The sequence below is a fragment of the Sporolactobacillus shoreicorticis genome, assembly GCF_024125445.1.
Classification (GTDB): domain Bacteria; phylum Bacillota; class Bacilli; order Bacillales; family Sporolactobacillaceae; genus Sporolactobacillus; species Sporolactobacillus shoreicorticis.
Map to the genome: position 1 here is coordinate 1 of NZ_JAMXWM010000028.1, position 57,671 is coordinate 57,671.

The following is a 57,671-nucleotide window of genomic DNA, read 5'->3' on the forward strand; positions in this document are numbered from 1 at the left end:
GCTACGTTCTGGCGATAACGTAGCCTGTTTTTTGTCCGAATGATGAGTTGAATGGAGAAAATAATGGCAAGGAGGAACTCGCTTGCGTCGATTATTTTAATCGTTGTGTTGATTGATTAATAGATTATTGAATTTTCTATTTTGTTTCAAGAAAAATAAGGTGCGGTCATAATTCAATTTTAAATGTAAAAGGAGGAGAAAAAAGTGCAGTCTTTCAATAAATTTTTTGACAAAGTAATGAATAAATTTCTTATTATATTGTACCGGGCAGACCACCAGTCACATAAAATGGTGGTCGTTCCAGAAAGGAATCTTGGTGTAAACAAAAAAAATAAATCTAAATCTGAATTTAATTTTTCAGTTCATACGATTTCGAATCGTACCCATGAAATAACGCATCAATTAGAACGCGTGAATAAAAAAACAGAGCTTATTTACAAAGAAGTAAACATAATTAATGAAAAGATCAACCTTGCTGGAAATCACTGTGACTATGCTGCTGAATCTGTCAGGAATGGGAAACAGTCGCTTGAATGTCTCACAGGATTGATGAAGCGAATTTCTAGTATTGCGTGTCATCTTGACAACTTATCGGATGAATTAAAAGAACGGATTAATGCAATTGGAGAGAAACATCATTCGATTAGCAGTCGTTCGATGCAAGCACAGTTTCTTTCTTCGGATGCCTTAGTTGAACCAGTAAGTGTCAATCAAGAGATGCAGAGATCTTATGCCTTTTCCAATGGTGCAGCGAATTCGTCGGGACAGACGTCACATTCTGAAAGTCAAAAATTACTTTCAGAAGTGCAGATCATAACCAATGAGTTGATTGAATCAATAAAAAAAGGAGTTTGTGAAGTAAATGAGGGGTTGGAGTTGGCGAGTCAAACCAACGACTCGTTTGAGCATATAGGCAATTCAATTCAATTGGCTAGTAAAGAAATGAACAATGCCACCAGTTCACTATGGTCAATAAAAAGTGGGAATGGGGTGATCGTTGAGTCACTGGATCAAGTGAACCAATTAATAGAGACCATCGTCACTAGCAATGAGCGAATGGTTAAAAAAGCAAATGGCAGCACTTGAAAGATGGCAAAGAATTAGTACATATCAAAGTAACTTGTAAACAGTGCACGTTTCTGAATTGTGTTGGAGGAGAAAAAACGCAGGCACTCTGATTAAGATGATTCCATGACGTAGAAAAAAGTACAGATGAACGTGCAATTTTTGAATCGGGGGTCGTGACTTTGGAACGGAAGATGGTTATTATACAATTCTTAGATCGGAGGTGTTCAACCTGGTATAAAGTAGACGATAAAGTTATTCATTGCTCAAAGAGACATTATCGTAAAGGCGATTTGATTCAGATTAACACAAAGAAATACTGTGTCATTGATGACCATATCTATTTGCGGGTACGGCCGATGTGTCGCACCGAGATCAATCCATTTAAACCAATATCTTTTGATGCTTCTGATATAGGAAAGAGAAAAGTTTTTCATGTTCTTGAATGAGACCAGTTTGCTGATCCGCTTAGAAACGTTCTTTGAATAACTCATTTTTAATTGAATTCATTAGCATAAATCGGTTATACTGGAATAGTTGATTTTGAAAATTAATTATAAAAAAACACTTGCAATTTGGCTTCAATGATGGTAACATTTTAAAAGTCGGCGACAGGATGTTGCGACATTTGCTTTTCCGGCCCGTTCGTCAAGTGGTTAAGACACCACCCTTTCACGGTGGGTTCATGGGTTCGAATCCCGTACGGGTCATTGTTTTACTTGATTTTTTATGAGCCATGTATTAGACTGTAATGGTGTTTTTAGTGGCTTGTTCAAAATAATATGGAGGATTAGCTCAGCTGGGAGAGCGTCTGCCTTACAAGCAGAGGGTCATAGGTTCGAGCCCTATATCCTCCACCATATCATCGCGGGGTGGAGCAGTCTGGTAGCTCGTCGGGCTCATAACCCGAAGGTCGTAGGTTCAAATCCTGCCCCCGCAATTATGGATCCGTGGTGTAGGGGTTAACATGCCTGCCTGTCACGCAGGAGATCGGCGGTTCAAATCCGCTCGGATCCGCCATTTTATCTTGTTATTTACAGCAGTTGGCTGATCATATAATGTATGTAAGCAATTGTTTTTACATAATGGCTCGATAGCTCAGTCGGTAGAGCAGAGGACTGAAAATCCTCGTGTCGGTGGTTCGATTCCGCCTCGAGCCACCATTTGTTCGTGCCGATCTAGCTCAATTGGTAGAGCAACTGACTTGTAATCAGTAGGTTGGGGGTTCAAGTCCTCTGATCGGCATCATTATCTTTTATTGTAATAGATGCCAATATCTATTCCTTATCTTTTATTTATTATTATGGAGGGATAGCGAAGAGGCTAAACGCGACGGACTGTAAATCCGTTCCCTACGGGTTCGAAGGTTCGAATCCTTCTCCCTCCATTTACATATTATAGGGGTATAGTTTAAAGGTAGAACAGAGGTCTCCAAAACCTCCAGTGTGGGTTCAATTCCTACTACCCCTGTTGTTTTAAATTAAAGTTTAAAATGAGGACAAAAAGAACCGAGAAGATCAAGGAAGCGCAGGTTCGAGTACCAGGGCGTATGATGATACGTGAGGAACGCAGGAACAAGCTGACGATGAGATTCGACAGTGATTTTCCCCGGAATTTTAAACAATCAATATATTATGGCGGTTATGGTGAAGTGGTTAACACACCGGATTGTGGTTCCGGCACGCGTGGGTTCGATCCCCACTAACCGCCCCATCAATTTTGGCCCATAGCCAAGCGGTAAGGCAACGGTTTTTGGTGCCGTCATGCGCTGGTTCGAATCCAGCTGGGCCAGTTATATGCGGAAGTAGTTCAGTGATAGAACATCACCTTGCCATGGTGGGGGTCGCGGGTTTGAATCCCGTCTTCCGCTCCAATATATGGCGGCATAGCCAAGCGGTAAGGCACGGGTCTGCAAAACCCTTATCCCCGGTTCGATTCCGGGTGTCGCCTCCATTAATTTACTATTTACTGCCATTATTTTTTCATTGTGCCGGTGTGGCGGAATTGGCAGACGCGCACGACTCAAAATCGTGTTCCTTCGGGAGTGTCGGTTCGACCCCGACCACCGGTATTACGATCACCTTAAAGAGGTGAAACGAGATGCTTGAAAATCGTTGTCAAATCAACGTGTTCAAGCATTTTTTGTTTTTTTAAGGAATTTGTAAAAGGAGGCCATTATGACTGAGAAAGTTTATAATGTTGGCGTTGAAGCAGCTATGGAATTATTAAATGGTAAATGGAAGTCAGTGATTCTTTGCCGCATTGCAGCAAGCAACGGGATCAATACCGGTGTATTGCGAAGATCGATTCATGGGATTTCTCAAAAGGTTTAACGGAGCAATTACGCAGTTTGGAATCAGGAGGCATTATTGCTCGTCATACGTATCATACAGTACCGCCAACAGTTACCTACTCACTGACCACAGAAGGACGACAGTTAATTGCGCTTTTTGAAAGTTTGCGTGACTGGGGCGAGAAAAATATAAAAAAACGACAAGCCACCGGCGAATCTGTTCGATTGGCCGAACATCATTGCGGATATCAATGTTAGGCAAGGATGTTGTGTCATCTTTATAAAGAAAACGGGCAGTACTTAAGAGGCACTGCCCGCTTTCTTTGGGGTGAGCTTTCTTTGGGGTGAGCTTGCTTTGAGGGTGGCTGGGAACTTCCGGTAAGGGCAAGCTGATCATAATTATGAGGAAATCAGACGTAGCGGTGCGAACGGTGAGGCAGGGGGAAATCACAGCATCCTCCTATTCATTTTTAATGTGTTCAATCAGATGAAAGCGCATCGTTAACCGCTTCATGACAATGGATCAGCGTTGTATCAAACAGAGGAACCTCAGTATCCGATTGATGGATCAACAGTCCGATCTCTGTACAGCCCAGTATGATTCCCTCTGCTCCTCGTTTTTTTAAGGAATCGATAATAGTTAGATACCGAGATTTAGAAGCAGGTTCGATCTTGCCCAAGCATAGTTCATCATATATGGTTTTATGAACAAAGTCGCGATCCTCTTCGTTGGGTAGGATGACGTTGATTCCATTGTCTATAAGTACTTGTTTATAAAAACGCTGAGGTAGTAAATCGTGTACCTAACAAGCCAACGGAAGTAATTTCAGCTTTTTTAAGTGCGTTTACTGTAGTTTGAGCAATATGAAGCAGCGGAATAGTGAGTGCTGACTGAATTTGCGGCGCGACTTTGTGCATCGTGTTGGTACAGATCACGATGAAATCCGCACCAGCTTTGACTAATGCTTGAGCCGCATCAACTAAGACCTCTCCTGCTTTCTCCCACTGATCTGTCGCTTGATACTTTTCAATTTCATCAAAATCCACGCTGTATAGAATTATTTTTGCTGAGTGCAGTCCGCCAAGCGTTTTAGCAACTGTCTCATTGATGACTTGATAATAGGTCTGTGTACTTTCCCAGCTCATTCCACCAAGCAAACCAATTGTTTTCATTATGATCTTCTTCTCTTCTCATCAAGAATAGTAATTATTATAAAGACAAATGAAGAAACAACAAGTAGGTACAAATTTGTTCCTTTTGATTAAAGACCATTTTAATGATAACTTGGCGTGTCAACTTTTTTTCATAGCAGTCATCCAATTGAACAAAAGATGTATGTGCTGACATTGAAGGCAACTAACCGGATTGAAAAAGGGTTCGGTTTATTTATGGAGAAAGTATTATCGAATCAATTCTGGTATTCGAAAAAGCGAAGTGAAGGGTGTTTGTTGATGGCAGAAAATAGATCTATTCTTACAGAGGCCGGGCAAATGGACAGGTGCTACGTGCGATCATTCTGGACTACAGTCCAATTGCGACGAATCGCACATGCATTTTCAATAGGTACAAACAAAAATGGATAGTCATGCTGCGAGGGAGTAACCATCCTTTTTGTGCGGAATGAAGCGATCGCTTGTTCATCGTCCTTTATTATTTATCCATTCTGCATTTCGTGATCATCGAGATAGGGGGCACAGTCAATTCAGCAAGTCGGATTTAAATAATTGCTTTTTTTACATTTCGATTAAACTTTCTGAATCCCCCTTTTGAAATAAAAAAATCGTGCTAGACTAATCATTTGTGAGGCATTTTTCAGTAACATTTTCCATTTTGACTGATGTTTAACTCGGGATGGAAAAGCATATGGAATGAAAGGTGATCGTTGATATGGTGTCAGCCACAAAGCGGCGAATTATATGGGTAGATATAGCAAAGGCGCTGGGAATTATTGCGGTTGTGTTCGGGCATGCCATTGATTCCCAGCGGGATATACGTTCTTTTGATCTCGTTTATGACGCCATCTATTGGTGGCATATGCCGCTGTTTTTTATTATCGGCGGCTTCTTTTTAAAACCGCTTTCTCACAATTGGAAAGCAATTCGTCATTTTTGGTCTCGTCGTTGCAAGCCGTTAGTAATTTCATACTTTCTAATGGGAAGTCTTTTAATTATGCTCAGCCATTTTGTCCGTAATCAGGACTGGTCCTACACCGCATTCTATTTTGTCCGCCTGGTTTACGGTGGCCGAACCTTAAATAATTATTTAAGTATTTTCTGGTTCATCAATGTCTATCTTCTCACTTTGATTGTTGTCATTTTTATAATTTCTTGGGTGCGTTCTGTTGTCTTGCAATGGGTTATCAGTCTGACTCTGTTTGCCATTGGGACAATTCATCAGCAACCCACGTTCTTAGGGCATCCTTATTTTCCATGGGACGTCCAAGTAGTCTTAATGACCACCACCTATATGCTGGCCGGATACTACGGGTTCAGGTTCCTTCATACCATTTCTCATAAATATATGACCCTTTTGGCCATCGGTATCTTTTATATGCTTCTTATTCATGATCAATTTACTAAGAAAATCAATTTCACATTATACTTAAAATCGGATAATCTGAATCATACAGGACTGGCCTTGATTGCGCCGCTCGTTTTATGCTTAGGGGTTATTTTAGTTTCACAAATCATAAGCGAACTTAAATTATTTCATTGGCTAGTGTTTTTGGGGCGCCACACTGTGCTGATTATGTTTTGGCATCGCGCACTTTTTGACTTACCAGAAATCGTGGGACTGCCCGATCATTGGCTGTTAAAATGTCTGATTGGCTTGTTAATCCCTCTGTTCGCCATTATAATATGGAAACAATTCAAACATTTTCTGATGCACCATCGCCCAAAACAGTTTGTGAGCAGCTGATCTTAGTTTGAATAAATATAGAAAATGTTGATGAATGCATCGAATTAGAAAAATCGACGTTCTGAAAGTGAAAAAATGCCGACTTATCAGTGGATGAAGATACTGGGCAGCGTTGGTTTTGCCGGCATTCTCGCAGATGAGATGATTAGGTAAGATGCTACAGACTGTCTCATTTTTTGGAGCGCAATGTCTTTCTTCTGGTCCTTAAAGGTCGGAAATACAGAACTGAATTTAACCGTCGCCGATATGATCATTCTTTATGAGCTGTGGGAATCCGGCAATCGGATGCGCTTATCGGACCGGCCCAGCGAAGCGTCGTTCAAGTGGTTCGTCTCACCACTTAGAACACATAATTAAAGAAAAAATTCATGAACTGCAGGAAAAGGAAAAGAATTTAATTGAAGTAGTCATTGAATCCCGCGATCCATCGCTGTCGCGATTGACCGAAAAAAAACAGGGAGATTCTGAATATCTGAGCAGTTTTTCGTGTATGTAATGGAGAAAATAGGAGTGCGCCTTTTTAAAAATGATGAAGAATATTGCTTGCGGATCGTTATTTCATTAATGATCCACAAGCTTTTTTAATTTTTATAGCTGCTATTCAGTAGGCGCGGATAGTGTTTCACTTTTTGTTGACTCTCCCATAATGAGAGCGTTTATACTATTCTTGAGCTCAAAAATACTCATGCGTGTGAGGTTATAACAATGTTAAAAATCGGCGACTTTTCAAAACTGTCACGAATCAGTATACGTATGCTGCGTCACTATGATGACATCGGGCTGCTTGTTCCGAAAAGTACCGACCCATTTACCGGTTATCGGTATTATAACGAGGATCAGCTCCCGCTTGCAGATCGAATCCATGCCCTTAAAAAAATGGGATTCAGTTTACATGCTGTGTCGAAAATACTCAAAATCTACAATGATCCTCAGTCCCTCAAGAAGTATCTTATGGTGAGACGGCTGGAAGTCATGGAGCAAATGGAAACGAGCACAGTACAGCTCCATTTGCTTGAAACAACAATTCAACGATTGGGGAAGGATGAACATGTGATGGACTATAGTGTTACATTAAAAGAAATGCCATTACGAACGGTGGCGAGTGTACGAAACGTAATTCCCTCCTACGATAAAGAGGGAATTCTATGGGAACAGATGATGCAGGAAATCGCCATGCAGAACGTGCGCTATGCGAATCCTTGTTATTCAGTTGCCATTTTCCATGACAAGGAATATAAAGAACAGAATCCGGATGTGGAAATTCAACTGTCTGTATAAGGCGCTTATCACGACACGGATCATGTTGTCTTTAAGGAAGCTCCTTCAGTTCTTGTTGCTTCAGCAACGTACAAAGGAGACTATGATCAGATTTCAGAGGTAAATCAAACCGTCGCGCGTTGGGTGAAGGATAACGATTATGATTTTGACGGAGCGATGTTTAACATATATCATGTAGGTCCAGCACAAACACAGAATTCTGATGAATTTGTCACGGAAATTTGCTTTCCGGTGAAAAAGAAATAATGGCTCACTTCAAAAAGCACTGTTTGCTTAAATGAGTAGACAGTGTTTTTTTACAATGCATCAAAATATATTTCTGGGATGATGGAAATCAGGTGCGGATCGCTCAAAAAATATTTTAGCTTGAAGGCACTGCATCCGTTCTACGTGGGTATTGCCATGCTGCCAGTGTTTCATAGCACTGGCAGATTTATTTTTACCTTGAATTAGTCTTATTAGACACAGTTCGCGCGAGTTCATGCGATCATTGAAAGTAGTGTTAGATGAACTAGGAAAGTTAAAACGTTGACATGCATCCATCCTATTAAAAAGTGTAGATATTTCGTGAATTAATTATAGGTTTGTGATTTATTTGCGATTATCATTATCTCTTATCGATTTGGAATGAAGATTTATCGAAAAAATTTAATGAACAAGAAAATGGTTCATTTGAATACCAGTGAAAAAATCGAAGTTCGTCCTGCATGTGCACGCTCATTGCCAGTCTGAAAAAGGTGCGAACGAATTGTCAATGGGTTTGGTCCTGTTGTGTCGGGTGACCGATGACAAAGTGAACACACAAGGTTCTTCATTAATTGATCTAGATCAATGTTTTTTTGCAGAATCAATTTATAATAGTTAATGAAAATGATTATCGTTATCATTTGATTTTATCTTAGTTTAATTATGGAGGTACCTTCATGGTCCACAGAGAAGCAGGACACCGTTTCTTGGCACGTCTAGGGAAAAAACGGTTACGTCCAGGCGGAATCGAAGCCACACATTGGCTTTATAAGCAGGCGAACCTTTCCGAGGGGAAAAAGATTCTGGAAGTAGCGTGTAATATGGGTACAACGGCTGTCGAGGTCGCTCAAACTTATCGTTGTTCAATTATCGGTGTTGATCTAGATTGCAAAGCACTGGAGAAAGCGGAAGCAAACATACGCAAAGCCGGTGTTGAAAAGTATGTATCTGTTCAATACGCCAATGCGACGAATCTGCCGTTTGATAATCAAAGCTTTGATGTTGTCATTAATGAGGCGATGCTGACGATGCTGCCTAAAACGGCTAAACTCAAGGCGGTTCAGGAATATTATCGTGTATTGAAGCCGGGAGGTGTCTTATTAACCCATGATGTGTCGTTTCAGGAACTGCAAATGGAACAACTTTTGGAAAAGCTACGAGAGACGATCAATGTGCGTGTTGAGCCTCTGTCGGTGGAAAGTTGGGAACAGCTCTTTCGCCAAATAGGTTTCGCGAACGTCACGACGAAATACGGGGCAATGACGTTACTTTCGCCCCGTGGAATGATTCGAGATGAAGGCCTATTTGGTGCAATGAAAATAATCAAAAACGGATTAAAGAAAGAGAATCGAACGATGTTCCGCCAAATGGTTCATTTCTTTAACCAGACGGGTAAAAATCTAAAATATATTGCTGTATGCAGCAGAAAATGAGGCATATCTATGTCAGACTTTATTAAAAATTTAACCGCAAAAAAGATTTTGAACCTGAAGCAGGAAATTCCAATCAACAATCATCTTGTTGTAAGCAAGACATTGGTCCAGCAGTTGCATGTTGGGATGACGCTGTTCTCACTGGACAAGGATGAGTCCATCAGTGCACATAAAGCAACTGGTGACGCCCTCGTTTATTTGCTCAGCGGACACGCAAAAATAACACTGGACGGCGAAGATTTTAATGTTTCTGAAGGGGAGAGTCTGCTTATGCCGGCAGGGGTGCCGCATGCACTTTATGCAGAAACTGCTTTCCAAATGCTTTTGATTGTTGTGAAATAAACTGTAGCGCTGATGCCAGAAAAACACAAAGCCTTCTAAATTTTTCTAATGCGAAACGACCGGTAACTAGGTTTCACGGATTAAAAAAGTATATGATTTTACAGTAAAGCAAAAGGTTGTGGAATAAATGTGCAGGTACGAGACTCCTGCGGGAGTGCAGGAAAGGAGAGACCCCGCAGGCATCTGCTTGTTTGAGGAGGCCCCCGGACTGCTGCGAGCGCGCCAGTTGATCGCGAGCAACCGGAGCGTATTCAAAACCTGGCGTTTTTTGCTCGGTTTTTCTTAGCACATATTAATTCAACTGAATCGTCAGCTTAATACTTGGAGACTAACGGCAGTCAATTTTCAGCCGTTCAATCCGTCAATTTTTCTAAGAACAGCATTTTTAAAATTATCTGCTAACAATTTCTTCTTTGTGCTGGTTTCAAATAAATATCTTTGCAATGGCCTGAGAATCGGAAGCTATTGATAGTGTCGCAAAAACGGCAGTATCTATGAAAAGGCAAGGAGTAGACTTAACTTTTCTAGAGCAATAGGTTCTGTTATCTAAGGCGCTTAACTGGATGAGAAAAAGTATTTCGTTTATCTTATTAGTAGAGAACGTGAGACGACCTATCCTAATAATCCAGAAAAATAAAGCGAAAGGTGTTTCTTGATGGCAGAAAGCAGATTGAATCCTAAGGTCGATGAATTTTTAAAGAAGCCAAGCAAGTGGACGGAATGTTATGTACGGCTCAGGGCAATTGCTCTTGATTGCGGGTTGGCGGAAGAATTTAAGTGGATGCATCCGTGTTATACAGTTGAAGGAAAAAACGTTGTACTGATTCATGGATTTAAAGACTATTGCGCACTGCTGTTTCACAAAGGGGCGCTGTTAAAGGACGCACGGAGGATTCTTGTTCAGCAAACCGAAAACGTTCAGGCGGCGCGCCAGATTCGTTTTACCACGGTTCAAGAAATTGTGGATCTGGAAGATGTGATCAAGGCTTATATTCATGAAACGATTGATGTTGAAAAAGCGGGTCGAAAAGTAGCGATGAAGAAACGTGCGGACAATGAAATGCCGGATGAATTAGCGCAGAAATTTGAGGAACTTCCCGAACTGAAGACTGCGTTTGAGGCGTTGACGCCAGGGCGGCAAAATGCCTACATTTTTTACATCGCGCAAGCGAAACGATCGGCCACACGGACGGCACGAATTGAGAAAAATATGCCGAGAATCCTCCAAGGGAAGGGATTAAATGATTGTGTGTGCGGGCACTCGAAAAGAATGCCCAGTTGTGATGGCTCACATAAGCATTTTCAATAAGCGAAGAAAGGACAGCCATGCTTCGGGGGACAGCGGCTGTCCTTCATTATACTGAATTATTTTGTTTTGCATCTATCTCTAGGGATCAATTGTGAACAGTGCACAGGCGAGGCGGCAATGCCAAGGACAGGGCAAACGACTTTGTCCTGTCCTTGGCATGAATATAGTTTGGTGCTGACCATTGCTCGCCCGGCATTACTCATTGATCTGAAAACTAATGAAGAACAGGACTAAGAACGGCGAATTCAGTAATTTATCGATCACAGTGTGAAAAAAATCGGTCAGTATCAAAAAGGCGGCAGAGTAGGCAGATCCATGGTTCCAATCGGCATAAAGTGACAAATCCCCTCAGCCCAAAAACAGATTGAGGGGATTTGAACCGTTTATTTTCTAACGGAACACTTTTTACAATGCTACGGGCTGAATTTTCTTTGCTTGTTTGTAGGCAGCCTTAGCAAGCTCGCAAAGATAATTCCATTGCTGATCAAATTCCGGCTGGAAGAAGAAATCGGCAAATGCCAGTTGCTGCGTCGTTTGTTTTGTCGCAATTGCTAGGGAAAGAGTATTGATTGCAGCTGTAATGTCATGCTTCGACATCAATTGAGCACCGACAATTCTATCTGTGCCTACTTCATAGGTCAGTTTCATATAAACTTTTTCCGTGCCCGGAACGAACGCCGGACGGTAATAATTTTCGATGTAAACCGAGCGGGTTTCAAGGCCGCTCTTAGCCGCTGTCGCATCCTTTATTCCCGTCGATGCGAACTTATAATCAAATAGCGAGAGTGCCGAGGTTCCGGATACTCCCTCGATTTTTAACGTCGGCTTCTCAAGGTTCAATGCGGCAGCGACGCCTTGGCGGCGAGCGTTGGTTGCTAAGGCAATATTCTGTTCTTTACCCGTCGGATTATATTTAATCATGCATGCATCGCCGGCAGCAAAGACGTCCGGTGCGCTTGTTTTCTGATAGGCGTCAACGACGATTGTGCCGTTAGGATTGAGATCCAGCGTGCCTTTCAGCCAATCTGTATTTGGCACAACACCTGCTGCTTCAACAACAAGGTCGGCAGGATATGTGCCCTTATCGGTAATGACCGCAGAGGCCTTGCCGTCCTCGCCTTGAATTTCCTGGACAAATTCACCCGTGCGAACGGCAATGCCACGTTTTTTTAGATCTGCCATCAGAATATCGGTAAACTCTTGATCCAGGTAAGTTGGCAGAATGCGTTCGGTGACATCAATGACTGTCACATGCTTCCCGGCCTTTGCATAGGCTTCGACTAATTCAATGCCGATATATCCGCTGCCGATAACGACGACATCAGAAATCGCCGGATCATCAATTTTTGCTTTATTTTTTAGCGCCCATTCTCTGCCGCGCAGGAAATAAACATTTTCGAGATCGTTTCCCTTAAAGGGCAGCTTCCGGGGAACCGCGCCGGGCGCCAGAATTAGTTTGTCATAGGTTTCATTATAAACTTCACCGGTATCAAGATTCTTCACACGAATTTTTTTCTGATTCGGATCGAGGCCAATCACTTGATTGCGCGTATAGACATCGACGCCTTGATCACTGTAGCCTTCCTTGGTTGCATAGTGAATATAGTTGATGTCCTGAACGGCACCCTCCAAGTATAACTGAATGCCGCATGACAGGAAGGATACCTTATCGGACTGCTCGAACAATTTGACTTTAGCCTCCGGATAATTTTCCAAGACTGTTTTTACTGCTTCATAACCACCGTGAGATGTTCCGACCACAACAATATTCAAGTAAGTCATCCTCCTTATAGATGCGAGATAATAAAAAACTTTGGAGCAAAATAAAGAAAAAATAGACAAACGTATTCAGCGCAGTACATTAAGCTGAGCCTTTCAATTTTGCTTCACTTAGATAATAACGAATATCTACTTGGAATTAAAATAATCTGCTCACGTAAATATTTGGATTAAGATTGAATGAAAAGAATTTTTAATGATAATGAAGAGACTTTATTGATAAAATGAACAAGGAATGTTTGCTGGGTTTAGAGCGGAGATGATTACAACATAGATCAAAAGTTGCTGATCTCATTCTCACTAATCAGTTTCACCCTAAATGATTGTATGTGCGGGCACTCGAAAAGAATGTCCAACTGTGATGGCTCGCACAAGTATTTTCAGTAAACACAAAAAGGACAGCCCTGCTGCAAGAGCAGTGGCTGTCCTTCATTACATCGAATTATTTTGGTTTTGCGCTTGTCTCCGGGTTCAGCTGCATTGATGGGGCGCGGAACAGCGCATAGGCAGCGATGCTTAGGATGAAGCCGATCAGGGCGAACGGTACCCAAGCAAAGCCGAGACTAAAGAGCGGCAGATAGCTGCTTGCAAAGTGGACCAGCCCTTGAATCGGTGCCGTCTGCTTCAAGATCGGCGGCAGTGCGTTGGTCGCATCAAATAGAGCCGGAATCAAGGTGAAGACCGTGGTTATCCGGTAAACGATCGGCGATTTTTTGAATAATGGTGACAGGATCGATAAGAGAATCACCGTGATTGCGAGCGGGTACAGAAGCATTAAAATCGGAAGCGACCAAGAAATAATTTGCGTTAAGCCGACATTGGCAATAACGAACGAAATGGCGCATGTAAAACGCAGAAACGTTAAATAACTGATCCTTGGGAACTGCTTATGGAAATCTTGGGCAAAGGCGGTGACCAGTCCCATCGCCGTAGAGAGACAGGTGACGGTTGCCAGCGTAGCCAAGATGGCACTGCCAACTGCGCTCATGTAATAATTGGCGATTTGGCCGAAGGCAATGCCGCCGTTTTCCGAAAGCTTGAAGTTTGCCAGACTCATGGCTCCAATCACAATCAGACCAAGGTAAATAAGTGCTTCAAAACCGATACAGATGATTCCGGATTTTGCTGTTGCCGCAGCGATAGATCTGGGACTGCGGACGCCCATCAGTTTTATCGAGGTGACAATTGTGACGCCGAAAGCGAGACCGGCCAGAACATCCATCGTGTTGTAGCCTTCGAGGAAACCGTTTGTCAGCGCGTCGTGCACATAGTTGGTGCTGATCACCGCTTGTTCGGCGTCGCCCATTGGCCGGAGAAAAGCGAATAAGAAAATAATGAATAACAAGATTAAGAACAGCGGATTCAGCAGTTTGCCGATGATGTCGATAATATGCGATTCACTTCGTGACAAGAAATAGGTCAGCGTGAAAAAGGCAGCTGAAAAAACGAGCAGCCAGATCCATGTTTGGTTTGCCGGAATATAACGCGCAAAACCAAGTTCAAACGGAACGGTTGCTGTACGCGGTGTGGCGAACATGGGTCCCAAAGTGGCGTGAACCAAAATAAGAAAGATCAGTGCGTAATGACGACCAATAGGCCGGGCAACATCATAAATGCCTTCACTCTGGGTGATGCTGATAGCGATAATCGAAAGCAGTGGCAGCAAGGTGCCTGAAAGCAGGAAGCCGATCGCAGCGGGCAACCAATGGCTGCCTGCCAGTTGTCCGAGGTGCAGAGGGAAGATTAAATTGCCGGCACCAAAAAACATGCCGAAAAGCAGTGATCCGATGATTAGATAATTAATGAATGTCAGCTTGAATTGCTGATTCTCTGTGTTCATGTGTAAACTCCTCCTTATAAAAATAAAAACGTCCTCTAAAAGCATCATCATGCTTTTAGAGGACGTTGGCTACGCGTTACCACCTTTTATTTGCGACACCATCACTGCTGCCGCCTCACCACGTACTGCCGATAGTGACGTCGGCAAGACGCTGGCACGGTAACGGGTGCTGCCGTTGAACACTTCATTCTGCGAATGTCGCATTCACCGCTCAAGGGCTACCTTCACTTTTATTTACGCCTGCTTCCTTTGCACCGGACGAAGCTCGCTGAAAGGCTAAATAAAAGTTACTCTCCCTATCATCGCTTTAACTCGTTGACTCATTTTTTTGAGTGTTTTCACTTTATACCATTTCATCCAAACTGTCAATGGAAATTTAATTTTTCATGGCTGAAACGCATAGTTATTCATCATGGGATCTTGTTTAATTTATCTGTAAGAAAGCCTGACTATGTTCTTGCAGAAGTCATTTGGCAGCTGTTATGATAGAGCCAAGGGAGGTGTCAACGATGGCTGAGGAATTGAAAATCATTATGCAGGCAATTAAAGAAGTTGATGCTAATGTTAAGGGCATGCGCGTTGAAATGGATGAGATGAAACAAGACATCGCTGAAATGAAACAAGACATTGTTGTGATAAAGCAAGATATTGTTGTGATGAAACAAGATATCACGGACATTAAACAAGAACTGAAAAATACAAATCAGCGAATGGATGACATGTATGAGGACCTGTCCGATCAGATTAAGCTGGTTCATGATGAGCATTTTCAAACGCGCAGAGAGGTTCTGAAACTTAAAAAGAAAATCAATATGTGATTCAGACGCTTTCCTTCTGCGAATGCCTCCAACGTCTGAATGCGTCCCTTACCGTGTTCTGTAACGGTTTAAGCTTTATCCCGCAATCCTTTGATCCGCACTAAAAGTCTTCAATGAGCATGTTTACTTTTTGAATCGCTTGTTCAGTCTTCATCATTTCTCCTTAACGTCACAGTCGTCCCTTTGTCGATTTCCGAATCAACATGGATGTTAAGTGAAAGTCGATCGGCGACTTCTTTGGCGAGAAAGAAGCCGAGCCCGGTTGCCTTCTTGTCGCGGCGGCCGTTGTAACCGGTAAAGCCGTGCTCGAACAGGCGCGGCAGATCTTCCTTCAAAATGCCGATGCCGGTGTCGCTGATTTGAATCAACTTCGGTGCGATATAGATGCTGACCTTGCCTTGTTTGGTATATTTGACAGCGTTGCTAATGATTTGTTCGACGGCGAAGGAAAGCCACTTTTCGTCTGTCGTCCAAGTCGCGTTCCCTTCGATGGCTACGCTCAGCCCTTTTCGAATAAACAACGGGGCGAACGTGCGCACGACTGCCTGAATGAGCGGTTTGATCTGCACGTTTGTAAAACGGTAATCGGTTTGTTCATGGTTCAAGCGCAGGTAATGCAGCAGCATTTTCAGATAATTTTCGAGCTGAAAGGTTTGCTCGTTCAGTTCCTCAACGGTAAAGTCCTTCGTTTGACCCATTAAGTCAAGCGCGGACAGCGGAACCTTCATCTGGTGACTCCACATGCGCACGACATCGGTTAAGTCCTCATCAAACTGTTTGATTTTGGCGAGTTTCTTTTCGTAGTATTCTTTTTGTTCATTAAGCAATTGCAGCATGTCTTGTTCTGCCTGTGACTCGGGTTTTAAGATAACCTGAGGGATGATTTGATGCAACCGCTCCTTATGGCGGCTCTGAAACCGATAATAATCATAGCCAGCAAAAATGACGAGAACAGTCGTGCCAAATAATAAGCTCGACCAAAACGTATGCAACGGCAAACTGCGCAGATAAAAGGTTATGCTGACAATGAATACGAAGAAAAAAATGGCAAAAATAAAAGACTTGCGCTCATGCCAGTACATAGCCGACACCTCGCACCGTTCCGATGTAGTCAAACCCGATCGTATTCAGCTTTTTGCGCATTCGGGCGATGTTGACTTGCAGGGCATTGGCATCGATGTAATCATCCGATTCCCAGAGCTTGGCAAGCAGCACTTCTTTGGAAACTGTTTGGTTGGGATGTTCGAACAACGCGCGCAGCAGCTTGGCTTCGGTTGGCGTCAAATCAACCCTGTCCTGCTCTTTTTTCAATTCGGCACCTTCCAGTATGAAACCGTTGAAGCTTAATTTGGCTTGTGAAAAGCTGTAGGTTCGACGCAGCAGGGCATTGATTTTCGCTTTCAGCACGTCGATCGAAAACGGCTTGGTGACATAGTCGTCGGCCCCCATGTCCATTGCCATCACCTGGTTCATTTCATCATCTGCCGAACTGAGGAAGATGATTGGCGTTGTTGTTTTCTTACGAATTTCAGTTGTCCAGTAAAAGCCGTTGAAATACGGCAGGGTAATGTCCATGAGAATGAGATCCGGGGTTTCTGTTTCCATTTCCTGACGGACGCTGCGAAAATTCTGTACAGAAACAACCGTGTATTCATTCAACGCAGACGTTAGTTGCTTCACAATCGCCGCGTCATCTTCTACAATAAATAGTTTTAGCATCAAAAATTCTCCTAAGTAATTCGCTATCTTTATTTTACTGGTTTTTATGGTACGGAACAAATGCGAAAAGGGCATCCTGATCGCGGGATGCCCCTTTTGGTTTTATCGTTCGACGATTCGATAATATGCACGGCTCGTCTGTTTGTAAATCAGGTAGTAAATTACTGCGACTACGGCGATCGTCCCGATGCTGGTCAGTAGAAGTAAATTGAAGCGTGTTGTCCCGAACAAACTGATCAGCTTCTGAATCATGATAAAGGCGAAGCCGAAGTGGACAACGGCGACGGCAATCGGCAGAAAGAATACGAGCAGTACTTGTGAACGTATCGTCTGCCGCACTTCATCTTTACTCAACCCGACCTCCTGAAGAATTTCAAAGCTGCGTTTGTCTTGCTCACCTTCAGAAATCTGCTTGTAGTAAATGATTAATGCTGTACCGAGAATAAAGGTGAATCCTAAAATTAAGCCGATGAATAGGAAGCCTCCGGCAAAAGAAGTCATCTGTTCATGCATGTCATCATATCGCTCAAAAGTTGGCGGCATACCGGCAATCGTTTTCGCTTCGCCGCGATCATCTTGCTCGATCTTCGTCTCCGAATCATTGATCCGCTTGATCGGATCATTTCCGTTCACGCGATAGTAAGACAAGACCTTTTGGAACTTCTTCGCATCCTTCGCCGTCAGATCGGCACTGATGGTTGTATCGTAACCCATTTTATACCGATTGCCTGCCGCTTTGGATGCATCGTCAAGTATTGGTTGAATTTGCTCTTTCGAATTGACGATCAGGATCAGCCAGTTTGATGCCATCATACTTGTTGATGGGAAGTTGCGGATTTCGCTGATTTTCTCTTTGACTTTAAACGTGTGGTTCCAAAAACGCACGTTGCTTTCGTGAAATCTACCAACAGCCGGGTATGCGATCGTTTCATTTTCACGCAGGTGAATTTTGTTTCCCGTCAGTTGTGTATACGTGTCGGCGGTCATGAAGTTGACTGCCGTCAGATTGGCGAGGTTTTGCTTGTTTTCAAATCTGCCGTCGTTCATTGCACCGGTTAATCGATTTGATAGTTCGTAGACGATTTTATTGTTCAGTGCTAGTCCGTTTTTTTCAGCGACTTGATCAATGAACTCAATGCTTCGTTGCTGCGTTGTGTTGACATTGATGAGCGTGTTGCGTAAAAAGTAGTCGCCAAGAAAACCATTGATACTTGAAAATAAACCGACCGTTGTCGCCAAGGTCACGAAGGTCATTGTGACTAAAATCGTTATGTTTGCTAGCCCAACCGCATTCTGTTTCATTCGGTAAAGCATGCCTGAAACGGTAATAAAGTGCTTCGGCTGATAGTAATAGTTTTTATTTTTCTTTTGCCGTTTGAGCAGCCAAATCGTAAAGCTCATGTAAAACAGCAGCGTACCGAAGATGACAAACAGCACGGCGATGAAGAATTTTGTTAAGGCATCGAGTGGAGAGACTACTGTTACGGCAAGGTAGTAACCAATCGCAAGCGATACAAGTCCAAGCAGGGCCAGAATGATACGCGATTTAGGTTCCTTCTCTCCTTTGCTCGCATTTTTGAGCAATTCCAGACTGGATTGTCTGTGGATTGAGATGTTACTAATGATCATGAGTAGCAGATAGATACACGCAAAAATTGCGGTAACAATCCCAACCGCAAGTGGGCTCCACTGCAAGTCAAAGTAGCTTTCACCAATGAGATGAATGAGGAAAAGGTAGAGAAATTTGGCAAGAATAATGCCTAAAACTGTTCCGGCAACCACGGTTGCTAGAAACATCATCATCAGTTCCAGAATCGAAATTCGAACAATATGCCGCTTTTTCAGACCAAGTATATTGTAGAGTCCAAATTCTTTCGTTCGTCTTTTCAGTAAAAATCGATAACTGTAAATCATAAAGATGGTCGCAAAGACGGTTAGGACGGTCAAGCCTAGGCCGAGCAGCATCGCAAAATTTCCCGCACCCGGAAGCTTTTTTAAGCTAGGACTAAATAAAATCGTCGCGATCATTAGATTCATGAGAAACATCACAACACTTGAAAGGCCAAAGGGAAGAAAGTTGCTGATCGATTGGCGGATGTTGCGACTGGCTAATTTGACGTAAAACATCTTAGCGCACCTCAGTTCCAAGCAGATTGGTCATCGTCATACTGATTTCCTGCATGAATTTGGATGCCTCTCGATTCGCACGATAGAGCTGGTGAAAGATGCGACCGTCTTTGATAAACAACACGCGTTTTGCATGACTTGCTGCAATTGCCGAATGCGTGACCATCAGGATGGTCTGTCCGGTGTCATTGATTTCTTCAAGCAGAGCGAGCAAGCCTTCGCTATTTTTGAAGTCAAGCGCTGCAGTCGGTTCATCGGCAAGAACAAGTTCAGGCTGGGTGATCAAGGCACGGGCGATGGCGACGCGCTGTTTCTGACCGCCCGACAGTTCAAATGGCTGCTTGTTCAGCAGATCGGCAATATTTAATTTCGGTACCAGCTTTTCCAAACGCTGTTCCATAATGCGGACCTTTTGACGGCCGAGCACGAGGGGTAAGAAAATATTGTCACGAACCGACAGTGTGTCGAGAAGGTTGAAATCCTGAAAAATAAAGCCCAGATGCGTGCGGCGAAACTCCGCAAGCTTGTTTTCTTTAATTATGGTTAAATCCTGACCATTCAAGATAACGGATCCTAGTGTCGGTTTATCTAGTGTAGCCAGCGTATTCAAAAGTGTTGTTTTTCCCGAACCGCTCTCGCCCATAATGGCGATATACTCTCCTTCCTCAACGCTAAAACTTACATCTTGTAAGGCAACGGTTTTTTCCTTACTGAATCTTGTTTGGAATATCTTTTGTAAGTGACTGACTTGTAACAACATCGTGTTCGCTCCCTGCCTATTATTTTGCTGATGTGTTTAGTATACAAAGAATCGCGCAGGTACTCCCTTACAGGTCTGAAGTCCAGTCTTACAGATTTGTCAGGTTGAAGCAAATATAATGGAGAAAGGATCCGATTATCTGTAGAATAAAAGGAGAAGAATTGTTCACTCCATTTAAACATAACTTTACGGCTGCCCAGGAGCGATTTTGTTGCCCGAGTATATCAGACTGCACAATCAATCGTCAATTTTAGAACGAACAATCATGAACTGCTTTTTTCAGTGATAGTAGGTCGTGAGAGATAAGTGGTACAACGGATCAGTGTTCTGCACTGCTTTATGTATTTTGAATTTGATTTAGCTTGGTTTTCTTACTCGTTCAATGCAGGAATCATTTCTGTTGTTGAAGAATAGAGTATGGGAGAGGTGTTGCGACTTGCAAGTGACGGAAATTCCACGCTTTAACTTTATTGAATTACAAACGGATCGGAACCTCGGCCATACAGAACATGTTTACTTTGTAACAACAGATGTGGATGAGGCGGTTGATCATTATCTTCATAAGGTCCGAGAACATAATCCATTTTACATGACAATTAGCTCGGTTGACGGCCGCATCTGTGTGGCTAAATCACATGGACTCAGCAGTGACAAGACCAAACCGCGGATTATTCGAATGAACTCTGATTTAAGCCGAAAAGCATGCAACTATACATTGTTTACGAACAAATTTATTAGAACGGTAAAAAGAAAATTAAGTTGATATGACTTACGAGGCGCCCAAACAGGGGTTGCCTCTTTTTTGAATAGGCGTGAAGTGGTTTAAATGCTAAAATGTTATCTCGGGTGAATCATCTATAAAGATACAGCGGACTTTTTAGAGTGTAAGAGGATTTGGCTATGTTCTTACATGATTCATTTGGCAGCTGTTCTGCTAGGATAAAACAATGAAGTTATGGGTCATTCTCATCATATTTGAAACCAACTGCTCGTATTAAAATCAAGTATTAACATAGAACGATTCACGTTTTGATTAAATCAGGTTACCAGCCTATTTCGCTGCATTTGGTTTCGAAATAATTAGACAATATTGAACTTTTGTGCTTAAATTTGTGGTAAAGGTGACTGTTTGCTTGGAAGGTATGAGGAGGAAGATCAGTGAAACATCTGCTGCCCGATTTTAATGATTTACTGCATACAGATTTTGTCGTGACAACAGAGGAGCGGTGGCATGAACCTTACCTCAGTAGTCAGTCGGTTGGTGTTGTATTTGTACAGCAGGGACCACTGGAATTTCTTGTGTTAACCGCTCGGAATTATTCAATCGCCCGAAAGCACCATATTCGAATCAATGAGTTATCTGAATGCCGCGCTGATTGTATGCATATCAATGATTCATGGGCGACTCTTAATAAGAAATTACAGCACTGTGATTATGTGGTTGTTCTTCGCGATGGTGCAGCAATCGGCTACTTAAAAACGAGCGAACTCGCCTCGCGTGTTTTACAAGCCTACACATATCTTAAAGCCTATTATGATACGATACTTGAGACAACGGACGATACGATTTCGGTAATTGATAACAATATGGATACGGTGGTTTGGACAGGCGGAGCGGAGCGATTGTATTCGATTAAAAAGGAAGAAATACTGGGTGAACCGATGACCCGGTTCTTTCCTGAAAACCGGCTTGATAATCTTAAAATCCTTAATACAGGCAAGCGATTCTATCATAAACAACATCAGCCTAGAGATGATCTCTTTGTTCTCATTAATTCAGCTCCCGTGAAGCTGGGCGGCAAAATTATCGGTGCGGTTTCCTGTGAACAGGATGTGACGTATCAGGCTCAGCTTAATAAAAAATTGACAAATGCAAAAGAAACCATCAATCATTTACAAAAACAAGTCTGTCGTATGGATCGTTCTGTTGATCCGTTTCGATGTATCAACGGTTCAAGCGAAGCTATACAAAATACGATTGATAAGCTCAAACAGGTCGGCGCAGCGAGAGCAAAGGTGTTGCTCCTTGGAGAATCGGGAGTAGGGAAGGAATTGTTCGCCAATGCACTTCATGATTTGCGAACACTTGGCGCTGCCCCCTTTATTCCCATTAACTGCGGTGCAATCCCCGATGCACTGTTCGAAAGCGAGCTCTTTGGTTATGAGAAGGGCGCCTTTTCCGGGGCAAACCCTCTTGGAAGCAAAGGCAAATTTGAACTGGCGAAAGATGGAACCCTCTTTCTGGATGAGATTGCCGAACTGCCTCTTGAAATGCAGGTCAAACTGCTCAGAGTTCTGCAGGAAGGAACGTTTTATTCAGTTGGCGGGACGAAACTCAAACATGCCGATTGTTCCATTATTGCGGCGACGAACAAAAATTTAAAAGAACTGGTTCATAAAGGAAAATTCAGGGAAGACCTGTATTATCGTTTGAACATCATTACTATTACGATCCCTCCGTTAAGAGAGAGAAGCGAAGATATCATTGAATTGAGCCATCAGTTTCTCTATGAATTTGCGGAGAAATACGGACGGTCATGCACAGGAATTCCTAAAGAAGTCATGATGGCGCTGATTGATTACTCTTGGCCGGGCAACATCAGAGAGTTGCGAAATATTATTGAGCGGCTCGTTGTTTTTTCAAGAGACGAACTGTTAAATTTCAATGATCTTCCTGTACAAATTCGTGAATCAAATCAAGAAAGCGAGATGCCGGAATCTTTCTCACAAAATGAGCTGCCCGAAAACCAACCGCTTGTCTCACTGAATCGCGCGATGCGAGAATGCCAGCATCGAACGATTAGGAAGGCATTGGAACATACCAATGAAAATAAAAACAAGGCTGCGGAGATCTTAGGAATATCCAGAACAACACTTTATAACAAAATGCATCAACTGGGAATTTCTTGATTGTTGTTTGATTCTCAGTATTTCAATTAAGTCACAAGAGACCTGATGGCAGGTTTTTTGTGGCTTTTTATCATTATAATGTTAGATTATCTTTCGTGAAATGACTTTTTTATGAGATTATTGGCTTTGATGACATAAAAGTTAACGGAAAAAGTGTTTCAATTTTGGAACATGTATAAAAAATGAAACACTGTTTTCCGTATTTTTGTACAATTCAGTTCATTTATTGGACTTTTTATTGGCACGAAACTTGCTTATTTAAAAATAACCAAACCTTTTATGGTGGACCAAAATGATGCTCAGAGGGGGGAGACGGATGGAGCGCTGCGAAAGCCTGCTTGCTATTGATTCACATACGCTGGGTGAGCCGACCCGAATCATTGTGGAAGGTTTTCCCGAAGCAGACGGGGCAACGATGATGGAAAAGAAATTGAACCTTCAGAAGAATTATGATCATCTTCGGCGCGCCGTCATTGACGAGCCGCGAGGACATCGAAATATGTTCGGTGCGATCATCATGAAGCCGACGCACAAGGACGCTGATCTTGGAGTCGTGTTCATGGACAGTGGCGGCTATCTCAATATGTGCGGTCATGGATCAATCGGGGTAGCCACTGTTGCTGTTGCCCGGCGGCTTGTCCCAGTTACAGAACCGTATACAAGTGTATGTCTTGAGTCACCGGCGGGTCTGATTCGAACGCGTGTCCGAGTGGAGCACGGAAAAGTCAAGGAGACAACGATCGTTAATGTTCCTTCCTTTCTTTACCGAAAAGCTGTCGACATTCATGTGCCGGGATGGGGAACCATTCAGGCGGATATAGCGTTCGGCGGCAACTTTTTCGCACTTGTTGACTCACGTAAAATGGGTCTTCCGCTTCAGATGAGCGGATTAAATCAACTGATACAGGCTGGTGCTGCCATCCGCAAGGCTGTTAATCAGCAAGTACACATTTTTCATCCGCTGCTGCCCGATATCCGGTCGGTCGACCTGGTCGAGTTTTATCAAACGGATTTGATGGCAAAAGCAATGAAAAATATTGTTGTATTCGGCGACAATCAAGTGGACCGTTCACCCTGCGGTACAGGAACGAGCGCTAAAATTGCCTCACTCTATGCACAGCAAAAATTGATCATCGATGAGCCCTTTATCAGCGAGAGCATTACAGGTACAAAGTTCATCGGCAGAGCATTAAAGGTCACAACCGTAGGCAGCTATCCGGCAATCATTCCGGAAATCACCGGACGCGCTTACCTGACCGGTGAAAATAAACTCATCTTTGATCACGAAGACCCATTTGAATACGGATTTAATTTAGCGGATGGGCAAAGGAGGAGCGATTATGTTGAACGGAAAATATAAACTTCCTTTAAAGCAGCATATCGGAAACCTGAATAAGCCCTGTGTGCAAGAGGGAGATCATGTTGAACGAGGTCAATGTATTGCGCGTGCCGATGGCCTGGGAGCAGATCTGCATGCAAGTGTTTCAGGTACGGTCGTAGAGGTGAATGCTGCGTATATCGCCATCATCGGAGCGAAACCCAAGGGGGATACGTTCGTACCGCTTCCACCCGGAGACTTGAGGGAACGCATTCGTTCTGCCGGAATTGTCGGCATGGGCGGCGCAGGATTTCCTACCGGAATTAAGCTGAGTCAGGAGATCGATGGCGGGACAGTGATTGCCAATGCTGCGGAATGCGAACCGATTCTGAATCACAATGTGATGCAAATTGAGGCCAACCCTGATGAGGTTTATCGCGGGTTGCTTTACGCCATGGAAGCGGTCGGTGCGGCAAACGGTATTATTGCGATTAAAGCGAAGCATCGACAAGCCATCGCTCAAATAAAAAACGTGATCCGCGATAAAAGAATTACCGTGTTTCCATTGCGTGACCTGTATCCAATCGGCGAAGAGCGCGCGTTAATTCGCGATACGCTTGGCATTCTTCTTCCACCTGAAGCGCGTGCGATTACGGCAAATACCATTATTATCAACACAGAAACTCTTTCACGCGTGACGCAGGCTGTGGAATATGGTCGTCCCGTTCTGTCGAAAAATATTACGGTTGCCGGTAAATTGCATGGCAGTCCGAAGGCGCGTGTATTCATGGATGTACCGATTGGCACACGTGTCGGTGATTTGATTGAAGCCTCAGGCGGTATCAACGGAGATTACGGAGAAATCATTATGGACGGTCCGTTCATGGGGCATAGCGTAACAGCGGATGATGTGATAACGAAAACAACCGGAGGTATTATCGTGACGATGCCTTTTCTTGATGCAAAATCTCCTCTTGGTTTATTGGTTTGCGCTTGCGGTGCGAGTGAAGCACGTATGCGGGAACTAGCGAAAAAAATGAGAGCAGAGGTTGCCGGAGTTGAGCTGTGCAAGCATGCCGTTTATGCACGCGGATCGCTCAAATGCCGGAATCCCGGCGTCTGTCCCGGCCAGGCAGATCGTGTACTTCGATTGAGGAAAGCCGGTGCCGGTTCGCTGCTCATCGGCAACTGCAGCGATTGCAGCAATACGGTGATGTCACTGGCGCCGAAGCTGAACATCCCGGTGCATCATGTTACAGACAATGCGATGCGCGCCATGAATTTGCATCTAATTCGTAAATTGCATAGATGAAATTTATTTTATTTATAAAGGAGAATTCACATGTCGATTACGTTTGAAACAGCCAAGCAGCATCAAAATGATCCCGCAGTTCTCTGTTGTTTAAGAAAAAAAGGAACGGTAATCTCTGCCGCCGATTTGGAAGATCCATCAATTTTTCCCGACTTGGAAGAATCCGGCCTTCTGAGCGTTCCGGAGCAAGCGCTCACGATTGGTCAGGTATTGGGAGCGACTCTAGAGCAGGATGCGGATTCCATGACACCTCTTACTCCTGAACTGGTCGGTCATTTTTCAGAAAACCCAAAAAACAAATCGGAAGAAATAACGACTTCCTCATCCACCGCTGAAGGTCCGATTCAAGAAAAGCAAGTGATCCGCTTTAACATTGATAAACTCGTCGGACAGATTGAGTTGCCCACGGGACTCAACATGAGTACCCTGCCTTTTGCAGCAACTGCGAGTAAAACGTCAGAGGATAAAGTCATTCGTACCTTAACACAGAGGACATATCCGGTTGAACAGGTTTGCGTGGGAGCAGAAACTTCATTTGAAAATAAAATGCTGACCATCCGCGAAACGCTATGTAATGAATCTCTTAAGGCAGATCCTTTAGTAAAAAAGGTTGCGCTTGACATTATTCGCCCTGAAAACCGTCACCTATATTCCAACACGATTATGGATGTGATTCCGATCGGGACAAAGGTCGAGGGAATCCTTGGCGAAGGCATAACCCATGTGATGAACGGTGTCGTCATAATCCTGACCGGTGTTGATGAAAAAGGCGTTCAGGTTCATGAATTTGGTTCCTGCGAAGGCTATCTGGATGAAAAGATTCGTTTTGGACGCCCGGGGAGCCCAGATCCTGAGGACATTATGATTCGCATCAATGTGACTGTCCAGGAAAATACCGGAATGGAACGCCGAGGCCCTTTCGCGGCGCACAAGGCCTGTGATTACATTATTCAGGAAATCCGCGACGTTTTAAAGGAAGCACCAGCTGACACTGCAACTGATCAGAAAGTATTTCGTGATTGGAAAAAATCAGGAAAGCCACGCGTCATGCTTGTTAAGGAAATTATGGGGCAGGGCGCGATGCATGATAATGTGCTGCTTCCTGCCGAACCTGCAGGAGTCATCGGCGGGCGGCGCAATGTCGATCTTGGCAATGTACCCGTTGTGCTTTCGCCAAATGAGGTCCGTGACGGCGGCATTCATGCGCTGACCTGCATCGGACCAGCAACCAAGGAAGTCACCCGCCACTATTTCCGTGAACCGCTCGTCAATCTGATGGCTGAAGATGATGAAATCGATCTGGCAGGCGTTGTCTTTATCGGCAGTCCGCAAGTAAATGATGAAAAAACCTATGTTTCCGCTCGTCTTGGCGCGCTTGCCGAAGCGCTTGATGTTGAAGGTGCCATCGTCACGACCGAAGGTTTTGGAAATAACCACATTGATTTCGCGGAGAACATTGAGCAGATCGGCCGCCGCGGAATCAAGGTTGTCGGTGTTTCCTATTGTGCTTACCAAGGACAATTGGTTGTTGGTAATCAATACATGGACGCAATGGTTGAACTCAATAAGGATCCGAAAGGCTTTGAAAATGAAATTCTGGCCGACAGTACCCTTTGTCCGGCGGATGCCGAGCGAGCACTGATTATGCTGAAAACGAAGATGGCCGGTATTCCGATTGAACCGGCAAACCGCAAATGGTCTCAGGAAGTTGTCGATTCAAATCAGCAATTGATTCCATAAAGTGAAAGGGGTGCAAGCAGCGTGAATTATGAACTGACACCTAAGCTTTTGCCGGGAACCATTCTTGAGGTCAGCGAACGCGATGTTAAAGTCACTTTGAAAGGGCGCATGGGGATCATTCAAGTGCCTCTAAGATCCGTAATCTCGGATCACGCACTGCAAGTGGGGCAAACGATTCAAGTTTACCTCAGTTATATTCAGGTTGTCTAAATATCCGATAAAACTTAGATAATGAAATCCGTTTTTTTAAAAGAGGAAATAAACAATGTCATTAACAACAGTAAGAGGACTCAAATCTGAAATCTATGTTCCGATTACACCTTCACCGGTGTGGTCGCCGCTCAACAAACCCCTAAGCGAATGTACCGTGGCGTTCTGTACTGCAGGGGGTGTGCACTTGAAATCGCAAAAGCGATTCAATCTATCTGGAGATTATTCGTACCGGGAAATTCCATCCGATACGCCAGCTTCGGAGCTGATGGTCAGCCATGGCGGGTTTGATAACAGCGATGTGAACAAGGATATAAACTCGATGTTTCCCATCGATCGACTTCACGAACTCGAACAAGAGGGCTTTATCGGCAAAGTTGCACCGGTACTGTTTGGTTTTATGGGTGGAGGCGGCAATGTGAACAAATTTAAAGGGGAAACCGGTCCGGCTATTGCCCGAATTTTAAAAAGAGAAGGCGTTGACATCGCAGTGTTTACGGGAGGCTGCGGGACCTGCCATCGTTCGGCGACGATTGTGCAACGTGCGGTTGAAGCAGTCGGTATCTCGACGATCATCATTGCTGCCCTTCCGCCGATCGCCAAACAGCAAGGAGCACCGCGTATTACCGCACCGCATGTGCCAATTGGCTCCAATGCCGGAGAACCTCATAATGTCGCGATGCAAACTGCTATTTTAAAAGATACCTTGATTCAGGTCGAAGAAATGAAGTCATTTGGACAGATGAAAACTTTGCCGTATGAATACCGACAGAATGTGTAAAGAAATGGGATTTTAACTTGAAGAAAGAAGGAGAACAGGCCATGAAACTAGCGGATGTACAAAAGACACCTGAAGAAATTAAAGCACTGACGAAAAAATATATGATTGAAACGTATGAACGGTTTAATTTTATTGCTCAGAGTGCCCAAGGGATGTACTTGTATGATGAAAAAGGCAAGGCCTATCTGGATTTCTATGGCGGCATTGCGGTCAACAGCGCGGGAAACTGCAATGAGAAAGTCGTCGCGGCGGTCCGCGATCAGGTGGGCGATATCATGCATACCTTCAACTATCCTTATACGGTCCCTCAAGCTTTACTTGCCGAATTAATCTGTAAAACGTTGCAGATGGATAAAATTTTCTTTCAGAGTACGGGAACCGAAGCGAATGAAGCAATGATTAAGATGGCACGCAAATACGGTGTCGAAAATTATGGTCCACACAAATATCACATCATTACGGCAAAAGGTAGTTTTCATGGCAGAACCTATGGGGCGATGTCTGCGACCGGCCAGCCGGATAATGCTTGCCAGATCGGCTTCAAACCGGTAGTGCCCGGATTCAGTTATGCCGAATTCAATAACGTTGATGATTTTCGAGCAAAAGTTACGGAGGACACGATTGCGATTATGCTTGAACCGATTCAAGGCGAAGGCGGCGTAACACCTGCGACTCCGGAATTCATGGACGACATCGCCGCATTATGCAAGGAGAAAGGACTGTTGCTTCTCTTTGATGAAGTGCAATGTGGCTGGTGCCGGAGCGGAAAAACGATGGCCTATATGGATTATGGGATCAAGCCGGATATTGTCTCAATGGCGAAAGCGATGGGCGGCGGCATGCCGATATCCGCGATCTGTGCTTCCGAAGAAGTATCAAAAGCCTTTTCGATGGGTTCACATGGAACGACCTTCGGCGGTAATCCGGTATGCTGCGCGGCGGCCTACGCTGAAATTAAAGAGCTATTGGATCGAAATCTTGCAGGCAATGCAGAAGAAGTTGGGTATTATTTAGTTGAAAAGCTAAAAAACCTTCCCCATGTTAAAGAAGTGAGAGGCAAGGGATTAATGATTGGCATTGAATTTGATGCACCGATCGGCCATGACGTGAAGCATGGCTGCTTTGAACGAAAACTGTTGGTCACGCTCATCGGAGACTGCATCATCCGATTGATCCCTCCACTGATCGCAACCAAAGAGAATTGTGATCAGGCCTATGCGATTTTGAGAGACGCTGCCGCCGCAGCAACGAAAGTGATGAGTGGTCAGGGGGCAGTTTAAGGTTCTTCGATTTATTTAAACGGATTGTAGAAGTTACATGATGCTTTAAATTTAGTGGATTGAGACAATAAACTATAGGTAAGGCAAGAAGGGCGGGAATCTCAACTCCTGCCTTTGTTTTTCGTTTCCACTGTTTCATCACTTATTTGCGGTTCATTAGAGGCAAACGAATGGAAGAAGGTTAAAAAAACGGCCATACACATGTCTGTTAAGTATCATCTGATTCTATGGTATACTTCTATCGAACAATGGATAACGATTGCCGGACTGGGAGGCCCATCCTTAAATCAATTAATAAGACTCGGTATCGTTGATTGTCGTTGTTCTCCTCAGGTGCTTGCATCAAATGGCGCAACCTCGGGTGATCTGTGAGCCTCTCCGTGTCACACACCTGTGGATCTGTTGCCTCCGCAAAAGGTCTCACAGCTTTTCGCTTTAAAAGACGGAGCGACAAAAAGATACTGTTTTTAAATAGAACCGTTAATAAAAAGGAAATGGTTTCTATGAATCGATTAAAGAGTGAAGGTTACAGCAAAAAAATAAAGCATCATTTGATAAGGAACGATTTGCTGCCCAACTGGCAAAGCTGCATGAAACGTTATTCATTTTAATGAGCTGCTACTGATGCCTTATTATTAAATGCGGTGGTGAAATCTATGGGAGTTCGTACAGGTTTAAGAATCAGAAGCGAAAAAGGTGTTCACGCAAAGGTCAGAGATTCATGTATAAATTTTGCAGTGTGGCTGCGCTTAAATCGAGACTTTCCGATTCGAGTGGTTGTCTATTTGAAAAAAAGTGTTCAAATTAAAACGGTTGTAAGTAAAGAGTTGGTGAGTGCAACTTTTTTTGCTCCATATGATAAAAACAGTGAACCATACATCAGAGTTGCTACTGGTGATTACGATGAATTAGTGAGAAACAGTGGAGAAGCGCACGCAATTAACGCGATATTGACGAGTATGGCTCACGAGTTGGTTCATTATCAGCAATGGATTGAGGATAGGAATTTTGATGAGAGCGAAGCGGAACATGAAGCTTCGAAATTAGCTGATGATTACTGTGAAGGCAGTACCTTTTTTGAGGAAGCAGTTCATCAAAACAAGGTTTGGACGATAGCGAATGAGGAAGGCTACTCAATAGCGACCAATGAGCAGGGAGAATCCGTTGTGCCCTTCTGGTCGAGCCAAATGAAGATAGACAAAGCAATAAATAGTGTTCCAGCCTATCGTAGTGACCACTCACTTGAAGTTCCTTTAAACGAGTTTACAAGTGACTGGATAAATGAATTGAAAGAAGATGACTTCCTGGTAGGTATTAATTGGTGCGGAAGGGGATTAATGGGACATGAGCTTTTGCCGAATAAAGTTCTTGAACGGATTCAAGATGAAATAAAAGCAAAGAATGAGCGAATCAAATATTAACATATCGAGAATAATCGATTAGTATACGTGTATGGAAAACTACGTAGAAGTTTTTAAAGTGTTGGCCAACGAATCAAGACTTGAGATGCTAAAATGGTTAAAAAAACCGTATGAATATTTTGATCGGCCTACTGCGTTTCTCTCAAAGAATATTAATGAGAAAGGCGGAGTTTGTGTCGGTGATATACAGGAGAAGGCAAATATGTCGCAATCAACGGTGTCTTATTACTTGTCGATGATGCAAAAAGTAGGTTTATTGGAATCTGAGCGACATGGTAAATGGACTTATTACCGAAGAAATGAGGAACGTATTCAAGAAATTGCTGCATTTGTCAAAATGGACTTATGAGGTGTGTTCCTAATTTTTTAATTCTAAATATCTAAAATTCTCGAAATATAGATATATAGGAGGCAAAATGAAAATATGGATTTATAGTATTGCCGTTGCGGCCGGTGCCTTGTTAAGTGCAGAGGGCGCCATCTATGGTCTGTTGGGAAATTCAATTGGAAAATTGGAAAGCAGTCTTTACAACTTTATGACGGGAACTATTATTCTTGCCATTGTCATCCTGTTTCTTGGAAAGGGATCCGTGTCCTATGCCTTTAAGGCACCTAAATGGCAATTGATCGGAGGACTTTTAGGCACTTCCTATTTAACAATTTTAGTCTTTGGTATTCCTATTGTTGGCGTTGGTGTGGCGATGACAAGCGTCATTGTAGGACAAATGACAATGAGTATGGTTATCGAAGAAAGGGGATGGTTAGGAAGTCGCAGGACACAGATGAACAAAGAAAAACTCGTTGCAGGATTACTTATGATTATTTCGCTTATTTTGATTTACTAAAGGTGGTTTCTGGTGATTTTTTTTATTTTATTTCTTTCAATTTTTGGCGGGGTACTGTTAAGTACTCAGTCATCAATAAATGGTGCGTTCAGTAGGCATGCGGGTACATTTGAAAGTGCATTTTTAACCTTTTTCACCGGCATGTTAATCATGTTCATTGTTGTTTTGTTTTTCGGAAGCGGTCACTTGCTTGAAATCGTGAACGTTCCGAAGTGGCAGCTCTCGGGTGTATGGTTTGGTGTGGGGTATTTATTCTTAACGATTGCAGCTGTTCCTAAAATTGGCGTCACGGCGACAAATATAGCAACGGTGATTGGGCAGCTGCTGATGAGTTTGTTTATTGATCATTTTGGCTGGTTCAATGGTACTCAAGTTCCTATGAATTTAAAACGCATGATTGCAGTTGTTCTCATGCTGATTGCTTTGCACCCCATCTACGCCGGGACGAATAAGACAGAGCAGGTGGCGGGTATTGATACCGGCATGAATCGCCAATAGGCGGCTGTTCAAATAAAAACACGGACAAGGAACTTTGCATTCCTGTCCGTGTTTTTGTTTCTTTTACTTTAAAATATCCTTTAATGCTTCCATGAGCTTGTCCATCTCTTCATCGGTGCCGATGGTAATTCGCAAATAGTTGTCGATGCGCGGTTGATTGAAGTAACGTACCAGCACACCGTGTTCGCGCAGCGCGTGGAAGATGACTTCCGCGGCCGCTGTTTTATGACTGGCAAAGATAAAGTTGGATTGTGACGGGATGACACTGAAGCCGATTGCGTTCAGTTGCATGATTGTTCGCTCACGTGTCGCAATAATTTTTTGAGCCATGTCGCGATAATAGGCATCATCGTCAATCGCAGCAATGGCCCCTGCCCCTGCCAGCCGATCGATTGTGTAAGAATTAAACGAGTTTTTTACGGTATTAAGTCCGTTGATCAGATCTTTTTGTCCCAATGCAAATCCGACGCGGATACCGGCGAGCGAGGAATACTTAGAAAGTGTTCGGACAACGAGCAGATTCGGGTAATCTTTGATGAGCGGGACAGCCGTACTACCGCCAAAATCAATATAGGCTTCATCAATGATGACGACTTGATCTTTGTTTGCGTTCAAAATATACTTGATCGATTCAATCGGCAGCCCACGTCCGGTGGGCGCGTTTGGGTTGGGAATCACAACACCGCCGTTCGGCTCGCAGAATGCATCAGCAGGCAACGTGAAATCATTGTTGAGCGGGATAATCTTCGGGCTTAAAGAGCACAGGTTCGCGTACACTTTGTAGAAGCTATAGGTAATATCGGCGAATGCCACCGGATTTTCAGGGGAGAAAAAGGTCATGAAGCTGAATGCGAGCACTTCATCCGAGCCATTCCCGATAAATACCTGTTCGGCATCAAGCTGAAAATGATCGGCAATTTTGCCTCTTAATTCATCGCAATTTGGATCTGGATAGAGACGCAATTGATCGTTCGCAGCATCTTTGATCGCCGCCAACACGTTTGCTGACGGCGGATATGGATTTTCATTTGTGTTTAGTTTGACATACTTTCGATCCTTAGGCTGTTCACCCGGTACATAAGGATCGAGTTTCCGAGTAAATGAATTCCAGTAGTTACTCATGGTGCGCACCCCATTCAATTAATCAACTGTAAGTCAATCTTATTGTTAAGTATTTTTATTCGATTTGTGACTTTCCTTTACTATTATGCAGTATTATTGAATAAAAGCAAAATGAATTTATTATGATCCCGATGAAGATCACAGGACGGATGAATCAGTTACTCTATAATATAATTATTATTTTTTTCGAAAAAGTCATATTAAAAAAATTTAGGAGCAGAAATAATGATACGTGTTATCTTTTTATTCCTTTGCGCTGGCCTGGCTGAAATTGGCGGCGGCTATTTAATCTGGCAGTGGTTAAGAGAAGGCAAATCCATTTATTTAGGTATGATTGGCGGAGTGATTCTGGCCATTTATGGAGCCATCGCGACACTTCAAACATTTCCTTCTTTCGGGCGGGTGTACGCTGCTTACGGCGGTGTGTTCATTGTTTTGTCGCTGCTGTGGGGCTGGGGTGTCGATCGTCGTGCTCCAGATTTCTATGACTGGATCGGGGCATTTATTTGCATTCTCGGTGTATCGGTCATGCTGCTTGGACCGCGCCACTAATCACGTAGATTTAACAATTGATGACACCTTTCCGATATAATAAATAACGACAATAGAATTAGGCCAAAATAACCACTTCATCTGAGAATTAACCTTCATAGAGCCATCCACCAAAGCAATGGAATTCTAAATAAATCAAGTATATAGAAAGAGAAGTAAGGGTTATGGGGTTGAACACATGTCGACAATCAACGACAAGCTGCAGGTAGGCGTCGCATATCAAGAAATAGTGCTTAATGCGGACGGTTCTCCGTGCGACTTTATTTTCTTACAAACAAATCAGAATTTAGATGAAATGCTTGGTTTGAACCATGGATCCATTGTTGGAAAACGGCTTACCGAATTGGTACCTCAAACGAACAATAATCAGCTGCATCAACTTATTCAGCAATTAGCTGAGGTTGCTCTTTTTGGAGGGGTGAATCAGTTCACATTTAATTCTGCACATACGCGACATCGCTATAAAATATACGTATATTCACTTGAAAAAAACAGATTCTGGACAAATGTCGTTGACATGTTTTCAGAACAGGAATTGTTTCTAGAACTGCAAAAGCGTTTGTTGATAAAAAATAGGGATGATCAGGCCTTTAGCAGAGCGCTTGACCGCTTTCCCCTTGCAATCACGATTATCGCATTAGATGGAACAATTCTCTATGTAAATGATAAATCTAAATCATTGTTTGATGTGGACAACCGTTTCATTTGCACCAAACAAGCGAAACACTTTTTTGCGAATGAAAAAGATATTTTTTCGTTTCTTCCGCGCATTTCACTGCAAAAAGCTTCACAGGGGGACGAAGTTTTACTGAAAAAGAATGACGGCACCGTATTCTGGTCGAAATGTGATTCAATGCTGCTCACGTATCATAACCAACCCTGCATTTTATCCACGCATCAGAACATTAGTGGAGAGAAAAATTTGGCACTGTCCGCCGCTAACAGTGAGGAAAATGACCATCTGCTCTTCGACAATGTGGCAGAAGCCATTGTCGTTGTTCAGAATGGTTATGTGAAAATGTGCAATCACTATGTTCCTGAAATGACTAAATACAGTCAATCCTATCTGGTTTCCAGACCCTTTGCAGACTTTATTGCACCACAGGATCGGGAAACGATAATGATCAACCATAATAAGCAGATGCTTGGTGAACGAAGCGGTTCGTTCTCGCGTTTTCGCATTTATACGGCTGATGGCAGGCTGCGGTGGATTGCTATGAAGTCGGTACGCATCGATTGGAGAGGGAAACCTGCCAGCTTAAATTTTCTGAATGACATCACTGATCAAAGGCAAATGGAAGAAGCGCTTAAATTAAGTGAGGAAAAATACAAGGTCATTTTTGAAAATTCTACCGAAGCTATATTCGTCATTCAAAATAACAGAGTCCAAATTGCCAATTCTATGACGGTACGCACTTCCGGCTATTCATTAGAAGAACTTATGAATACGGATTTTTCCCGGTTTATTTTGCCTGCGGATCGAATTCGCTGCATCCAAGCCTACCAAAAAAGACTTGAAACAATTAAGGCAAATCAAAAAATGAAATGCCGGATTGTCAAAAAAGATGGTGCTATTATTTGGGCGCAAGCAAGGGGGACACGTATTAACTGGGACGGAAAACCGGCCGTCCAATACTTCGTTAATGATGTTACAGATCAGATAAAGGCGGAACAGGAACAGAAGAAGAGTGAACAGAAATATCGGTTGATTGCTGAATACGCATCCGATGTAATCTGGGTATACAACTACACGAAAACTGCTCTTAATTACATAAGTCCATCGGTGAAGAATTTGCTTGGCTATTCGCAGCAGAAAGCTTTGATGATAAATCCGCAGCAGACTTTTGATCCGGAATCATGGCGTCGATTAAAAAACACGGTTGCTGAAAAGTTAAGATTAATGCACATTCAAAAAGATGCTTCAAACACTTTTATTATGGAAGTACAGCAGCAGTGTCGTGATAAGCACCTGATTTGGGTGGAACTGTCCATTCGATTACGCTTGAACGATCGCCATGAATTCGAGATCATTGGCGTGTCACGTAATATTGAAGAACGAAAAATAGCGGAAGCAAATGTGGCTTATTTAAGCCACCATGATCAATTGACCGGACTCTATAACAGACGATTCTATGATGAGGCATTAAAGCGTTTGGATCGGTCGAAGAGTTATCCTTTAACTTTGGTACTGGCTGATGTTAATGGGCTTAAATTGACCAATGACGCGTTTGGGCATCGTGCCGGTGACGACCTTTTAATCCATATCTCTAAAATTTTGATTAAGGACAAGGAAGACGAGGACATTATTGCACGTGTCGGCGGTGATGAGTTTGTGATGCTTTGGCCGCAAATTAATGAGGGACAAGCGGAGCAGCGAATTGAGCGAATTCACCATCATCTGCAAGCAGCAAGCAGTGTTCATCATACCGTTCTCTCTGTTTCATTCGGCTGGGCAGTTCGCAAATCGGAGAAAGAAACGATGACCTATATCTTTACCGAAGCTGAGAATAACATGTATCAGCATAAACTGTTTGAGGGCAACAGCATGCGCAGCAGAACCATTAATATGATTACGAATACGTTGTATGCTAAGCTTCCCTCAGAAGGGCGCCACGCGCGGAGGGTGAGCAGACTTTGCACGGAAATTGGTCGGAAATTGGGCATGGACGCGAACGATTTGAATGAGCTGAAAATGGCAGGTCTTCTCCATGACATTGGAAAGATCACGATTGAAGAGAGCTTATTCAAAAAAGAACAGCTGACTGATTCGGAATGGGCACGCATTAAGCTCCATCCGGAAAAAGGGTATCATATTTTAAAATTATCCAATGAATTTATGAACATTTCCCAGTTTATCCTTTGCCATCATGAACGGATTGATGGCAAAGGCTATCCGCTTGGATTGAAAAGTGAAGAGATTCCATTGCCGTCAAGAATTATCAGCATTGTTGAGGCATATGACTCTATGGTTACCGATCAGCCGTATCGGCAAAAAATAGCGCAGTACAAAGCGATAGAAATTTTGAAAAAGAATGCGGGAACGCAATTTGATCCTGAGATCGTCGATTTGTTTGTTACAAAGGTGCTGGCTGCTGAATAAGGATTACGAAAAAAAAAAAACGGAGCATTGAGCGGCTCCCCGCTCGATGCTCCGGCATCAAGTATTAGATTATTTCTTTTCCTTTTTTAAAGACCCGTTTTTCTCTCTGAACAGTTTTGATATCGTGAAGCGGATTTTCATCAACAACGATGAAGTCTGCAAATTTTTCCGTCTCTAAGCTGCCGTATTCATGATCAATCTTCAGCAACCGGGCACCGTTGACAGTTGCCGCTTCCAGCGTTTGCAGCGGTGTGCAGCCTGCTTCAACCATGAGCTGCAATTCGAACGCGGAATCATTTTTGAAATCATTATTTGGTGTACCAGCATCCGTACCCATCGCCAGTTTGATACCTGCTTTGGCGGCCCTGCTGATACTTTCAATATGTGCCTTTTTCACGTCGCGGGCGATGTCCAGCATGAAGTCGGGTACTTGTCCCTCGCCACGATCCGAGATTCCGTAAACAGCGATTAACGTTGGAACAATGAATGTGCCTTTCTCTAAAAACATTTGGATCGCTTCGTCATCGAGATAAAAAGCGTGTTCGACCGAATCAACACCGGCGCGTATGGCATTTTTAATACCCTCGGTCCCTTGAGCATGTGCGTTAGCAGTTCTGCCTTTGTGATGTGCTTCCAGCACGGCCACACGCATTTCCTCTTCAGTCAGCTGAACATCATCAGGAGATTCGCCGCCGAACGAAACGCCGCCGGTCGCCATCAACTTGATGTTGTCGGCACCGTTTTTCAGCGCTTTACGTGCCGCCTTGCGTGCTTCGTCGGGGCTGTCCACTTCATAGCTGATGGTACAAAAGTGTCCGCCGGTCATCGCAAGCGGACGTCCTGATGCGCAGATACCTGGTGACAGAATGTGTCCGCCTTTTTCCAGCTTGGAAAGTTCAATATCGACGTCAAAGTCTGCGCCGACATCACGGATATAGGTGACCCCATGCTTCAGAAGATCTTTTAAGTTATCCAAAGCAATCTTAGTCGCAATAATCGGTGTAAGCTTCGGTGATCCGAGCGGTTCAAGTCTGCCGGAGACATCGGAAGTGATATGTGTATGAGCGTTAATCAGACCGGGCATGACGAATTTGTTTCCCAAGTCAACGGTCCGGTCTGCTGCTGATGCCACACCGCTTCCAGTTTCCACAATTTTTCCCGTCTCGTCATCAACAACAAAAAATGCATCGGGCTCGAAGTGATCTGTGGTTCCGTCAAATAGAGAAAAATGACGATAAAGCGTTTTTGCCATAATAGAGGCCCCTCTCACTTAAATATTATAGTAATTTCAAAAATACCGAAGCAATAATTACTGAAGCAATGGACACGGTAGCAAATCCACCGACCAGCATTTTCGGAAGAATATTTTCAAGAAGATATTCTTCTTCATCCGATGTGCTTGAATTGTTTTTGCAAACTTCGGTGGTTAATATGTAGTCTGCAGGGAAACCAAACAGCGCAGTGAGTGAGCACGCGAATGCCATGGGCCGACTCATTCCAAACGGTTTTGCAAGAATAAGAGATGCCAGATACATTCCTAGTATACCAAGAATAATTAAAACAACAATTTGAATAATGATATGTGCTAATGTTGACGGTGTTGTCAGATTCAGTTGCGAGAATACATAGGCTAATAATCCGTAAATCAGCCAATTAAATACACCGGCTTGATTAAGAGCATTACCTTCAAGAAAGCCTAGCTGGTGGGCAATGACACCAAAGATAAGGCAAATGACAAACGAATTAATGACTCCATGCATCAGCTGAGCAGCGAAAAGACTAAGAGCAGCTACAATAGCGACACGAACCAGAATAAAGGACGAGGTCTGATAATCGTCTGGAAGTCCGAAGATGCGTTTTACCGCTGCACTGTCTGCACGATTCATCATCATCTTTGGACGGTTCGGATCTAACTTGATTGACTCTGTACGGAACTTATTAATTAAACGCTGGCTTTCTTTTTTTAGCATCATTGACGTAATTGGATAACCAATGAGACTGTGCATAATGAACATGGAAACAGGAAGTGCGACAAGTGCAGTAATTCCGGCAGTTCTGAGTCCGTCAGTCATCAGTAATGCAGCAACGAGTCCGCCGGTAAGTGGCGGGACAGCAGAAATAACCGTGTGCCAGTCGAAAATGAATGAGCCGATGGTCAATGTAAGCAAGATAGTCCCGCAGACGCCGAGGAGGGCGATGGCCACGGCTTTCCATTGCTGGATGAGCTGTCTCAGATTCATGAGTGTGCCTAGGTGGACTAATAAAAGCGCGATACAGATCTGAACGAATTCTGTATTGTAAGATGCCTGAGTGACGACATCTTTAGGAATAAATGTCCAATAGCCGACGATAAAAAGAACGGCTGTGACGAAAACAGATGGAATATAAGCCTTTGATGCAGCAGACACCCATTCCCCAATGAGCATGAAGAGCATGACTGCCAGAAAGCAAAGTAAAAACGACATGATTGGTGCCTCCCAAAACTGTAAAAATAATTCACTTAAGTAAAGTGTGAGTAAATACTAACACCTGATACTAATTAAATCAATGCTGCTAAAAATAAAAATTAATTAAATTTTAGCTTTTTATTGTTTCAAAAAATTGCGGATTTTTCTGGCAAAAAAAGTTTATTCTTAGGTGTACTTGCACTTCGAAGACGAAACGCATACAATAAGGACATTGACAATTATCAAAAATATAAAAGCGTTGAAGAGGACACGAGCTGTTGTGATCATTCTTAGAGAGGGAAGGATGGTGCGACTTCCTAATGAATTACAATGGACTTACCGCCTCCGAGCTTTAGCGATGAACCGATAGTAGTCGCTGACGGCGCAGCCGTTATCTGATCAAGTGCCATGATCGCTTGGCGGTCATGGAACAAGGGTGGAACCACGAGCTTAGACACTCGTCTCTTATTGGAGGCGGGTGTTTTTATTTTTCAAAGGAGTGAAAGTTATGTCATCTGTAAAACTAACGTTTCCCGACCAATCGGTTCGGAAATTTCCAAAAGGCGTTACGGCTGAACAGGTCGCGGAATCGATCAGTTCAAGCCTCAAGAAAAAGGCGGTTGCAGGCAAGGTCAATAGCAATTTGTATGATTTGACTCGCCCGATTGAAGAAGATGCGACACTTGAAATCATTACCTTGGATTCTGAAGATGGTTTGGAAATCATGCGCCACAGCTGCGCGCATCTTTTAGCGCAAGCATTAAGGCGGATCTATCCGGATGTAAAATTAGGTATCGGTCCGGTGATCAAAAATGGTTTTTATTATGACGTTGATTTGGAGCATTCATTATCCAAGGAAGACTTTCCTAAGATTGAAAAAGAAATGAAAAAAATTGTAAGTGAAAATCTGCCGATTGTGCGTAAGGAAGTCAGTCGCGCAGAGGCGATCGACCTTTTTACAAAATTAAATGATCATTTGAAGCTTGAATTAATTCGCGATCTTCCGGGAGACGCGACAATCACCATTTATTCGCAAGGCGAATATGTCGATCTTTGCCGAGGACCGCATCTTCCGTCAACAGGCAAAATCAAGGCATTCAAACTGATGAATGTATCCGGTGCGTACTGGCGCGGAAACAGCGATAATGAAATGCTGCAGCGTATTTACGGAGTCGCGTTCCTGAAACAAAAAGAATTGGATGCGCATCTTCATTTTCTCGAAGAGGCAGCGAAACGCGATCACCGCAAGCTGGGCAGGCAACTGGAATTGTTCATGTTCTCCGAAGAGGCACCGGGCATGCCTTTTTACTTGACAAATGGTCAGATCATCCGTACAGAGCTGGAGAACTTCTCACGTGAATTGCAGCGTCAGGTCGACTATGATGAGGTTCGCACGCCGTTGATGATGAATCAGCGGCTGTGGGAAAACTCAGGTCACTGGGATCACTATCATGAAAATATGTATTTCACAAAAGTGGACGATGTGAACTATGCGCTCAAGCCAATGAATTGTCCGGGTCACATGCTGATCTATAAGGATACCTTGCATTCCTACCGTGATCTGCCGATTCGTATTGCCGAGTTCGGCCAGGTTCACCGTCACGAACTGAGTGGGGCACTGAATGGTATGCTGCGTGTCCGCACGTTCTGTCAGGACGACGCGCATATCTTTGTTCGTCCGGATCAAATCGAAAGTGAAATCAAGAATATTTTCCAACTGATCGGCAAGATTTATGAAACCTTCGGATTCAACTATACAGTGGAACTTTCAACCATGCCTGAAGATCATATGGGCAGTCTGGAAATGTGGCAGCAGGCGGAGGCAGGTCTGAAGCGTGTGCTTGAAGCGATCAATCAGCCCTATACGATCAACGCGGGCGACGGCGCATTTTACGGTCCGAAAATTGACTTCCATATTAAAGATGCCATCGGACGCGAACATCAATGCGCGACAATTCAGCTTGATTATCAGATGCCGGAGAAATTCGATTTGACGTACATTGATGAGAACAATGAAAAGGTACGCCCGGTCGTTATTCATCGCGCTATTTACGGATCACTCGACCGCTTCTTCGCCATCCTGATCGAACATTTTGCCGGTGCGTTCCCAACTTGGCTGGCGCCGAGGCAAGTGCAGCTCATTCCGGTCGCCGATGTGCACATTGATTATGTGAAGAAGCTGGTGACCGACATGAAGAAGATCGGCATCCGGGCTCATGCGGATCTGCGCGGCGAGAAGCTCGGTTACAAGATCCGTGATGCGCAGACGCATAAGATTCCCTATATGCTTGTCATTGGTGATCAGGAAATTGATCAGAACGCTGTTAATGTTCGTAAATATGGTGAACAGAACTCTAAGACGGTCGCCTATGATGCGTTCAAGGCGGACATTCTGAAAGAAATTAAGAACAGAGTAACCCCGGTTCCGAAGGCCTGACCAGCAGCGGAATCACTCGATTATTTCATTAAAAAAGACGATTGGGCATTCAAATAAAATGAGTGCTCAACCGTCTTTTTTGTGCTTATTTTCGCTGATTCAGTTTCCTGCTGATTTCATCTAATTTAGCGATTATGTCTTGATCACGATGTACAGTTGCTCAATTGAACAGCATTTTGATTAAGAAGAAAATGCCGAAAAGCACACAAAAAACGAGAATAAGCATAGTAATCAATTGAAAAATAATTGATCCGAGACTAAAAGAAAGCATCTGACTTCCTCCTGTACCGTGAGCTTTTATAAAAAAGTTATGCTGTTTGTTCCTGAGCGATGGAATTTCGTTCGGCATCAAGAATTTTCCCGAGTAGGATTTTTGTGATTCAAGTATAGCATTTTTTCTTTGCTGAGTTGTTCAAATGATTGGAATAAGAAACAGCCCCCTGAATTGGATTTTATTTGTCCAACTTCAGGAGGCCAGCTCAAAATAGGAAATTTTAAACGACGCAGTTATTGCTGTAAATGGGGCATTTTAATCTCAACAATCGGTTTGGTACACAGCCTGACGGGACGACTGGCAAGTAAATAGCAGAGTGCCAGTGACGCGGCGAACAAGAAGGCATATTGATACACGTTTTGAATGCTGTCGTAAATGGGGAACAGGACCATTGTTTTGATAAAAAATCCATGGAGCAGATAAATGTACAGTGTATTTTTCCCGAGTGCTGTAAAGGAAAACTTTTTCTTAGGAATCAGTGCCATGAAGGCGAAAATGGTAATAAAGGATACGGTGTACACAGCAAGGCGTGTGAGACTGCCTTCGACATTTGACAGTCCAAATGCCTGATAAGATGAATCATGCAGAACCCAGTTCTGAAGATCCTTTGGAAAAACAAAATGACATGCGAGATAAACGGCTATTAAGATAAATAGTGAGGTGATCCGCATGATTTTGCGTGTCAGCAGATTGCTGAACTGCTCCTTCTTCATTAAATAGCCAAGATAGAAGAAGGGGAAGAATGCGAGTGTACGGGAGGCGCTGTAGTCTGTCCCGAATGAATCGATGAAGCCAGCACCGATACCCATCATGATCGCAACTGGGAAGCCTATTTTTCCAAGCTTTGAAAACGGAATGATCATCAGTTTCCAGCATAACATGCTGATTAGAAACCAAAGCGTCCAGTGCGGCGAGACTAAATCAATTTTAAAAGATTTTGTATATCCGGTCACATAATAAAAATAGGAATAAATAATCTGAAAAATCAAGTATGGAGTCACCGTCTTAATAATCGAGTTTTTCACATAACCCTGCTTGTTGAAGTGCTTTGAGAAAAAACCTGAAATAAGAATAAACGCAGGCATATGGAAAATAAAAATGAACGTGTACAGTGAATAAATCTCAGGTATGTCGGATTTAAGATTCGTTAAGCTGTGTCCGAAAACGACAAGCAAGATTAAGAAGAACTTGGCGTTATCAAAATAACTGTCTCTGATTTTCGTCATTTGCTTCTTCTCTCCCCTTTGACTGATTATCATAAGAATTTCGTTTCCTTTCATGACAAAATTGCGGTTGTCATCAAGTGATGACGCGAATGCAAAAAGGATGTAACACTGTAACAGTGCGGTCAATTGATTCGACATCTTATGCGCTTATCCTCGCATAGAAGCATTAATTTTTACTTAACGGAAATATGGCAAAAAAATAAAATCCGCACAAAAAAAAACAGCCTCTATGAAGAAGCTGCTTTTAACAAATCTATTCGTTAGTTTTTAGATTTCCGATAGTTTTTTCAAATGCTTCTCAGAAATCGCTTGAACCTTTTTAATTCGGTTCGTATATTTCTCAATGCCGCTCAGTACGTCGGTGTGCATCCAGACGTTGACGATCTCCAATGCAATTCCTGATCCAATGATTTTGCCCCCAATGCATAGCACATTGCTGTCGGTATGCTGCCGGGCGAGCTTTGCACAGAACGGATCCTGGCAGACGGCGGCATTCAAACCATAGATTCGGTTTGCAATCAGCGCGCTCCCATAACCGACGCCGTCGACAAAGATTCCGCGCTCTGCTTCACCTTTTGCGACTGCGAGGGATGCGGGATAGACATAGTCGGACAAGTCGCAGGATTCCTTGCTGTCTGTTCCGAAATCAATTACTTCATGTCCTTCGTTTTCAAGCCAAGCTTTGATTTCGCCTTTTAATTCATAGCCGGCGTGGTCACTTGCCATTGCGATTTTCACATTCATACCTCCAAAGGATTAACGATCTTATTTATTCATCCAATCTTTATTATAGTATAAGTTTCCATGAAGTTAAGAAAAAGAGTTGCTTATTATGAAATGTTAATCCAGCAGGACCCCATTATCATACACATAGGGATGATCCGGTTCTTTGACCTGAGTGATCTGTGTCTTTGTGAGTACGGGTATCCTGCTGCCTGCCTGATTAACAGTATCAATCGTGCCGCGGACACGAATCCACTCATCCTTCTTTAGATTGGCAACCGCTCCTTTTGTACGCAGGCCATAAACTGAGGCGTCGGCGATGCAGCACGAAATATCGAAGCGTGCTGTAACGATCTCGTGAGCAGGCAGCTGCTTGTCATGGTAAACAAATCCCGTCAGGGTCAGCTGCCTTCCTTTAAACGCGTTCGGATTCTGCTCAAGAATATTTAATATATAGGTGTAATGCGCATCATCGACCGTGATCATTTTCTGACTGAGCAGTTTCTTTTTTAACGCGTTAAATTGCTTTTGGCTGATCGGATTTCGTAATGCACCGGCGGGCTTGACCGCAGTTCCTGAATGACTCGTTTTGCTGCGGACAGAAGATGCCTGCTTCAAGGCTCGATTAGCGGCCACGTCGCTCCCCAAAGTATGATTTGGGAAAATGAATCCGGTGAGAATAGGAAAAAAGAAAAGACAAAAGAAAATAAATGAATGAAGGCCCTTCTTTGGAAGCGGATGTGCGTGCTCATGCTCATGCCCGCATCCGCATTCCTTACCATGATGATGCTGATCAGGAGGCAGGATCAAATGAATGAGGCTGAGCAGGGCTAGTACAATAATGGCTGCCGTGGTGTAGCCCTCAAGTTTTGGTGATAAATAGTATTTAAGATCACCATAGAGTGCGAGCCGAAAAAGAAATAGTGCCATTCCTCCAAGCGCAATGCCCCTTAAATAATGATGGAATGCAAGTCGCTGTTCATTCATTATCAGTCACCTCACACGAGAAAATCCATAATTCTGCATAAAATATAGACGGTTGCAACTGAGAGAAGCATAAAGACAATGACAAATCGGAACTTAAAGGCACCGAGCAGCATCATGGTGTTTTTAATATCCAGCATCGCACCGAAGACAAGAAAAGCGGTGATCGCACCAGGTGAGAACATGCCGGAAAACGAAGAGGCGAGGAACGCGTCGGAAGTCGAACAAACTGATAACAGATAGGCCATGCCCATCATCGATGCCGGCCCGATTGCCGGATTTGCACCAACTGAAGAAAGTAAGTGCTGATTGAAGAAGGTCTGGAACGAGCTGGCAATTAATGCTCCGAAAATAAAAAATTTAGCCGTATCGAAAAATTCGCCGCTGATGTGCAGTAAGAGCTCATGCAGTTTATTAGGCCCTTCATCTTCATGATGGTGATGACGATCCTGCGCGTGTTCATAAAAGGATTGCCAACTGATGACACCGTTTTCGCGTGCGGGCGTGTTTCCTTTTAAAATGGATTGCTTTCGAAACAGCAAATAAACGGCGCCTCCAATGAACAGCGCTGCGAGAAATCCGATGATCATACGGGCATAAAGAATAACGGGATTATTTTGAAAAGCGTAGAAAGTGGACAAGAAAACAATTGGATTGATAATTGGAATGGATGCGACCATAACAACACCGATGTGTTGCGGCAGTCCTTTTTTTATTAAACTGCGTATTACAGGAATAATCGCACATTCGCAGACTGGAAAAACGACACCGGCCAGTGCCGCCGGGATCATGGCGTACAGATGCCGGCCGGAAAATATACGGTGAATGAAATCTTCATTAACGAACGCCTGGATGAGAACGGAAATCACGACTCCGATTAAAATAAAGGGCAGTGATTCAATGACCATACTTAGAAAGATTGTGTTAAAGCTATAGAACTGCGACGGTATTTGTTTCGGCGCGATCCCATTTGTTTTCTCCGAAAAGAAAACAAGAAGAAAAAGAAAGATGAAAAAGATAATGGTCATGGGATGACTGATGCGTTTTTGAGCGGATGTGTTCATTGCAAGCTTGTCTCCTTTTTTGCGGCATCTAATTTGCAGGATCTGATTTCGATTAAATTGAGGTTCCGTTACTAACCCTATGAACAAAGCAGAGATTTAGAACCATTCACCTGCTCCCCCTCTCGCTTGCAATTGTGTCAGTTAAGTGCTTTAATAAGAATCATAAAACGTAATAATTACGATTTAAAAGAGAAGGGAATACGATTATGGCTAAAAAATCAAAAGTAGTTAAGGAATTGAAACGTCAAGCAATGGTTGCCAAATATGCTGAATTGAGGCGTGAATTGAAAGAGAAAAAAGATTATGCCGCATTGGCAAAACTTCCTCGTGACTCATCACCGACACGTTTGCACAATCGCTGTCCGTTGAGCGGACGTCCGCACGGTTACATGCGCAAATTCAACATGTCACGTATTGCTTTTCGGGAATATGCACATAAAGGTCAGGTTCCTGGTGTGAGAAAAGCAAGCTGGTGAGGAGTGGAACGAACATGGGCTCATCGTTCCGAAAAATACCTGTTACTGTACTGAGCGGCTATCTTGGGGCAGGAAAAACAACCGTACTGAATCATATTTTGGCAAACAGAGACGGGCTTAGAGTCGCTGTTATTGTCAATGATATTGGCGAAATTAACATTGATGCAGCACTTATCGATGCATCGGACAATTATGCACCCGCTGTCGAAAAAGTGGTTCCGCTTACCAACGGCTGTATCTGTTGCAGCCTGAGTGGCGATTTAATCGAACAGATTAAAGCATTAGTCCGGGAAGACAGGTTTGACTATATTTTAATCGAGGCTACCGGAATCGGCGAACCGATTCCGGTAGCTCAAACCTTGTCTTCGGATCATGCTGACGGACCTAATCTCTCAAGCTTATGCCGGCTCGATACAATGGTGACGGTCGTCGATGCATATCGCGTTGCCGACTGTTTCCAGGCCGGTCAAGGACTGATAAGCCATGATGATCATGCTCATCGTGAAAACAAAGACATTTCCGACTTACTTGTGGAACAGATTGAATTTTGCGACGTATTGATCTTAAATAAGTGTGATCTGGTGGATGATGCCACATTGAATCAAATCGAGCGCATTTTAAAAACACTCCAGCCGGATGCTTGTATCATTCGTTCTGTTTATGGGAAAGTCGATCCGTTACAGATCATGAATACACATCGATTCAACTATGATCGGGCGTTCGAATCGGCTGGATGGTTTCAGGCATTAACTCATGGTGATCACGAGCACCATCATTCCGAGGCAGAAGAGTACGGAATCTCAACGTTTGTTTATCAGCGGCGCAGACCTTTCCACACTGGACGATTAAAACGTCTGCTTAACAATCTGCCGCAGGAATGCATTCGTTCCAAAGGCATTGTGTGGTGTGCTTCGCGAAATCAAACGGCTGTGCTGTTTTCTCAGGCAGGGAACTGCGTATCGCTTAAACCGATTACGTATTGGGTGGCGGCACTTCCCGAGGAAGAACAGGAACGAATACTGGAGAGGCATCCTGAATCCATTAATGAATGGGACTCCGAATATGGCGACAGACAGACCAAGATTGTTTTTATCGGCATAAATCTAAACGCAGAGACAATGACCGCTGATCTTGATCATTGCCTCCTAAATCCATCCGAGTGGACACAGAGTTGGGATGCGTTCGAAGATTAATCGAAATAAACTTGACAGATTAAAACGTAATCATTACTATTTATATTTGTGGAATAAAACGTAATTGTTTCGTTTTATTGAATTACATAGTATAGAAGGGGATTGAAAAAGATGAACCATTTAAAAAAAATACAGTTTTTATTCCTAAGTTTCATTCTATTAGTTGGCATTCTGGCAGGCTGTGGCAATCGTTCGTCCTCGGGAGAACGTTCATCTTCAGATAAGATCAGCATTGTTGCGGCTGAAGATTTCTATGGGGAAGTTGCTGAAGCGGTTGGCGGCAAACATGTTGCTGTGACTTCAATTATTAATAAACCAAGCATGGATCCGCATGACTATGAACCGACAACGGGAACGGCTAAAGCGGTCAGCCAAGCAAAGCTTGTTGTTTATAATGGTATCGGCTACGATGGCTGGATGAGCAAGCTGGTGAAAAAGTCGGATGATCAAACCGCTATTCGTGTCGCTGAGGACGTCATGGGCAAAAAAGACGGTGACAATGAACATCTCTGGTATCAGCCGGAAACGATGCCGAAGCTCGCTGACTATCTTGCAGACAAACTCGCAAAAATTGATTCGAAACATGCTGATGAATACAAGAAAAACGCAAAAGACTATATTTCAAGCATTGACCCGGTTAAAGAAAAAATCGAGGAACTCGGTAAAAATGCCAATCAAGGACTTGTCGATGTATCTGAACCCGTTTTTGATTACACACTGGACGCACTGGGTTATAAGGTAGCAAATAATCATTTTGAAATCGCGGTTGAACAGGAAACAGATCCGTCACCTAAAGATATAGCTGCGATGCAGAAGGACATTAAAGAAAAACGTATTGCCTTCTTCGTCAGCAATATTCAGGAAATCAGCCCGACTGTGAAGAAAATGATGAAACTTGCTGATGAAAACAAGGTACCTGTTGTTAAAGTAACAGAGACTTTGCCTGCAGGAAAAGACTATAAAACATGGATGATGGATCAACTGAAGCAGGTTGAAGACGCGCAAAATACCAAATAATTGGATGAACCTTTCGGAGAGCACTTGCGTCAATGTCTCTTCGATTTTTTTACACAAAACGGTCAGGCAGGCTTTGAAAATCAATTTCGCGGAAAAGGAAAGCGATCTTTTTTGACCGGTGTCCTGGAGCTGTATCTGCGGCAAGTCGTGATGCATGAAAACGGCAGTCAATTGCTTGACAAATCAAATCGAAATGATTACTATTTATCAATGTGACAATTCTCTTAATCTAAAAAAGTACCGAATCAATACCTATAGTTATTTAGGGGAGGTTTTTCAAATGCTTCGCCGCGTTCAGATTAATAATCTTCATGTCAGCTTTAACGGAGAAGAAATCTTGAAGGAACTTTCATTCGATGTCTCTCCGGCTCAAATGTACGCCATAATCGGACCAAACGGAGCGGGAAAATCAACCCTGTTAAAATCGATTCTTGGTTTGATTCATCCGCAAGACGGAGAAATCGTGTTAAGCAGTGATCAGAAAAAAACGGTGATCGGTTATGTTCCGCAATCACGCGTGATCGATGATGAGATGCCGATTAGTGCAAGAGATTTCATTTCACTCGGACAAACGGCCTCACCTTTTCCGTGGCTGTCAAGACGTGAAAAAAAAACATTGAAAGAAATAATGCTTTTTACAGATAGTGACCGTCTGGCAAGAAAACCGGTGGGTAAATTGTCCGGCGGAGAACGGCAGCGGGTTTTTCTGGCTCAGGCACTTGTACGCCATCCTGATCTGCTCCTTCTTGATGAATCAACGGCGAACCTTGATCCTGATGCCCAGAGGCGCATGATGGAGCTTGTGAAGAAGTCAGTTAATGAATGGGGCGTAACTGTTCTTTTCATTTGTCATGATCTGCAGATGGTCAGAACCTATGCGGATCATATTCTGCTCATGTCACGGAACTTTTTTAAAACAGGAGATGTACCGAGTATTCTTGACGATCAAAACTTGTTAAAAAGTGTTTTTCAATCGTCATTCGTTGAAGGCGAAAGGCGTCATGAGAGTCCCGCCTCTTCAGGTCTGTCGCTTTCAGCTTCCTCTAAGTAAAGCCGGATTAGACTGACGAGATCGGAAAAACTGTTCTTGATGGAACGGTTAAATGGAGGGAAAAGGATGTTTCAGTACGACTTTATGCAGCACGCGTTTGTCGCGGGGACATTAATTGCAGTCATGTGCGGCGTGATTGGTGTTTTCATTATTGCACGTTCGCTTTCATTTGTTGCGCATACCATTTCACACATTGGCTTTGCCGGAGCAGCATTTGCCGCCTATGCGGGTATCGATCCGCTCATCGGTCTGCTCGCCTTTACGCTTGCCGGGTCAATCGGCGTCGGACAAATGGGAGTACGGATGTTTCGCCGCGATGCATCGATCAGTGTCATTCTCAGTTTAGCGCTTGGCTTAGGTATTTTATTTTTGTCAATTGGGAATATTCAGGGAAATTATTCCCGCACCCTGCTGTTCGGCAGTGTCGTGGGCATTGACTTACAAGATATTTGGCAGATTATTGCCATAACGTTGTTTGTCCTTATAGCTCTCAGCGCAGGCTATCGCTGGCTCAAATTCGATTCGTTTGATCAGGTCGGCGCCCAGGCCGCAGGCTTACCGATTCGCTGGATTTCAATTGGCTTTCTCCTGCTTATGGCCGTTGCGACGAGTGTGACGATTCAAATCGTCGGTGCACTGCTTGTTTTTTCTTTAATGACCGTGCCCGCTGCTGCTGCAAGGCTTTATACTCAATCCATTTTCGGAATGATCCTTTTGTCTTCATTGATTGCCGTACTGAGCGTTTGGTTCGGTCTGGCTGCCGGCTATTATACTAATGCACCGGTCAGCTTCTTTATCGTCGCGTTTGATGCGGTCAGTTATTTTCTTGGAATGATCTATCATCGGCTCATGGAGCGACGGCAAATCGCGGCATGACCGATAAAAAGGCCTGATCAGGGCAAGATTCCTGATCAGGCCTTTTTTATTTATCCTGCTTTAAGTAGCTCCATCCGTCCTTCTGATACAGTTTTCCTTCTTTCATCAGCTGACCCAGCGCCTTCTTGAAGTCGCCTTTACTGATGCCAAATCGCTCTCTGATGTCTTCAGGAAGACTTTTATCCCAATAAGGCATGGCGCCGTCTCGGCTGTTCATGTAGGTAATGATTTTCTCTGAATTTCCTTCAATCATTTCGTAGCTCCGCGGTTTCATGGAAAGGTTCAGGCTGCCGTTTTCCTTCACATCGATGATGCGGCACTCAAGTGCTTGTCCTAGTCTAATGGTTCCATTGATTTCTGCGTCATGAATAAATCCGATATAGCCTTCATCGGTCAGCACATGAGCTCCGTCTGGAACAAGGCGGTAGATGGTGGCATGAACATTTTTATTCCGCAGTTTATCAGGTGCGGGAACCGAAAGTTTCCGCACTTCCGTTTCGTCCGCTAATCTTGCGAAAAGGCGCTGTTTTTTGTCCAGCTTCAGGCTACAGTATACACGATCGCCCGGCTGCGGCCAGTTTTCCCAATTATACGGCATGTCGTCTTTGGAAAGTAAAAGATCCTTATTAATGCCGATGTTGAGAAAGACGCCGTACTTTTTATGCAGGGATACGGCAGTTGCCCAATCAAAAGCGTCAAAACGAACCGTAGGAATTGATGTCGTTGCTGCAATTCGTCCTTGATGATCCTGATAAAGAAATACAGTGATCCTTTCATGCTCGCTTAATTTGCCGGTCACATCATTCTCATGGAGAAGAACCTCTTGTTCTCCGCCATCGCTGAGAAAATAACCGAAAGGAGCTTTATGCGAAACCTCCAGGGTTGTTATCATACCGGCTGTCAACTCTGCCAAATTTGTTCCTTCTTTCTAACCTTGATCTGATTAAACCGTTTATCTTCATTATAGCATGGTCATATCTCTTCCTATTCAGAATCGTTTTCAAATAAAATTCTTATAGAATGCCAAGTGTTGATCCTTGGCTAATCTGAAGTAAAAAAAGCAGAAAATGCATACTTCGTAAAAGCTGTATGATTTCCGTCACACTTTTTGCATTAAATTAAGAAAATCTCTTGTATAATGAAAGAAGAAAAGTATTGTATTCTTGGCAAAGCAATTTTGCCCCTTTGTGAATGTTTTTTGCTTCTAAGATAATTATTGATTATAGATGATTGATAGTAAAAAAAGGGCGTGATATGATGGAAGAGCTTGCTTGTTTAAATCAGAATGGTTTGAACAATACATGCATGTTTTCGAAGCAAAGCATGCAATCGCTGAAATCAGTGATGAACGTGGCGACCTTTAAAAAGGGCACGAACGTCTTCTGGGAGGGAGACCCTGCCGACAAGCTCTATTATGTGCTTGGAGGACGCGTTAAATTATTTAAATCTGCGTACGACGGAAAGGATTTAGTGCTTCACTACTTTATGGAAGACGATTTGTTCGGAGAAATCAACTGCCTCGGCAGCGTCGAAAATTCGTTCACAGCGACAGCGGTTACTGAATGCAAAATCGGAATCATTTCTGAGAAAGATCTGGAGCCGCTGCTGCTCTCGAATGCAGGACTGTCGTTTGAATTTATGAAGTGGATCGGCATGCTGGGTCAATTTACCCAAATTAAAATGCGCGACCTGATCTTCTATGGGAAGAACGGCGCACTGGCTTCTACCTTGCTGAGAATGATTCACGGGTACAGCCGTACCGAGGAAGACGGTATTCATTATACGATCAGTTTGACGAACACGGATTTGGCTCAGCTCATTGGTTCGACACGTGAGACGGTGAACCGGATGCTTCAAGCGTGGAAAAATGATGGGGCTATTGATTATTATCATGGATCGATTGTCATTAAAAATTTGAATTATATTAAGGCGATCTGCCATTGTGAAGATCGATGCCCGCTGAATATTTGCCGCTTGTGAGGTGGCGAACATCCATTGAACGACCTCTTCATGAAGCAGCTCAATGGATGTTCAAAATGAATAGGTGAATGGAATGAAAAAAATTGATTTAAACGGGCACAGGGGAAGCCATGTGCTCATCATGCTGTTCTTGTCTTTAATCCTGCTTTCCGGATGCGCTGAGCTCAGTGGCAGTGAAACGCCAAGCAAAGCCGGGCAAAAAAGTGAAGCTATATCAAATTCGGACTCGATAGATTCATCAAGTTCGATTGCCGCGTCGGTCGGAGATTCAAAGATAGCAGTAAGTAAAAGTAAAAAACCTGAGCATGGTGTGACTGCAAAAGTGACGAAGGTTGTTGATGGTGATACGTTCCAAGTGCTTTATCAAAAGAAAGTGACTACAGTGAGAGTGCTGTTGATTGACACACCGGAAACCCATCATCCCAAATTAGGTGTTCAGCCCTATGGACCGGAGGCAAGTGCGCAGGCACATCGGCTGCTTGATGGGAAGACCGTGACGCTTGAACTTGCCAAAAATGGCGGCCGTGATAAGTATGGACGGCTGCTTGCCTACGTCTTTGTTGATGGTAAATCCTTTGAATCGCTTCAACTGGCTGGCGGACTGGCCCGGGTAGCTTACGTCTACCCGCCAAACACTAAATATATTGACCAGTATCAATCGGTAGAGAATCAGGCACGAGCGGAAAAAATCGGTATTTGGTCTGTAAATGGATACGCCGAAGCAAATGGCTTTCATCCGGAGGTCATGAAGGGAACGGCGGCGTATGACGAAATACATAAGAGCAGTAATCAATCGTCAAGCACGGCAGTATTTGAAAATATAGGAGAAGGCCAGACTTTGCCGAGTCAAGCGGGTGATTGCAACGGCCTGATTAAAGGTAATATTTCGTCTCGAGGAAAAATATATCATATGCCATCCGACCGATACTATAAGGTCACGAAGGCAGAGGTCTGTTTTAAGACTCGAAACGCTGCCGTGAAGGCGGGCTTTCGAGCAGCAAAATAACAGACATGAAAAAAGACCGTTTAGTAGCTTTAAACTGCTTGACGGCCTTTTTTCTGTACGGTGATTTACTGCTGCTGCATTTGCTGCTGCGCTGCGATCTCTTCTTTTACTTCCCTGTAAGCCGTATCTAAATTGCGGATTCGGCGCATCAATTCAAAATTTTTATTAATCCGGTCTTGAATGATTGCTGAAACAACGGTGTGATAGTAGCTGTTCATCGTATGAACGGGTGTCTGCGCATCGCCGTTTTTCTTTAGTTGCAAATGCAATGCGTCCTTAAAGTAATCAACGCTGAATAAATCTGAATTCATTGTAATTCCTCCTTGCGGGCAGTTACTTAAAAGTTATTCTATTGAATCAAGGTTAATTCATGAGTTCCGCCATGAACCTGTGTAAACATTTCCGCCATTTTTGTGATCAGGAGATGCGCTTCATCGCTGTCCATTGAGGGACGCAAATAAACAATTTGCAATGCTTGTTTTGTCTGCCCGGTTACGCAGGTTCGTTTTGAATCGACGATCGGGCTTCCAAAGGCCTCGATGCTGTCCGCAGATAAAATTTTATCCTTCATATGCATGGTCCGGCCGTTCAAACCATCATAATGATCGTCATCAGTACCAATTCTTATGTGAATCGGAGTGTTGAGTTTGGTTGCGTCGTATAGACCCATCGGTATGCTGTGCTGAACGCTGAAGAAATTGAGCAGATCAACCGCTGAATTCACAAAATGCGGTGCACCGTCTTTTTTAATTTTTCGCAGCAGCGCCTCCTGAGACGGTCGGTAGCGAGAAGGATCAGTACCAGTCTTTTTAAAGATGCCTCGCCACTCTTTGATGCCAGGAATCTCACATACAGGATGATCATTTAATGATAGTTGAATATTTTCATAGTACAAAGGCAAACGGTCGCCAATTAATGGCGGCAAGTCGCTGACGCTAATCGCCGGATAGTATATGACGCCGATCTTAAAATCGGTTACTGCCTCTTTCAATTGAGAAGAGATCGAAACATCAAACATGACGCGCCTCCTAGGTGACAATTTACACTCAGTGTATCATACAAATCGTCGTATTTGCGCCAAAATGCTGTGTTATAATGACGTTAACTAAAAGTTAAAGAACGGCTCTACCAGTAATTTTATCATCATTATTCTCATTGCACCCAGCTAAACGGTGGCATTGCATTGAGAAAAAGTGTTATCAACGGTCTATCATGGTGACTCAAAATGAGCAGGAGGAATTTCATACATGAATCAAAACGGTTATCTTGCCATTCAAGAAATGGAAACGGCCATCGGAACGCTGACATTATCTGTTTATGGATCTAAATTATGCCGCATTGATTTTGGGCATTTTGCTGAACGAGAGCACGAAGTAAAGCGGTGGGCTGAGAAGCATGGGCTGCCTGTAATTGTCAACAGAGATGAACGGCAGTGTGCGGAGGCAGTTCGCCAGCTCAGCGAATATTTTAATGGAAGAAGAAAAACATTTACTTTGCCGCTGCTCATGAAGGGTACGGAATTTCAGCGTAAGGTATGGAAAGCACTGACCGCTGTTCCTTTCGGTGAAACGCGTTCTTATAAGGACATTGCACGCGCAGTGAATAACCCAAAAGGTGTACGGGCTATCGGGATGGCGAATAACCGCAACCCTATTCCCATTGTTGTTCCATGTCATCGAGTGATCGGTGCAAACGGTTCGCTTGTCGGTTATGGCGGTGGACTTGAGGTAAAACAGTTTTTATTGACCCTTGAAAAGCCACAGGCCGCGATTCACTAGGCGCAACAGAAACAGCATGATTTGGTTACAGTCTGCATAAATAAGTGATAACGAAATCATGTTGAAACGGGGAATTTGCGTGGAGTGGAAAAATGCATTTCAGAAACATTTGACAATGCTTGGTGATTATTGGGTTGGCGGCGCTGATCCGCACAAAATGGCATTGGCCCCTGAAGAATTGAAGCGCCTGATGAATAAAACAAAAACACTCAATGACCAGCAGGCTGAGATTGAGCATGCGATTATTCAGGCACGAGAAGTGCAAACCAAGGACAAACGTGAGGATTTGGTTGTTGACTACTCTCTGCATACTCAGTGGCTGGTTAAAAAGCAAAATGATTTCTTCCTTGAGGAGCGTATGGAGAATCGGCAAGCAGTTGTTCGCGGAAACCGTCTTGTTTCCGACATCTTAGTACCTCTGGCAGCAGAAGAGGAGCAAACAGCAGTGCGTGAAGCGGGTGATCAGGCTCCTGCCGACATTCGTTCACGGAGCTATGATCGGCTGGCTGCGGTACGTTATGCGGATTTATGGTGGAATCGCAGAAATCCTCAGTATCCAATGGTCGGCGATGATTGTACCAACTTTATTTCGCAATGCCTTCATGAAGGGGGCATCCGCATGTGGGGGAACCCGATCCGTAACAGGGGATGGTGGCACGTGCAGACGAACTGGAGTTTCAGCTGGACGGTAGCAAACAGTTTGTGTATGTATTTAGGCAAGCCGGATGGCGTGATCGGTGCAGTTGAACGCGCTCGGGCGAATGAACTGGTACCTGGTGATGTCATTTGTTATGATTTTGAAGGAGACGGCCGTTGGAACCACAATACCATCGTTACGGCAATGGATGCTGCCGGAGAGCCGCTGGTGAATGCACATACCTATGATGCGCGTCACAGACCATGGCCGTATACCGATTCACCTGCGTATACAGCTAATATTCGCTATAAATTTTTTCACATTAAAGATCAAGTGTAAATTCATGGTTCAAGATGTGCTATAATAAACACTATCATAAATAGATTACAAAGGTCGGTGCTTCCGGCCTTTTTTCAATGCAGACTTTTATCTCGGACAAGACGCCGAGGGTTCACCTGAACACGTATAGGAGTGTCTGAAATGGGTAATCATGTTGTTCTTTATCAACCGTTAATTCCGCCGAATACAGGAAATATCGCGCGAACCTGTGCCGGGACGCATAGCGGTCTTCATCTGATTCGTCCGTTGGGTTTTTCTACGGATGACAAGCATTTAAAACGCGCCGGTCTCGATTATTGGTCATCTGTCGATCTTCATTATTATGATTCGCTTGACGATTTCTTTTCCAAGCACCCGCAAGGAGAGTACTATCTCGTTGAGACTGATGGCAGCAGACCTTATGATGCTTTTGATTACAGCGACCCAAGTAAAGAGTACTACTTCTTTTTCGGCCGTGAAACGACTGGACTCCCGAAAGAATTCGTGACAGCTTATCAAAATCGCTGTGTTCGCCTGCCGATGACAGGAGCCATTCGATCGCTTAATTTATCCAATTCAGCAGCGATTATTGTCTATGAAGCCCTCCGTCAGCAGCGTTTTCCGGGATTAACTTAATGGTTCTGTCTTTCTTCATAAACTGTACTACAAGATGATACCGCATGCCATTTTAATTGCTAGCTGTGCGAGCGTTTAACCTCGTCTAAAAAAATAATAGCAGTTAATTTTTCTTTTGCTAGTGGCTTTTCCATAGCCTTGTGTCACGTTGCTTCTGTATCTGTTCATAGTTTCCATGAAAGATTATCAGCCGACCGCATACACTTAAATACATGAGTGGAAGCATTGGTGAATCTTTTCTAGGGGGGATACAATGAACTTTCTTGATAAACTGAAACAATTCCGCGACTACGAGGGACAGCTGAAATGGGAAGGCACGTTTGCAGACTACTTAGAACTAGTGAAGAAGAATCCGATAATTGCACAATCCGCGCATTCCAGGGTTTATCAGATGATCATTTCTGCCGGTGTTTCGGAGAAGGACGGACATAAGCACTATCACTTCTTTGACGGACAGATCTATGGCCTTGATGAAGCAATTGAACGCTTGGTTGAGGAATACTTTCATCCGGCAGCACGGCGTCTGGATG

Annotated in this window: 53 protein-coding genes, 13 tRNA genes, 2 pseudogenes and 2 other annotated features (1 of these 70 running past the window's edge); of the genes and pseudogenes, 51 read left to right on the top strand and 17 right to left on the bottom strand. The window is 43.6% G+C overall.

From position 1 onward, the window contains the following. Window positions 1-204: 204 nt before the first annotated feature. The 16 genes from NIE88_RS17640 (at window position 205) to NIE88_RS17715 (ending at window position 3,616) form a co-directional block, all read left to right on the top strand. Window positions 205-1,086 carry a methyl-accepting chemotaxis protein gene (locus NIE88_RS17640; RefSeq protein WP_253064155.1) on the top strand — a complete coding sequence of 294 codons (882 nt, stop codon included), beginning with the start codon at window positions 205-207 and terminating at the stop codon, window positions 1,084-1,086. Window positions 1,087-1,703: 617 nt separating this feature from the next. Then, window positions 1,704-1,775 (top strand) — tRNA-Glu (locus NIE88_RS17645). A gap of 74 nt (window positions 1,776-1,849) precedes the next feature. After that, a tRNA-Val gene (locus NIE88_RS17650) sits at window positions 1,850-1,925 on the top strand. 6 nt (window positions 1,926-1,931) lie between these two features. Further along, a tRNA-Met gene (locus tag NIE88_RS17655) sits at window positions 1,932-2,005 on the top strand. 4 nt (window positions 2,006-2,009) lie between these two features. Further along, window positions 2,010-2,085 (top strand) — tRNA-Asp (locus NIE88_RS17660). Window positions 2,086-2,152: 67 nt separating this feature from the next. After that, window positions 2,153-2,228 (top strand) — tRNA-Phe (locus NIE88_RS17665). A 9-nt stretch (window positions 2,229-2,237) separates the two neighbouring features. Beyond that, window positions 2,238-2,310: transfer RNA gene (locus NIE88_RS17670), tRNA-Thr, on the top strand. A gap of 60 nt (window positions 2,311-2,370) precedes the next feature. Further along, window positions 2,371-2,452 (top strand) — tRNA-Tyr (locus NIE88_RS17675). Window positions 2,453-2,464: 12 nt separating this feature from the next. Next, window positions 2,465-2,535: transfer RNA gene (locus tag NIE88_RS17680), tRNA-Trp, on the top strand. A gap of 167 nt (window positions 2,536-2,702) precedes the next feature. Then, window positions 2,703-2,778: transfer RNA gene (locus NIE88_RS17685), tRNA-His, on the top strand. A 7-nt stretch (window positions 2,779-2,785) separates the two neighbouring features. After that, window positions 2,786-2,857, top strand: a tRNA-Gln gene (locus tag NIE88_RS17690). Between the two features lie 6 nt (window positions 2,858-2,863). Then, a tRNA-Gly gene (locus NIE88_RS17695) sits at window positions 2,864-2,938 on the top strand. Between the two features lie 6 nt (window positions 2,939-2,944). Beyond that, a tRNA-Cys gene (locus NIE88_RS17700) sits at window positions 2,945-3,018 on the top strand. Between the two features lie 36 nt (window positions 3,019-3,054). Continuing rightward, window positions 3,055-3,136, top strand: a tRNA-Leu gene (locus NIE88_RS17705). A 106-nt stretch (window positions 3,137-3,242) separates the two neighbouring features. Continuing rightward, window positions 3,243-3,398, top strand: coding sequence for a winged helix-turn-helix transcriptional regulator (locus NIE88_RS17710; RefSeq protein ID WP_253064157.1), 156 nt, complete (start codon window positions 3,243-3,245; stop codon window positions 3,396-3,398). 17 nt (window positions 3,399-3,415) lie between these two features. Beyond that, window positions 3,416-3,616 (top strand): winged helix-turn-helix transcriptional regulator, encoded by a 201-nt coding sequence (locus NIE88_RS17715; RefSeq protein ID WP_253064159.1) that lies wholly within the window; start codon window positions 3,416-3,418, stop codon window positions 3,614-3,616. A 221-nt stretch (window positions 3,617-3,837) separates the two neighbouring features. Here NIE88_RS17715 and NIE88_RS17720 read toward each other — a convergent pair. After that, window positions 3,838-4,531: pseudogene (locus tag NIE88_RS17720) on the bottom strand (aspartate/glutamate racemase family protein). Window positions 4,532-5,246: 715 nt separating this feature from the next. On the opposite strand from NIE88_RS17720, the gene NIE88_RS17725 reads away from it, so the two are divergent. From NIE88_RS17725 to NIE88_RS17750, 7 genes and pseudogenes are all read left to right on the top strand, one after another. After that, entirely contained in the window at window positions 5,247-6,278 is a 1,032-nt protein-coding gene (locus tag NIE88_RS17725) for an acyltransferase family protein (protein ID WP_253064160.1), read from the top strand. A gap of 259 nt (window positions 6,279-6,537) precedes the next feature. Continuing rightward, entirely contained in the window at window positions 6,538-6,774 is a 237-nt protein-coding gene (locus NIE88_RS17730) for a hypothetical protein (RefSeq protein ID WP_253064165.1), read from the top strand. 209 nt (window positions 6,775-6,983) lie between these two features. Next, window positions 6,984-7,556: a MerR family transcriptional regulator gene (locus tag NIE88_RS17735; protein ID WP_253064166.1), complete on the top strand. Its 573-nt coding sequence runs from the start codon at window positions 6,984-6,986 to the stop codon at window positions 7,554-7,556. Between the two features lie 27 nt (window positions 7,557-7,583). Continuing rightward, window positions 7,584-7,802: pseudogene (locus NIE88_RS22875) on the top strand (GyrI-like domain-containing protein); the annotation flags it as partial. Between the two features lie 677 nt (window positions 7,803-8,479). Next, complete coding sequence (locus NIE88_RS17740; RefSeq protein WP_253064168.1) at window positions 8,480-9,235, top strand: class I SAM-dependent methyltransferase; 756 nt, start codon at window positions 8,480-8,482, stop codon at window positions 9,233-9,235. Window positions 9,236-9,244: 9 nt separating this feature from the next. Next, entirely contained in the window at window positions 9,245-9,577 is a 333-nt protein-coding gene (locus tag NIE88_RS17745) for a cupin domain-containing protein (protein ID WP_253064170.1), read from the top strand. A gap of 655 nt (window positions 9,578-10,232) precedes the next feature. Then, window positions 10,233-10,886, top strand: coding sequence for a YdeI/OmpD-associated family protein (locus tag NIE88_RS17750; RefSeq protein WP_253064172.1), 654 nt, complete (start codon window positions 10,233-10,235; stop codon window positions 10,884-10,886). A gap of 405 nt (window positions 10,887-11,291) precedes the next feature. On the opposite strand, the gene NIE88_RS17755 is transcribed toward NIE88_RS17750, so the two are convergent. Both NIE88_RS17755 and brnQ read right to left on the bottom strand, forming a co-directional pair. Continuing rightward, window positions 11,292-12,659 (bottom strand): FAD-dependent oxidoreductase, encoded by a 1,368-nt coding sequence (locus NIE88_RS17755; protein ID WP_253064174.1) that lies wholly within the window; start codon window positions 12,657-12,659, stop codon window positions 11,292-11,294. A gap of 448 nt (window positions 12,660-13,107) precedes the next feature. Beyond that, window positions 13,108-14,505: a branched-chain amino acid transport system II carrier protein gene (gene brnQ, locus NIE88_RS17760; protein ID WP_253064176.1), complete on the bottom strand. Its 1,398-nt coding sequence runs from the start codon at window positions 14,503-14,505 to the stop codon at window positions 13,108-13,110. Between the two features lie 55 nt (window positions 14,506-14,560). Next, window positions 14,561-14,817: a binding site (T-box leader), on the bottom strand. A 197-nt stretch (window positions 14,818-15,014) separates the two neighbouring features. Here brnQ and NIE88_RS17765 point away from each other — a divergent pair. After that, window positions 15,015-15,323: a coiled-coil domain-containing protein gene (locus NIE88_RS17765; RefSeq protein ID WP_253064178.1), complete on the top strand. Its 309-nt coding sequence runs from the start codon at window positions 15,015-15,017 to the stop codon at window positions 15,321-15,323. Between the two features lie 143 nt (window positions 15,324-15,466). On the opposite strand, the gene NIE88_RS17770 is transcribed toward NIE88_RS17765, so the two are convergent. From NIE88_RS17770 to NIE88_RS17785, 4 genes are all read right to left on the bottom strand, one after another. Beyond that, window positions 15,467-16,405 (bottom strand): sensor histidine kinase, encoded by a 939-nt coding sequence (locus NIE88_RS17770; protein WP_253064180.1) that lies wholly within the window; start codon window positions 16,403-16,405, stop codon window positions 15,467-15,469. Continuing rightward, window positions 16,392-17,042: a response regulator transcription factor gene (locus NIE88_RS17775; RefSeq protein WP_253064182.1), complete on the bottom strand. Its 651-nt coding sequence runs from the start codon at window positions 17,040-17,042 to the stop codon at window positions 16,392-16,394. Before NIE88_RS17775 ends, NIE88_RS17770 begins: the two co-directional genes overlap by 14 nt. A 102-nt stretch (window positions 17,043-17,144) precedes the next feature. Beyond that, the gene (locus NIE88_RS17780; protein WP_253064184.1) at window positions 17,145-19,169 is read right to left on the bottom strand and encodes an FtsX-like permease family protein; all 2,025 of its coding nucleotides are present in this window, start codon (window positions 19,167-19,169) and stop codon (window positions 17,145-17,147) included. A gap of 1 nt (window position 19,170) precedes the next feature. Beyond that, window positions 19,171-19,929 carry an ABC transporter ATP-binding protein gene (locus tag NIE88_RS17785; protein ID WP_253064186.1) on the bottom strand — a complete coding sequence of 253 codons (759 nt, stop codon included), beginning with the start codon at window positions 19,927-19,929 and terminating at the stop codon, window positions 19,171-19,173. Window positions 19,930-20,371: 442 nt separating this feature from the next. On the opposite strand from NIE88_RS17785, the gene NIE88_RS17790 reads away from it, so the two are divergent. The 12 genes from NIE88_RS17790 (at window position 20,372) to NIE88_RS17845 (ending at window position 32,244) form a co-directional block, all read left to right on the top strand. Further along, entirely contained in the window at window positions 20,372-20,692 is a 321-nt protein-coding gene (locus tag NIE88_RS17790) for a hypothetical protein (protein ID WP_253064267.1), read from the top strand. Between the two features lie 395 nt (window positions 20,693-21,087). Then, on the top strand, window positions 21,088-22,839 hold the full coding sequence (locus NIE88_RS17795) for a sigma-54 interaction domain-containing protein (RefSeq protein ID WP_253064191.1): 1,752 nt from the start codon (window positions 21,088-21,090) through the stop codon (window positions 22,837-22,839). 316 nt (window positions 22,840-23,155) lie between these two features. Beyond that, complete coding sequence (locus tag NIE88_RS17800; RefSeq protein WP_253064201.1) at window positions 23,156-24,199, top strand: proline racemase family protein; 1,044 nt, start codon at window positions 23,156-23,158, stop codon at window positions 24,197-24,199. After that, window positions 24,180-25,469 carry a proline reductase-associated electron transfer protein PrdC gene (gene prdC, locus NIE88_RS17805; RefSeq protein WP_253064203.1) on the top strand — a complete coding sequence of 430 codons (1,290 nt, stop codon included), beginning with the start codon at window positions 24,180-24,182 and terminating at the stop codon, window positions 25,467-25,469. Before NIE88_RS17800 ends, prdC begins: the two co-directional genes overlap by 20 nt. A 30-nt stretch (window positions 25,470-25,499) precedes the next feature. Further along, on the top strand, window positions 25,500-27,209 hold the full coding sequence (gene prdA, locus NIE88_RS17810; RefSeq protein WP_253064205.1) for a D-proline reductase (dithiol) proprotein PrdA: 1,710 nt from the start codon (window positions 25,500-25,502) through the stop codon (window positions 27,207-27,209). A 21-nt stretch (window positions 27,210-27,230) separates the two neighbouring features. After that, window positions 27,231-27,419 carry a CBO2463/CBO2479 domain-containing protein gene (locus NIE88_RS17815; protein WP_253064207.1) on the top strand — a complete coding sequence of 63 codons (189 nt, stop codon included), beginning with the start codon at window positions 27,231-27,233 and terminating at the stop codon, window positions 27,417-27,419. 55 nt (window positions 27,420-27,474) lie between these two features. Continuing rightward, window positions 27,475-28,200 carry a D-proline reductase (dithiol) protein PrdB gene (gene prdB, locus NIE88_RS17820; protein WP_253064209.1) on the top strand — a complete coding sequence of 242 codons (726 nt, stop codon included), beginning with the start codon at window positions 27,475-27,477 and terminating at the stop codon, window positions 28,198-28,200. 41 nt (window positions 28,201-28,241) lie between these two features. Continuing rightward, entirely contained in the window at window positions 28,242-29,480 is a 1,239-nt protein-coding gene (locus tag NIE88_RS17825) for an aspartate aminotransferase family protein (protein WP_253064211.1), read from the top strand. Between the two features lie 656 nt (window positions 29,481-30,136). Further along, the gene (locus tag NIE88_RS17830) at window positions 30,137-30,901 is read left to right on the top strand and encodes a DUF2750 domain-containing protein (RefSeq protein ID WP_253064213.1); all 765 of its coding nucleotides are present in this window, start codon (window positions 30,137-30,139) and stop codon (window positions 30,899-30,901) included. A gap of 31 nt (window positions 30,902-30,932) precedes the next feature. Next, window positions 30,933-31,250: an ArsR/SmtB family transcription factor gene (locus tag NIE88_RS17835; protein WP_253064215.1), complete on the top strand. Its 318-nt coding sequence runs from the start codon at window positions 30,933-30,935 to the stop codon at window positions 31,248-31,250. Between the two features lie 67 nt (window positions 31,251-31,317). Further along, the gene (locus tag NIE88_RS17840) at window positions 31,318-31,746 is read left to right on the top strand and encodes a DMT family transporter (RefSeq protein WP_253064217.1); all 429 of its coding nucleotides are present in this window, start codon (window positions 31,318-31,320) and stop codon (window positions 31,744-31,746) included. 12 nt (window positions 31,747-31,758) lie between these two features. Then, on the top strand, window positions 31,759-32,244 hold the full coding sequence (locus NIE88_RS17845) for a DMT family transporter (RefSeq protein ID WP_253064219.1): 486 nt from the start codon (window positions 31,759-31,761) through the stop codon (window positions 32,242-32,244). Window positions 32,245-32,307: 63 nt separating this feature from the next. Here NIE88_RS17845 and hisC read toward each other — a convergent pair whose 3' ends face one another. After that, window positions 32,308-33,366: a histidinol-phosphate transaminase gene (gene hisC / locus NIE88_RS17850; RefSeq protein WP_253064220.1), complete on the bottom strand. Its 1,059-nt coding sequence runs from the start codon at window positions 33,364-33,366 to the stop codon at window positions 32,308-32,310. A gap of 225 nt (window positions 33,367-33,591) precedes the next feature. On the opposite strand from hisC, the gene NIE88_RS17855 reads away from it, so the two are divergent. Further along, window positions 33,592-33,918 carry a YnfA family protein gene (locus tag NIE88_RS17855; protein WP_253064221.1) on the top strand — a complete coding sequence of 109 codons (327 nt, stop codon included), beginning with the start codon at window positions 33,592-33,594 and terminating at the stop codon, window positions 33,916-33,918. Window positions 33,919-34,096: 178 nt separating this feature from the next. Beyond that, complete coding sequence (locus tag NIE88_RS17860) at window positions 34,097-37,018, top strand: PAS domain S-box protein (protein ID WP_253064222.1); 2,922 nt, start codon at window positions 34,097-34,099, stop codon at window positions 37,016-37,018. Window positions 37,019-37,082: 64 nt separating this feature from the next. On the opposite strand, the gene NIE88_RS17865 is transcribed toward NIE88_RS17860, so the two are convergent. Together NIE88_RS17865 and NIE88_RS17870 are read right to left on the bottom strand one after the other, a co-directional pair. Beyond that, complete coding sequence (locus tag NIE88_RS17865; protein WP_253064223.1) at window positions 37,083-38,270, bottom strand: metal-dependent hydrolase family protein; 1,188 nt, start codon at window positions 38,268-38,270, stop codon at window positions 37,083-37,085. 25 nt (window positions 38,271-38,295) lie between these two features. Then, the gene (locus tag NIE88_RS17870) at window positions 38,296-39,483 is read right to left on the bottom strand and encodes a hypothetical protein (protein WP_253064224.1); all 1,188 of its coding nucleotides are present in this window, start codon (window positions 39,481-39,483) and stop codon (window positions 38,296-38,298) included. A 232-nt stretch (window positions 39,484-39,715) separates the two neighbouring features. Then, window positions 39,716-39,934, top strand: a binding site (T-box leader). A gap of 39 nt (window positions 39,935-39,973) precedes the next feature. Between NIE88_RS17870 and thrS the strand changes: the two genes are divergently transcribed. After that, a complete protein-coding gene (thrS, locus tag NIE88_RS17875) occupies window positions 39,974-41,902 on the top strand; it encodes a threonine--tRNA ligase (RefSeq protein WP_253064225.1) in 1,929 nt (642 codons plus the stop codon). Window positions 41,903-42,409: 507 nt separating this feature from the next. On the opposite strand, the gene NIE88_RS17880 is transcribed toward thrS, so the two are convergent. The 4 genes from NIE88_RS17880 to NIE88_RS17895 form a co-directional block, all read right to left on the bottom strand. Further along, window positions 42,410-43,402 (bottom strand): acyltransferase family protein, encoded by a 993-nt coding sequence (locus tag NIE88_RS17880; RefSeq protein ID WP_253064226.1) that lies wholly within the window; start codon window positions 43,400-43,402, stop codon window positions 42,410-42,412. A 267-nt stretch (window positions 43,403-43,669) separates the two neighbouring features. Beyond that, on the bottom strand, window positions 43,670-44,140 hold the full coding sequence (locus NIE88_RS17885) for an RpiB/LacA/LacB family sugar-phosphate isomerase (RefSeq protein WP_253064227.1): 471 nt from the start codon (window positions 44,138-44,140) through the stop codon (window positions 43,670-43,672). Window positions 44,141-44,242: 102 nt separating this feature from the next. Further along, window positions 44,243-45,112, bottom strand: a complete 870-nt coding sequence (locus NIE88_RS17890) for a TIGR03943 family putative permease subunit (RefSeq protein WP_253064229.1) — start codon at window positions 45,110-45,112, stop codon at window positions 44,243-44,245. 11 nt (window positions 45,113-45,123) lie between these two features. Then, window positions 45,124-46,173, bottom strand: a complete 1,050-nt coding sequence (locus NIE88_RS17895) for a permease (RefSeq protein ID WP_253064231.1) — start codon at window positions 46,171-46,173, stop codon at window positions 45,124-45,126. A gap of 206 nt (window positions 46,174-46,379) precedes the next feature. Between NIE88_RS17895 and rpsN the strand changes: the two genes are divergently transcribed. The 6 genes from rpsN (at window position 46,380) to NIE88_RS17925 (ending at window position 50,786) form a co-directional block, all read left to right on the top strand. Next, entirely contained in the window at window positions 46,380-46,649 is a 270-nt protein-coding gene (gene rpsN, locus NIE88_RS17900; RefSeq protein ID WP_290446578.1) for a 30S ribosomal protein S14, read from the top strand. A 14-nt stretch (window positions 46,650-46,663) separates the two neighbouring features. Then, window positions 46,664-47,842 carry a GTP-binding protein gene (locus NIE88_RS17905; protein WP_253064233.1) on the top strand — a complete coding sequence of 393 codons (1,179 nt, stop codon included), beginning with the start codon at window positions 46,664-46,666 and terminating at the stop codon, window positions 47,840-47,842. A gap of 111 nt (window positions 47,843-47,953) precedes the next feature. Then, window positions 47,954-48,859, top strand: a complete 906-nt coding sequence (locus tag NIE88_RS17910) for a metal ABC transporter solute-binding protein (protein WP_253064235.1) — start codon at window positions 47,954-47,956, stop codon at window positions 48,857-48,859. Further along, a complete protein-coding gene (locus tag NIE88_RS17915) occupies window positions 48,860-49,075 on the top strand; it encodes a hypothetical protein (protein WP_253064237.1) in 216 nt (71 codons plus the stop codon). It abuts the gene before it with no gap. A 64-nt stretch (window positions 49,076-49,139) separates the two neighbouring features. Continuing rightward, entirely contained in the window at window positions 49,140-49,910 is a 771-nt protein-coding gene (locus tag NIE88_RS17920) for a metal ABC transporter ATP-binding protein (protein ID WP_253064238.1), read from the top strand. Between the two features lie 66 nt (window positions 49,911-49,976). Beyond that, the gene (locus tag NIE88_RS17925) at window positions 49,977-50,786 is read left to right on the top strand and encodes a metal ABC transporter permease (protein ID WP_253064239.1); all 810 of its coding nucleotides are present in this window, start codon (window positions 49,977-49,979) and stop codon (window positions 50,784-50,786) included. Between the two features lie 46 nt (window positions 50,787-50,832). Here NIE88_RS17925 and NIE88_RS17930 read toward each other — a convergent pair whose 3' ends face one another. Then, on the bottom strand, window positions 50,833-51,699 hold the full coding sequence (locus NIE88_RS17930; protein WP_253064240.1) for a CvfB family protein: 867 nt from the start codon (window positions 51,697-51,699) through the stop codon (window positions 50,833-50,835). Window positions 51,700-52,040: 341 nt separating this feature from the next. Here NIE88_RS17930 and NIE88_RS17935 point away from each other — a divergent pair, with 341 nt between their 5' ends. Together NIE88_RS17935 and NIE88_RS17940 are read left to right on the top strand one after the other, a co-directional pair. After that, on the top strand, window positions 52,041-52,766 hold the full coding sequence (locus NIE88_RS17935; protein ID WP_253064241.1) for a Crp/Fnr family transcriptional regulator: 726 nt from the start codon (window positions 52,041-52,043) through the stop codon (window positions 52,764-52,766). A gap of 73 nt (window positions 52,767-52,839) precedes the next feature. After that, window positions 52,840-53,772, top strand: coding sequence for a thermonuclease family protein (locus NIE88_RS17940; RefSeq protein ID WP_253064242.1), 933 nt, complete (start codon window positions 52,840-52,842; stop codon window positions 53,770-53,772). A 65-nt stretch (window positions 53,773-53,837) separates the two neighbouring features. Here the strand turns inward: NIE88_RS17940 and yvfG are convergent, their stop codons facing one another. Together yvfG and NIE88_RS17950 are read right to left on the bottom strand one after the other, a co-directional pair. Beyond that, a complete protein-coding gene (gene yvfG / locus NIE88_RS17945) occupies window positions 53,838-54,083 on the bottom strand; it encodes a protein YvfG (protein WP_253064248.1) in 246 nt (81 codons plus the stop codon). A 38-nt stretch (window positions 54,084-54,121) separates the two neighbouring features. Then, window positions 54,122-54,790: a B3/B4 domain-containing protein gene (locus NIE88_RS17950; protein ID WP_253064250.1), complete on the bottom strand. Its 669-nt coding sequence runs from the start codon at window positions 54,788-54,790 to the stop codon at window positions 54,122-54,124. Between the two features lie 229 nt (window positions 54,791-55,019). Here NIE88_RS17950 and NIE88_RS17955 point away from each other — a divergent pair, with 229 nt between their 5' ends. The 4 genes from NIE88_RS17955 to prkA form a co-directional block, all read left to right on the top strand. Continuing rightward, entirely contained in the window at window positions 55,020-55,550 is a 531-nt protein-coding gene (locus NIE88_RS17955; RefSeq protein ID WP_253064252.1) for a methylated-DNA--[protein]-cysteine S-methyltransferase, read from the top strand. Between the two features lie 79 nt (window positions 55,551-55,629). Then, window positions 55,630-56,526, top strand: coding sequence for an amidase domain-containing protein (locus NIE88_RS17960; protein ID WP_253064258.1), 897 nt, complete (start codon window positions 55,630-55,632; stop codon window positions 56,524-56,526). A gap of 141 nt (window positions 56,527-56,667) precedes the next feature. Then, on the top strand, window positions 56,668-57,141 hold the full coding sequence (locus tag NIE88_RS17965; protein ID WP_253064260.1) for a tRNA (cytidine(34)-2'-O)-methyltransferase: 474 nt from the start codon (window positions 56,668-56,670) through the stop codon (window positions 57,139-57,141). 253 nt (window positions 57,142-57,394) lie between these two features. Continuing rightward, window positions 57,395-57,671: the beginning of a PrkA family serine protein kinase gene (gene prkA / locus NIE88_RS17970; RefSeq protein WP_253064262.1), read on the top strand. The gene runs 1,619 nt beyond the window's last position; 277 of the gene's 1,896 nt are visible here — the first part of the coding sequence; it begins with the start codon at window positions 57,395-57,397; its stop codon lies off the right edge, out of view.

Bases quoted from the DNA above. Each gene is read 5' to 3' on its own strand.
- NIE88_RS17710 (WP_253064157.1), top strand. From the start codon at position 3,243: ATGACTGAGAAAGTTTATAATGTTGGCGTTGAAGCAGCTATGGAATTA.
- NIE88_RS17725 (WP_253064160.1), top strand. From the start codon at position 5,247: ATGGTGTCAGCCACAAAGCGGCGAATTATATGGGTAGATATAGCAAAG.
- NIE88_RS17730 (WP_253064165.1), top strand. From the start codon at position 6,538: ATGAGCTGTGGGAATCCGGCAATCGGATGCGCTTATCGGACCGGCCCA.
- NIE88_RS17735 (WP_253064166.1), top strand. From the start codon at position 6,984: ATGTTAAAAATCGGCGACTTTTCAAAACTGTCACGAATCAGTATACGT.
- NIE88_RS17740 (WP_253064168.1), top strand. From the start codon at position 8,480: ATGGTCCACAGAGAAGCAGGACACCGTTTCTTGGCACGTCTAGGGAAA.
- NIE88_RS17745 (WP_253064170.1), top strand. From the start codon at position 9,245: ATGTCAGACTTTATTAAAAATTTAACCGCAAAAAAGATTTTGAACCTG.
- NIE88_RS17750 (WP_253064172.1), top strand. From the start codon at position 10,233: ATGGCAGAAAGCAGATTGAATCCTAAGGTCGATGAATTTTTAAAGAAG.
- brnQ (WP_253064176.1), bottom strand. From the start codon at position 14,505: ATGAACACAGAGAATCAGCAATTCAAGCTGACATTCATTAATTATCTA.
- NIE88_RS17765 (WP_253064178.1), top strand. From the start codon at position 15,015: ATGGCTGAGGAATTGAAAATCATTATGCAGGCAATTAAAGAAGTTGAT.
- NIE88_RS17770 (WP_253064180.1), bottom strand. From the start codon at position 16,405: ATGTACTGGCATGAGCGCAAGTCTTTTATTTTTGCCATTTTTTTCTTC.
- NIE88_RS17775 (WP_253064182.1), bottom strand. From the start codon at position 17,042: ATGCTAAAACTATTTATTGTAGAAGATGACGCGGCGATTGTGAAGCAA.
- NIE88_RS17780 (WP_253064184.1), bottom strand. From the start codon at position 19,169: ATGTTTTACGTCAAATTAGCCAGTCGCAACATCCGCCAATCGATCAGC.
- NIE88_RS17785 (WP_253064186.1), bottom strand. From the start codon at position 19,929: ATGTTGTTACAAGTCAGTCACTTACAAAAGATATTCCAAACAAGATTC.
- NIE88_RS17800 (WP_253064201.1), top strand. From the start codon at position 23,156: ATGGAGCGCTGCGAAAGCCTGCTTGCTATTGATTCACATACGCTGGGT.
- prdC (WP_253064203.1), top strand. From the start codon at position 24,180: ATGTTGAACGGAAAATATAAACTTCCTTTAAAGCAGCATATCGGAAAC.
- prdA (WP_253064205.1), top strand. From the start codon at position 25,500: ATGTCGATTACGTTTGAAACAGCCAAGCAGCATCAAAATGATCCCGCA.
- prdB (WP_253064209.1), top strand. From the start codon at position 27,475: ATGTCATTAACAACAGTAAGAGGACTCAAATCTGAAATCTATGTTCCG.
- NIE88_RS17825 (WP_253064211.1), top strand. From the start codon at position 28,242: ATGAAACTAGCGGATGTACAAAAGACACCTGAAGAAATTAAAGCACTG.
- NIE88_RS17830 (WP_253064213.1), top strand. From the start codon at position 30,137: ATGGGAGTTCGTACAGGTTTAAGAATCAGAAGCGAAAAAGGTGTTCAC.
- NIE88_RS17835 (WP_253064215.1), top strand. From the start codon at position 30,933: ATGGAAAACTACGTAGAAGTTTTTAAAGTGTTGGCCAACGAATCAAGA.
- NIE88_RS17840 (WP_253064217.1), top strand. From the start codon at position 31,318: ATGAAAATATGGATTTATAGTATTGCCGTTGCGGCCGGTGCCTTGTTA.
- hisC (WP_253064220.1), bottom strand. From the start codon at position 33,366: ATGAGTAACTACTGGAATTCATTTACTCGGAAACTCGATCCTTATGTA.
- NIE88_RS17855 (WP_253064221.1), top strand. From the start codon at position 33,592: ATGATACGTGTTATCTTTTTATTCCTTTGCGCTGGCCTGGCTGAAATT.
- NIE88_RS17860 (WP_253064222.1), top strand. From the start codon at position 34,097: ATGTCGACAATCAACGACAAGCTGCAGGTAGGCGTCGCATATCAAGAA.
- NIE88_RS17865 (WP_253064223.1), bottom strand. From the start codon at position 38,270: ATGGCAAAAACGCTTTATCGTCATTTTTCTCTATTTGACGGAACCACA.
- NIE88_RS17870 (WP_253064224.1), bottom strand. From the start codon at position 39,483: ATGTCGTTTTTACTTTGCTTTCTGGCAGTCATGCTCTTCATGCTCATT.
- thrS (WP_253064225.1), top strand. From the start codon at position 39,974: ATGTCATCTGTAAAACTAACGTTTCCCGACCAATCGGTTCGGAAATTT.
- NIE88_RS17880 (WP_253064226.1), bottom strand. From the start codon at position 43,402: ATGACGAAAATCAGAGACAGTTATTTTGATAACGCCAAGTTCTTCTTA.
- NIE88_RS17890 (WP_253064229.1), bottom strand. From the start codon at position 45,112: ATGAATGAACAGCGACTTGCATTCCATCATTATTTAAGGGGCATTGCG.
- NIE88_RS17895 (WP_253064231.1), bottom strand. From the start codon at position 46,173: ATGAACACATCCGCTCAAAAACGCATCAGTCATCCCATGACCATTATC.
- rpsN (WP_290446578.1), top strand. From the start codon at position 46,380: ATGGCTAAAAAATCAAAAGTAGTTAAGGAATTGAAACGTCAAGCAATG.
- NIE88_RS17905 (WP_253064233.1), top strand. From the start codon at position 46,664: ATGGGCTCATCGTTCCGAAAAATACCTGTTACTGTACTGAGCGGCTAT.
- NIE88_RS17910 (WP_253064235.1), top strand. From the start codon at position 47,954: ATGAACCATTTAAAAAAAATACAGTTTTTATTCCTAAGTTTCATTCTA.
- NIE88_RS17920 (WP_253064238.1), top strand. From the start codon at position 49,140: ATGCTTCGCCGCGTTCAGATTAATAATCTTCATGTCAGCTTTAACGGA.
- NIE88_RS17925 (WP_253064239.1), top strand. From the start codon at position 49,977: ATGTTTCAGTACGACTTTATGCAGCACGCGTTTGTCGCGGGGACATTA.
- NIE88_RS17935 (WP_253064241.1), top strand. From the start codon at position 52,041: ATGATGGAAGAGCTTGCTTGTTTAAATCAGAATGGTTTGAACAATACA.
- NIE88_RS17940 (WP_253064242.1), top strand. From the start codon at position 52,840: ATGAAAAAAATTGATTTAAACGGGCACAGGGGAAGCCATGTGCTCATC.
- yvfG (WP_253064248.1), bottom strand. From the start codon at position 54,083: ATGAATTCAGATTTATTCAGCGTTGATTACTTTAAGGACGCATTGCAT.
- NIE88_RS17950 (WP_253064250.1), bottom strand. From the start codon at position 54,790: ATGTTTGATGTTTCGATCTCTTCTCAATTGAAAGAGGCAGTAACCGAT.
- NIE88_RS17955 (WP_253064252.1), top strand. From the start codon at position 55,020: ATGAATCAAAACGGTTATCTTGCCATTCAAGAAATGGAAACGGCCATC.
- NIE88_RS17965 (WP_253064260.1), top strand. From the start codon at position 56,668: ATGGGTAATCATGTTGTTCTTTATCAACCGTTAATTCCGCCGAATACA.